General features: G+C 61.2%; 53 protein-coding genes and 1 tRNA gene (1 of these 54 cut by a window edge). 40 read left to right on the top strand and 14 right to left on the bottom strand.

What is annotated here, in order from left to right; translation table 11 throughout:
* Positions 1–178 precede the first annotated feature (178 nt).
* From ypfJ to NLY36_RS07695, 3 genes are all read left to right on the top strand, one after another.
* Positions 179–1114 carry a KPN_02809 family neutral zinc metallopeptidase gene (ypfJ, locus tag NLY36_RS07705; protein WP_023672436.1) on the top strand — a complete coding sequence of 312 codons (936 nt, stop codon included), beginning with the start codon at positions 179–181 and terminating at the stop codon, positions 1112–1114.
* A gap of 176 nt (positions 1115–1290) precedes the next feature.
* Entirely contained in the window at positions 1291–2556 is a 1266-nt protein-coding gene (locus NLY36_RS07700; RefSeq protein ID WP_023734956.1) for a TCR/Tet family MFS transporter, read from the top strand.
* Positions 2553–3473 (top strand): aldo/keto reductase, encoded by a 921-nt coding sequence (locus NLY36_RS07695; RefSeq protein WP_023713901.1) that lies wholly within the window; start codon positions 2553–2555, stop codon positions 3471–3473. Before NLY36_RS07700 ends, NLY36_RS07695 begins: the two co-directional genes overlap by 4 nt.
* A gap of 262 nt (positions 3474–3735) precedes the next feature.
* On the opposite strand, the gene carA is transcribed toward NLY36_RS07695, so the two are convergent.
* The gene (gene carA, locus NLY36_RS07690) at positions 3736–4953 is read right to left on the bottom strand and encodes a glutamine-hydrolyzing carbamoyl-phosphate synthase small subunit (RefSeq protein WP_031197557.1); all 1218 of its coding nucleotides are present in this window, start codon (positions 4951–4953) and stop codon (positions 3736–3738) included.
* Between the two features lie 260 nt (positions 4954–5213).
* Here carA and NLY36_RS07685 point away from each other — a divergent pair, with 260 nt between their 5' ends.
* Positions 5214–5663, top strand: a complete 450-nt coding sequence (locus NLY36_RS07685; RefSeq protein ID WP_031197556.1) for a GatB/YqeY domain-containing protein — start codon at positions 5214–5216, stop codon at positions 5661–5663.
* 109 nt (positions 5664–5772) lie between these two features.
* A complete protein-coding gene (locus NLY36_RS07680) occupies positions 5773–6330 on the top strand; it encodes a GNAT family N-acetyltransferase (protein ID WP_023683792.1) in 558 nt (185 codons plus the stop codon).
* Positions 6331–6337: 7 nt separating this feature from the next.
* Here NLY36_RS07680 and NLY36_RS07675 read toward each other — a convergent pair whose 3' ends face one another.
* Positions 6338–7519 carry an MFS transporter gene (locus NLY36_RS07675; protein WP_023734955.1) on the bottom strand — a complete coding sequence of 394 codons (1182 nt, stop codon included), beginning with the start codon at positions 7517–7519 and terminating at the stop codon, positions 6338–6340.
* 94 nt (positions 7520–7613) lie between these two features.
* On the bottom strand, positions 7614–9278 hold the full coding sequence (locus NLY36_RS07670; RefSeq protein ID WP_023734954.1) for a Na/Pi cotransporter family protein: 1665 nt from the start codon (positions 9276–9278) through the stop codon (positions 7614–7616).
* A 388-nt stretch (positions 9279–9666) separates the two neighbouring features.
* Between NLY36_RS07670 and NLY36_RS07665 the strand changes: the two genes are divergently transcribed.
* The 5 genes from NLY36_RS07665 to NLY36_RS07645 all read left to right on the top strand — a co-directional run bounded on the left by NLY36_RS07665 (position 9667) and on the right by NLY36_RS07645 (position 15518).
* Complete coding sequence (locus NLY36_RS07665; protein WP_023672444.1) at positions 9667–10035, top strand: RcnB family protein; 369 nt, start codon at positions 9667–9669, stop codon at positions 10033–10035.
* Between the two features lie 171 nt (positions 10036–10206).
* Complete coding sequence (gene dnaG, locus NLY36_RS07660; protein ID WP_023697080.1) at positions 10207–12147, top strand: DNA primase; 1941 nt, start codon at positions 10207–10209, stop codon at positions 12145–12147.
* Between the two features lie 412 nt (positions 12148–12559).
* Positions 12560–14584, top strand: coding sequence for an RNA polymerase sigma factor RpoD (rpoD, locus tag NLY36_RS07655; RefSeq protein WP_023672446.1), 2025 nt, complete (start codon positions 12560–12562; stop codon positions 14582–14584).
* A 190-nt stretch (positions 14585–14774) separates the two neighbouring features.
* Positions 14775–15068, top strand: coding sequence for a GYD domain-containing protein (locus NLY36_RS07650; protein WP_023733294.1), 294 nt, complete (start codon positions 14775–14777; stop codon positions 15066–15068).
* A 69-nt stretch (positions 15069–15137) separates the two neighbouring features.
* A complete protein-coding gene (locus tag NLY36_RS07645; RefSeq protein ID WP_023733293.1) occupies positions 15138–15518 on the top strand; it encodes a thiol-disulfide oxidoreductase DCC family protein in 381 nt (126 codons plus the stop codon).
* Between the two features lie 44 nt (positions 15519–15562).
* Here NLY36_RS07645 and NLY36_RS07640 read toward each other — a convergent pair whose 3' ends face one another.
* Entirely contained in the window at positions 15563–15820 is a 258-nt protein-coding gene (locus NLY36_RS07640) for a DUF2798 domain-containing protein (RefSeq protein ID WP_023683797.1), read from the bottom strand.
* Between the two features lie 272 nt (positions 15821–16092).
* Here NLY36_RS07640 and NLY36_RS07635 point away from each other — a divergent pair, with 272 nt between their 5' ends.
* On the top strand, positions 16093–16770 hold the full coding sequence (locus tag NLY36_RS07635; protein ID WP_023734953.1) for a PadR family transcriptional regulator: 678 nt from the start codon (positions 16093–16095) through the stop codon (positions 16768–16770).
* A gap of 101 nt (positions 16771–16871) precedes the next feature.
* Positions 16872–17165 (top strand): HlyU family transcriptional regulator, encoded by a 294-nt coding sequence (locus NLY36_RS07630; protein ID WP_023734952.1) that lies wholly within the window; start codon positions 16872–16874, stop codon positions 17163–17165.
* Between the two features lies 1 nt (position 17166).
* On the opposite strand, the gene NLY36_RS07625 is transcribed toward NLY36_RS07630, so the two are convergent.
* The 3 genes from NLY36_RS07625 to NLY36_RS07615 all read right to left on the bottom strand — a co-directional run bounded on the left by NLY36_RS07625 (position 17167) and on the right by NLY36_RS07615 (position 21919).
* Positions 17167–19743: a polynucleotide kinase-phosphatase gene (locus NLY36_RS07625; RefSeq protein WP_023734951.1), complete on the bottom strand. Its 2577-nt coding sequence runs from the start codon at positions 19741–19743 to the stop codon at positions 17167–17169.
* Positions 19740–21173, bottom strand: coding sequence for a 3' terminal RNA ribose 2'-O-methyltransferase Hen1 (locus NLY36_RS07620; RefSeq protein WP_245260167.1), 1434 nt, complete (start codon positions 21171–21173; stop codon positions 19740–19742). Before NLY36_RS07620 ends, NLY36_RS07625 begins: the two co-directional genes overlap by 4 nt.
* A gap of 110 nt (positions 21174–21283) precedes the next feature.
* Positions 21284–21919: an FMN-dependent NADH-azoreductase gene (locus tag NLY36_RS07615; protein WP_023672454.1), complete on the bottom strand. Its 636-nt coding sequence runs from the start codon at positions 21917–21919 to the stop codon at positions 21284–21286.
* A 109-nt stretch (positions 21920–22028) separates the two neighbouring features.
* On the opposite strand from NLY36_RS07615, the gene NLY36_RS07610 reads away from it, so the two are divergent.
* The gene (locus NLY36_RS07610; protein ID WP_023734949.1) at positions 22029–22985 is read left to right on the top strand and encodes a LysR family transcriptional regulator; all 957 of its coding nucleotides are present in this window, start codon (positions 22029–22031) and stop codon (positions 22983–22985) included.
* Here the strand turns inward: NLY36_RS07610 and NLY36_RS07605 are convergent.
* Positions 22918–23544: a TetR/AcrR family transcriptional regulator gene (locus NLY36_RS07605; protein ID WP_023691512.1), complete on the bottom strand. Its 627-nt coding sequence runs from the start codon at positions 23542–23544 to the stop codon at positions 22918–22920. The two genes, NLY36_RS07610 and NLY36_RS07605, sit on opposite strands and share 68 nt — an antisense overlap.
* Before the next feature lie 66 nt (positions 23545–23610).
* On the opposite strand from NLY36_RS07605, the gene NLY36_RS07600 reads away from it, so the two are divergent.
* The 3 genes from NLY36_RS07600 (at position 23611) to NLY36_RS07590 (ending at position 25041) form a co-directional block, all read left to right on the top strand.
* Entirely contained in the window at positions 23611–24036 is a 426-nt protein-coding gene (locus NLY36_RS07600; RefSeq protein WP_023705831.1) for a VOC family protein, read from the top strand.
* A 94-nt stretch (positions 24037–24130) separates the two neighbouring features.
* Positions 24131–24481 (top strand): arginase family protein, encoded by a 351-nt coding sequence (locus NLY36_RS07595; protein ID WP_245260166.1) that lies wholly within the window; start codon positions 24131–24133, stop codon positions 24479–24481.
* On the top strand, positions 24412–25041 hold the full coding sequence (locus NLY36_RS07590) for an arginase family protein (RefSeq protein ID WP_348524900.1): 630 nt from the start codon (positions 24412–24414) through the stop codon (positions 25039–25041). Before NLY36_RS07595 ends, NLY36_RS07590 begins: the two co-directional genes overlap by 70 nt.
* A 4-nt stretch (positions 25042–25045) precedes the next feature.
* Here NLY36_RS07590 and NLY36_RS07585 read toward each other — a convergent pair whose 3' ends face one another.
* Entirely contained in the window at positions 25046–25996 is a 951-nt protein-coding gene (locus tag NLY36_RS07585; RefSeq protein ID WP_023734948.1) for a S1C family serine protease, read from the bottom strand.
* A 169-nt stretch (positions 25997–26165) separates the two neighbouring features.
* Here NLY36_RS07585 and NLY36_RS07580 point away from each other — a divergent pair, with 169 nt between their 5' ends.
* From NLY36_RS07580 to NLY36_RS07570, 3 genes are all read left to right on the top strand, one after another.
* Entirely contained in the window at positions 26166–27038 is an 873-nt protein-coding gene (locus NLY36_RS07580; RefSeq protein WP_023689760.1) for a S1C family serine protease, read from the top strand.
* An 8-nt stretch (positions 27039–27046) separates the two neighbouring features.
* Positions 27047–27754: a helix-turn-helix transcriptional regulator gene (locus tag NLY36_RS07575; RefSeq protein WP_155922376.1), complete on the top strand. Its 708-nt coding sequence runs from the start codon at positions 27047–27049 to the stop codon at positions 27752–27754.
* 119 nt (positions 27755–27873) lie between these two features.
* On the top strand, positions 27874–28740 hold the full coding sequence (locus NLY36_RS07570; RefSeq protein ID WP_023697090.1) for an SDR family oxidoreductase: 867 nt from the start codon (positions 27874–27876) through the stop codon (positions 28738–28740).
* A 130-nt stretch (positions 28741–28870) separates the two neighbouring features.
* On the opposite strand, the gene NLY36_RS07565 is transcribed toward NLY36_RS07570, so the two are convergent.
* Both NLY36_RS07565 and NLY36_RS07560 read right to left on the bottom strand, forming a co-directional pair.
* Positions 28871–29386 (bottom strand): TIGR00645 family protein, encoded by a 516-nt coding sequence (locus tag NLY36_RS07565; protein WP_023672463.1) that lies wholly within the window; start codon positions 29384–29386, stop codon positions 28871–28873.
* Between the two features lie 326 nt (positions 29387–29712).
* On the bottom strand, positions 29713–31923 hold the full coding sequence (locus tag NLY36_RS07560) for an OmpA family protein (RefSeq protein ID WP_023697091.1): 2211 nt from the start codon (positions 31921–31923) through the stop codon (positions 29713–29715).
* A 202-nt stretch (positions 31924–32125) separates the two neighbouring features.
* On the opposite strand from NLY36_RS07560, the gene NLY36_RS07555 reads away from it, so the two are divergent.
* The gene (locus tag NLY36_RS07555; RefSeq protein ID WP_023672465.1) at positions 32126–32572 is read left to right on the top strand and encodes a YcgN family cysteine cluster protein; all 447 of its coding nucleotides are present in this window, start codon (positions 32126–32128) and stop codon (positions 32570–32572) included.
* A 220-nt stretch (positions 32573–32792) separates the two neighbouring features.
* A complete protein-coding gene (locus NLY36_RS07550) occupies positions 32793–33137 on the top strand; it encodes a hypothetical protein (RefSeq protein ID WP_023672466.1) in 345 nt (114 codons plus the stop codon).
* 259 nt (positions 33138–33396) lie between these two features.
* Here NLY36_RS07550 and NLY36_RS07545 read toward each other — a convergent pair whose 3' ends face one another.
* On the bottom strand, positions 33397–34107 hold the full coding sequence (locus NLY36_RS07545; RefSeq protein WP_023672467.1) for an SIMPL domain-containing protein: 711 nt from the start codon (positions 34105–34107) through the stop codon (positions 33397–33399).
* 134 nt (positions 34108–34241) lie between these two features.
* On the opposite strand from NLY36_RS07545, the gene NLY36_RS07540 reads away from it, so the two are divergent.
* From NLY36_RS07540 to NLY36_RS07530, 3 genes are all read left to right on the top strand, one after another.
* Positions 34242–34317, top strand: a tRNA-Ile gene (locus NLY36_RS07540).
* Between the two features lie 161 nt (positions 34318–34478).
* On the top strand, positions 34479–35684 hold the full coding sequence (locus NLY36_RS07535; RefSeq protein ID WP_023734947.1) for a tyrosine-type recombinase/integrase: 1206 nt from the start codon (positions 34479–34481) through the stop codon (positions 35682–35684).
* A gap of 60 nt (positions 35685–35744) precedes the next feature.
* Positions 35745–36728, top strand: a complete 984-nt coding sequence (locus NLY36_RS07530; protein WP_023734946.1) for a hypothetical protein — start codon at positions 35745–35747, stop codon at positions 36726–36728.
* 579 nt (positions 36729–37307) lie between these two features.
* On the opposite strand, the gene NLY36_RS07525 is transcribed toward NLY36_RS07530, so the two are convergent.
* Positions 37308–38213 carry an ImmA/IrrE family metallo-endopeptidase gene (locus NLY36_RS07525; RefSeq protein WP_023734945.1) on the bottom strand — a complete coding sequence of 302 codons (906 nt, stop codon included), beginning with the start codon at positions 38211–38213 and terminating at the stop codon, positions 37308–37310.
* Positions 38210–38533 carry a helix-turn-helix domain-containing protein gene (locus tag NLY36_RS07520; protein WP_023734944.1) on the bottom strand — a complete coding sequence of 108 codons (324 nt, stop codon included), beginning with the start codon at positions 38531–38533 and terminating at the stop codon, positions 38210–38212. Before NLY36_RS07520 ends, NLY36_RS07525 begins: the two co-directional genes overlap by 4 nt.
* Positions 38534–38662: 129 nt before the next feature.
* On the opposite strand from NLY36_RS07520, the gene NLY36_RS07515 reads away from it, so the two are divergent.
* The 16 genes from NLY36_RS07515 to NLY36_RS07440 form a co-directional block, all read left to right on the top strand.
* Positions 38663–38902 carry a DUF2188 domain-containing protein gene (locus NLY36_RS07515; RefSeq protein WP_023734943.1) on the top strand — a complete coding sequence of 80 codons (240 nt, stop codon included), beginning with the start codon at positions 38663–38665 and terminating at the stop codon, positions 38900–38902.
* A 62-nt stretch (positions 38903–38964) separates the two neighbouring features.
* Positions 38965–39879, top strand: coding sequence for an AAA family ATPase (locus NLY36_RS07510; RefSeq protein ID WP_023734942.1), 915 nt, complete (start codon positions 38965–38967; stop codon positions 39877–39879).
* Positions 39876–40355 (top strand): CBASS system Cap8 protein, encoded by a 480-nt coding sequence (locus tag NLY36_RS07505; protein WP_023734941.1) that lies wholly within the window; start codon positions 39876–39878, stop codon positions 40353–40355. The genes NLY36_RS07510 and NLY36_RS07505 overlap by 4 nt, the downstream gene beginning before the upstream one ends.
* Complete coding sequence (locus NLY36_RS07500) at positions 40352–40852, top strand: hypothetical protein (RefSeq protein WP_023734940.1); 501 nt, start codon at positions 40352–40354, stop codon at positions 40850–40852. The genes NLY36_RS07505 and NLY36_RS07500 overlap by 4 nt, the downstream gene beginning before the upstream one ends.
* A complete protein-coding gene (locus tag NLY36_RS07495) occupies positions 40852–41751 on the top strand; it encodes a CBASS oligonucleotide cyclase (RefSeq protein ID WP_023734939.1) in 900 nt (299 codons plus the stop codon). Before NLY36_RS07500 ends, NLY36_RS07495 begins: the two co-directional genes overlap by 1 nt.
* 12 nt (positions 41752–41763) lie before the next feature.
* Positions 41764–43281: an SAVED domain-containing protein gene (locus NLY36_RS07490; RefSeq protein ID WP_023734938.1), complete on the top strand. Its 1518-nt coding sequence runs from the start codon at positions 41764–41766 to the stop codon at positions 43279–43281.
* Positions 43282–43383: 102 nt separating this feature from the next.
* A complete protein-coding gene (locus tag NLY36_RS07485; protein WP_023734937.1) occupies positions 43384–43584 on the top strand; it encodes a type II toxin-antitoxin system Phd/YefM family antitoxin in 201 nt (66 codons plus the stop codon).
* Positions 43585–43610: 26 nt separating this feature from the next.
* Complete coding sequence (gene hsdR, locus NLY36_RS07480; RefSeq protein ID WP_023734936.1) at positions 43611–45974, top strand: EcoAI/FtnUII family type I restriction enzme subunit R; 2364 nt, start codon at positions 43611–43613, stop codon at positions 45972–45974.
* A complete protein-coding gene (locus NLY36_RS07475; RefSeq protein ID WP_023734935.1) occupies positions 45961–48123 on the top strand; it encodes an N-6 DNA methylase in 2163 nt (720 codons plus the stop codon). The genes hsdR and NLY36_RS07475 overlap by 14 nt, the downstream gene beginning before the upstream one ends.
* A 161-nt stretch (positions 48124–48284) precedes the next feature.
* Positions 48285–49148: a RusA family crossover junction endodeoxyribonuclease gene (locus tag NLY36_RS07470; RefSeq protein ID WP_023734934.1), complete on the top strand. Its 864-nt coding sequence runs from the start codon at positions 48285–48287 to the stop codon at positions 49146–49148.
* A 56-nt stretch (positions 49149–49204) separates the two neighbouring features.
* A complete protein-coding gene (locus NLY36_RS07465; protein WP_156933158.1) occupies positions 49205–49747 on the top strand; it encodes a hypothetical protein in 543 nt (180 codons plus the stop codon).
* A 261-nt stretch (positions 49748–50008) separates the two neighbouring features.
* Positions 50009–50221, top strand: coding sequence for a helix-turn-helix transcriptional regulator (locus tag NLY36_RS07460; RefSeq protein WP_081726958.1), 213 nt, complete (start codon positions 50009–50011; stop codon positions 50219–50221).
* Positions 50211–50384 carry a hypothetical protein gene (locus tag NLY36_RS07455; RefSeq protein WP_023734932.1) on the top strand — a complete coding sequence of 58 codons (174 nt, stop codon included), beginning with the start codon at positions 50211–50213 and terminating at the stop codon, positions 50382–50384. The genes NLY36_RS07460 and NLY36_RS07455 overlap by 11 nt, the downstream gene beginning before the upstream one ends.
* 312 nt (positions 50385–50696) lie before the next feature.
* The gene (locus NLY36_RS07450; protein ID WP_023825068.1) at positions 50697–51419 is read left to right on the top strand and encodes a hypothetical protein; all 723 of its coding nucleotides are present in this window, start codon (positions 50697–50699) and stop codon (positions 51417–51419) included.
* A 219-nt stretch (positions 51420–51638) separates the two neighbouring features.
* A complete protein-coding gene (locus NLY36_RS07445; protein WP_156933157.1) occupies positions 51639–52217 on the top strand; it encodes a hypothetical protein in 579 nt (192 codons plus the stop codon).
* A gap of 405 nt (positions 52218–52622) precedes the next feature.
* A protein-coding gene (locus tag NLY36_RS07440) for an AAA domain-containing protein (protein WP_023734929.1) crosses the window boundary here: on the top strand, positions 52623–56678 show its 5' portion. 876 nt of this gene lie beyond the right edge of the window; only the first 4056 of its 4932 coding nucleotides appear in the window; it begins with the start codon at positions 52623–52625; its stop codon lies beyond the right edge, outside the window.

Below are 56678 nucleotides of genomic sequence, written 5' to 3'. Positions count from 1 at the left end.
CACCCCCGTTCGAACCGGATGCTACAGCGCGCATGCCGCCTCGACCAGAGTGCGAACACGATGCCGCTGCCACGAAAAATACTGTGACTTGGCGCAACCATTGCGATAATTGTCTGTTGGGTCGGACTGGGCCACGACATCGGCCACGCCAGCCGAAATTTGCATACGGGGAGTTACCATGCTCTGGAAGGGCCGCCGTCAGAGTGACAATGTCGAGGACGAGCGCAGCGACAGCGGCGGCGGTGGTGGTTTCGGCGGCGGCAGCCCTGGCCAGTTCCGCATCCCGATCGGCGGCCGCACCGGCGGCGGCGGCAGCATATTGCTGGTCGTCCTCGTGGTGCTGGCCGGATGGTATTTCGGCTTCGACCCGTCGCAGATCCTGGGCAGCGGCGACGGCGGCGGCGTGCTGCCGGGTGGCGGTGGCCAGATTACCGACAACAGCGGCGGCCAGGACGACGGCGCCGGCACGCCTGCTTCCGACGAGATGAAGCAGTTCGTGGCGACCGTGCTGGCCGAGACCGAAGAGACCTGGACCGGCATCTTCCAGTCGCAGGGCCTGAAATACGAGGACCCGAAGCTTGTGCTGTTCAGCGGCCAGATCCGCTCGGCCTGCGGCTCCGCCTCGACGGCAGCCGGACCGTTCTATTGTCCCGGCGACCACAAGGTCTACCTCGACACCACCTTCTTCCAGCAGCTCGACCAGCAGTTCGGCGCCTCGGGGGATTTCGCCCAGGCATATGTGATCGCCCATGAAGTCGGTCACCATGTGCAGAACCTCACCGGCATCCTGCCCAAGTTCAACCAGATGCGGCAGTCGATGGGTGAGGCGGAAGCCAACCAGATGTCGGTGCGCATCGAGCTGCAGGCCGACTGCTTCGCCGGCGTTTGGGCGCATTTCACCGCGCAGAAGGGCATTCTGGAACAGGGCGACATCGAAGAGGCGCTCAACGCCGCCAAGCAGATCGGCGACGATACGCTGCAGAAGAAGATGCAGGGCTATGTCGTTCCGGAAAGCTTCAACCACGGGACGTCGCAGCAAAGGCAGACCTGGCTGGCGCGCGGCTACAAGAGCGGCAAGCTGTCGGATTGCAACACGCTGACCGGTCCGGTTTGAGGCGCTCGCAAGTTCCAGCCGACCGCGGTTCAAAGCGCATCCGTCGGCGGGCCGATTCACCACCGGCAACAGATGTCAGGAGGAGAACGCCTGAGGCGTTCTCCTATTGTTCCAAAGTGGCGCCTCGCCTATAACGGGCGCCCGCCCAAGGGCGGTCTCAGGGAGCAGACGCCATCATGATCGACCCCAAAACCGCCAGGCGGGGCCTTGCGCTCGTCTTCACCACGCTGCTGCTCGACATTATCGGCTTCGGCATGATCATGCCGGTGTTGCCGGCCTTTCTCAGGGAGCTTTCCGGCGTCGGCATCAGCGAAGCGGCGATCGAAGGCGGCTGGCTGTTCTTCGTCTATGCGGCGATGCAGTTCTTCTTCGCGCCAATCATGGGTGGATTGAGCGACCGCTTCGGGCGGCGGCCGATCCTGCTTGCCTCGGTGCTTACATTCTCGATCGACAATCTGATCTGCGCCATCGCCTGGTCCTATCCGATGCTGTTCATCGGCCGCGTGCTGGCCGGCGTTTCGGGCGCCAGCTATTCGACGACGTCGGCCTTCATTGCCGACATCTCGAACGACGACAACCGGGCGAAGAATTTCGGTCTGCTCGGCATCGCCTTCGGCGTCGGCTTCGTCATTGGGCCGGTGCTGGGCGGGCTGCTCGGCACGTTCGGGCCGCGAGTGCCGTTTTACTTTGCCGCCGGGCTTGCCTTCGTGAACTTCCTCATCGCCATGTTCTTCCTGCCTGAAACGCTCGATGAAAAGCACCGCCGCCGCTTCGAGTGGAAACGCGCCAACCCGGTCGGCACGCTGCTGCAGATGCGCCAATATCAGGGCATCGGCTGGATCGGGCTCGCCTTCTTCCTGATGACGCTCGGCCACATGATGTATCCTGCGGTGTGGTCGTTCGTGTCCAATTATCGTTATGGCTGGAACGAGCAGCAGATCGGCTTCTCGCTCGGCGCCTTCGGCCTGTGTGGGGCGATCGTCATGGCGACGGTGCTGCCGCGCGTGATCCCCAAACTTGGCGAATGGAGGACGGCGGTGATCGGCCTGACATTTACTGCGGCCAGCGCCTTCGGCTACGCCTTCGCCTCGCAAGGCTGGATGATCTATGCGGTGATCGTCGTCGGCTGCCTCGAAGCACTGGCCGATCCGCCGCTGAGAAGCCTTGCCGCCGCCAAGGTGCCGCCATCGGCGCAAGGCGAATTGCAGGGTGCGATGACGTCGATCTTCTCGATCACCTCGATCATCACGCCGCTGCTCTACACCGCGATCTTTTCCTGGTTCACCGGACCGAATGCGCCCGTAGTGTTCGGCGGCGCCCCCTATCTGGTTGGCGCGTGCTTCCTGACGCTTGCCGTCATTGTCTTTGTGACGAAAGTTGCGAGGCCGACGGCGGTGAGAAGCGTTGCCACCGGCGCTGCGGAAGATGGAGCCCAGATATGAGCCATGACAGCCGCATAGAGCTGACCAAGGACGGTTTGTCGCTGTCGCGGCTGGTGTTCGGCGCCTGGCGCCTGCTCGACAGCGCCGCGCGCCCGGACGCCGACCAGATCGCGCGGCTGATCGGCACTGCGGTCGATCTCGGCCTTACCAGCTTCGACCATGCCGATATTTACGGGCATTACCAGGTGGAAGCTGCCTTTGGCGCCGGCTTGTCGCGCTGGAAGGGCAAGCGCGACAGCATCGAGCTGATCTCGAAATGCGACATCATTCTGGCATCGGCCAACCGGCCTCAGAACCGGCTGAAGCATTACGACACCAGTGCGGCCCACATTGCCGCCTCGGTCGACCGTTCGCTCGCCAATCTCGGCACCGACTATCTCGACCTGTTGCTGCTGCACCGGCCGGATCCGCTGATGGATGCCGACGAGACGGCGGCGGCCCTTGCCGGGCTGGTCAAGTCGGGCAAGGTGAGAGCGGTCGGGGTCTCCAATTACACGCCGTCGCAGTTCGACCTTCTGGCTTCGCGGCTGCCGTTTGCCTTGGCCACCAACCAGATCGAGATGTCGGTGCTGAAAACCAATGCGCTGGTGGATGGCAGCCTCGATCACGCGCAACGCCTCGGCTATGCGCCGATGATCTGGTCGCCGCTCGGCGGCGGCTTGCTGTTCACCGGCAAGGAAGGGCGCGAGGCGCGGGTCAGGGCGGCAATCGCGGCGGTGGCTGCCGAGATCGGCGCCGGCGATCTCGCCGCCGTCGCCATCGCCTGGCTGCTGCGTCATCCGGCGCGGCTGGCGCCGGTGCTCGGCACGATGAAGCCCGAGCGGCTGGCCGTCATGGTCAAGGCGCTGGAGATCGACCTCGGCCGCCAGCAATGGTTCGCCATACTGGAGGCCAGCGAAGGTCGGCCGGTGGCGTAAGGTCACCCAGGCGCGAACTTCGAACCCGCCATAGGTGTGTGCTTCGTCCCTTAATGCGGCGCGCAAGCGAAGCGATGAGGAGGGCTTGGGCTCACGGGATTGCCGTCGGCGCTCTCGAAGCCTTCGTCGCTTCGAGCCGTCACAAACAGACCGGTGACCGGTTTATTCCATTGACCAAGACAAGGGCAATCGCGCCGCGTTTGTAACTCCGGCTATTCGGAGCATCACGATCTGGGCAACGGCTAGACGAAGACCTGTAAAATCAAACCCGTTCGGCCAGCAGTTCCTCGCCGCGCTTTTCGCGGATCAGGTTGACGAAGCGGCGGAACAGATAGTGCGAGTCCTGCGGGCCGGGCGAGGCCTCGGGGTGGTGCTGGACCGAGAACACCGGACGTCCGGTCAGCGCGATGCCGCAGTTCGAGCCATCGAACAGCGAGACATGGGTTTCCTCGACGCCCTCGGGCAAGGAGTCGGCATCGACGGCAAAGCCGTGGTTCATCGAGACGATCTCGACCTTGCCGGTGGTATGATCCTTGACCGGGTGGTTGGCGCCGTGATGGCCCTGGTGCATCTTGGCGGTCTTGCCGCCGAGCGCCAGGGCCAGCATCTGGTGGCCGAGGCAGATGCCGAACACCGGAATATCGGTCTTGAGCAGGTCCTGGATGACCGGCACCGCGTAGTCGCCGGTGGCTTCCGGGTCGCCGGGGCCGTTGGAGAGGAAGATGCCGTCGGGCTGCATGGCCAGGATTTCTTCCGAACCGGTACCGGCCGGAACCACGGTGACCTTGGCGCCGAGGCCGGAAAGCAGGCGAAGGATGTTACGCTTGACGCCGTAGTCGATGGCGACGACGTGCATCGACGGCTCGGCCTGTTCGCCAAAGCCTTCGTTCCACACCCAGGGCGTTCCACGCCAGACCGAGGACTGGCCGGAGGTGACTTCCTTGGCGAGGTCAAGCCCGATCAGGCCCGACCAGGCGGCGGCCCGCCGCTTCAAATCGTCGAGGTCGAAGATGCCGTCGGGCGCGTGCGCAATGACGGCATTGGGCATGCCCTTTTCGCGGATCAGCGCGGTCAGCGCCCGGGTGTCGATGCCCGACAGCGCGACGATGCCGCGCTTCTTCAGCCACTGGTCCAGCCCGGTGCCGGCGCGGTAGTTGGACGGGTTGGTGACATCGGCCTTGAACACCGCGCCGACGGCGCCGGCACGGGCGACCGGGTTCAAGTCCTCGATGTCCTCGTCATTGGTGCCGATGTTGCCGATATGCGGGAAGGTGAAGGTGACGATCTGGCCGGCATAGGACGGGTCGGTGAGAATTTCCTGGTAGCCGGTGAGCGCGGTGTTGAAGCAGACTTCGGCAACGGCGGAACCGGTGGCGCCGAGGCCGCGACCCTCGATGACGGTGCCGTCGGCCAGCACCAGAAGGGCGGTCGGCTTTTCGGTTGCCCAAGGCGGGGTCAGTCCGGGGGTCATCTCGGCCATGGCGACGCTCCTGTCACGCTGCGCGCTTCGATGGCGGGCCATCTGCGCAGCAAACGGCGCGGCCGATCTCTCGAGCCTGCGCGCATCAATTCTTTGTCTTGTGCAAGGCCGAGTACATAGGGGAAGGCGCCAGAGCGGTCAATGATGCCCGTGCCAAAAACGGCGAGCATTTGTTTCGTCGAACAATATCAGAGGCTTGGCGTGTTTGCTTTACGAGTTCGCCACCGTTATTGTCCGCACCGTTCGAAGGAGAAAGCATCATGCGCGCAAAAATCGCCGAATCCCTGAAGAGCGCGATGAAGGCGCAGGACAAGCACCGGCTGCCGACACTGCGGCTCATCCAGGCCGCCATTCACGACCGCGACATAGCCAATCGCGGCTCGGCCAAGGACCCCGCCAGCGACGAGGAGATCCTGCAGATCCTGGCCAAAATGGTGAAGCAGCGCGAGGAATCGGCCAAGGCGTTCGAGGACGGCAAGCGCCCGGAACTGGCGGCGCAGGAGCGTGGCGAGATGGAGATCATCCGCGGCTTCCTGCCGACGCAGTTGGACGAGGCGGCGGTGACTGCAGCGGCGCGCGAAGCGATCACTGCTACCGGTGCGACCAGCCAGAAGGACATGGGCAAGGTGATCGCTGTGCTGAAGCAGAAATATGCCGGCCAGATGGATTTCGGCAAGGCTAGCGGCATCGTCAAAGGCCTGCTGCAGTAGGAGCCGACACCACTTCAATGGCGAAGGAGAGCAGGGGCATTACCTCTGGGCAAGAAACGGTCCGCACCGGCTTAAGCGAGCAAGCCTTGACCTGCCGGAGAGACCCACCATGATCGAAATCGTCAAACCCACGCTCGAACATCTGCCCTCCTACAAGGCGGCGCTCGAGCGTGGCTGGTCGCCGGACAATGTCCGGCTGATGGAAGCGACGCGCGAGCAACTTGCGGCGATCGACGAGGATCCCGCGGCGTTCCTTGCCAGCCTCGACGATCCCGAGGCCAAAGGAGGCCCGATTACCTTGCCGGACGGCACGACCGTGCCGCGGCTGCCGGGCTTCCGGCGCTGGATCTGGGACGGCGAGGCCGCCGGCTCGATCGGCTTTCGCTGGCAGCCGGGTACGGCCGCGCTGCCGTCGCATGTGCTCGGCCATATCGGCTATGCCGTGGTGCCGTGGAAGCGCGGACGAGGCTATGCGACCGAGGCGCTGCGGCTGATGCTGGACGAGGCGAGGGCTGTTGGTTTGCCATATGTCGAGATCACCACCGACCTCGACAATCCGGCCTCGCAGAAGGTGGTGCTGGCCAATGGCGGCCGTGTGGTCGGTCCGTTCATCAAGGACGCCGCGTATGGCGGCGCCGAGAGTTTGTTGTTCCGGATCGATTTGTAGTCCGACGCTATTCGGCCGCTGCCGGCAGCGGCGGCGCTGCCCGGCTGCGCCCCTCCCAGATGTAGGAGGCAAGTGCCACCACCACCGCCACCAGCATGGCGGCAGCGCCCACAACCGGCAGGCTGCGATAGCCGTAGCCGGCATTGAGCATGGCAGCGCCCAGCGACGCGGCGAGCGCGATGCCGACATTGAAGCCGGAGGGGATGAGCGAGGAGGCGAGGTTGGAGGCGTCCGCCGTCCAGGCCAGGATGCGGGTCTGGATCGGCGTGCCTATGGCGAAGTTGAGGCCACCCCAGATAACGATGGCGATGACCATCGGCACGGGGTAGGGGCTGACGGCATAGATCACGCCCAACATCACCGCCTGCAGCGCAAGCATGGTGATCAGCGACGGCATCAGCTTCCAATCGGAAAGCTTGCCGCCGAGAAACACACCGACGGTGGCGCCGACGCCGTTGAGCAGCAGCACCCAGGGGATCAGGCTCTCGTCGAGATGGGTCACCTCAAGCAGTGTCGGGGTGATGTAGGTGAACAGGCCGAACTGGCCGATCATCAACGTCAGCATCAGGATCAGCGAGGTCCAGACTTGCTGGCGCGCCAGCACGCGAACCTCGCTGCCAAGACTGGCGGATGGCCTTGATGCGCCTGTCGTGCGCGGCAAAAGCGCAGCCATGGCGGCGAACGCCACCACGCCCAGCGCGCACATCACCCAGAAGGTGGCGCGCCAGCCCCAGAGATTGCCGATTGCGGTGCCGGCCGGCACGCCGATGACATTGGATACGGTGAGGCCGGAGAGGATCACAGCCACGGCCATGCCGCGCTTGTCCTCGGGCACGAGGCCGACAGCCACCACCATGGCGACGCCGAAATAGGCGCCGTGTGCGACGGCGACCGCAATGCGCAAGAGCAGCATCGAGGTAAAATCGGGCGCCGCCGCGCAAGCGGCCTGGCCGATGGTGAAGGCGACGGTCAGGCAAAGCAGTAGCGTCTTGCGGGAAATGCCCTTGGTGGCGAGCGCCAGCAATGGCCCGCCAATCGCGATGCCGCCGGCATAGCCTGAGACGAGATAGCCGGAGGTCGGGATCGAAACGCTAAGGCCGTCGGCCACTTGCGGCAGCACGCCGGCAATGACGAATTCGGTGGTGCCGAAAGCGAAGGCGGCGATGAACAGGGCAATGAGCGGAAGCATGGCGCGGAAGCGATCCTTGAATGAGTTGGCCTCAAATCATGGATGGCGCTTGCCGGCAATGCAGAAATTTTGCGGCCGGTTTAGGTTTTCTTGATCAGCTCGCCTTCAACCTGGAGCCGCCGAGCAGGCCGCGCTCTTCCAGCACCGGGTAGGCCATCGACGCCAGCAGCGAGTTGATCTGCTTCAGGTCGCGGATGGTGTCGAGGTGGATGGAACTTGTCTCGACGCTCTTGGCGGTGCCGTCGCGCAGGCGCACGAAATGGCTGGCGCTGGTTTCCTTTTCGCGGTCGCGCAGCCGGTCCTTTTCCAGCACCAGCTGGCGGGCAGTCTCAGGGTCGCGCGACACCAGCACGTTGAAGGCAAGCCTGGCATTGGCCAGCACCGAGGTGTGGAAGGCGAGCAGCTCGCTCCAGCCCTCGGGCGTGAACTCCAGCCCGCGCTCGAACTTCTTCTTCACATGCACCAGCATGTTGCGCACGATGATGTCGCCGACCTGCTCGAGCTTGACGCAGGCGCCTATCAGCTCCTGGCAGCGCAGCGCCTCGTCCTCTGTGAGCGAGTTCCTGGTCAATTTGGCCAGATAGAGCTTGATCGCCGCGTGCTTCCTGTCGACGCGGTCGTCAAGGGCGGCCAGCGCCTTGATCTTGTCGCCGTCGGCGCTTTCATACAGCTCGATGATGCGCTTGAGCATGATCTCGACGGTTTCGCAGACGCGCACCACCTCGCGGGTGGCGTTGGCCAGCGCCTGGCTCGGAACGTCGAGCGCGCCGTCGTTGAGGGCGGAGAGTTCGACCACATCGAGCTCTGTAGCCGGCGCCGGCTTGGTGCCCATTGCGACGATCTTCTCAGAAGCACGATAGATCAGGCTGGCAAGCGGCAGGCCGGCGAGCAGGATCAGCACATTGAACAGTATGTGGGCGTTGACGATCTGGTCGGGCACGGTGGCGCCGAGGAAGGCGACCGGTGGCTTCAGCGTCATGAACAGGATCAGCATCACCAGCGAGCCCATGCCGCGCATCAACAGATTGCCGATCGGCACGACGCGCACGCCAGGTTCGGCACTTCGGGTGAGCAGCGGCGCGATGACCGACGAGCCGAGATTGACGCCGAGCACCAGCACGATGCCCAGTTCGGGCGGGATGAAGCCGCGGCCGGCCAGCGTCACCATCAAAAGCACGGCGGCGATCGAGGAGTGGAACAGCCAGGTGACGAGCGCGGCGAGCAGATAGGCGGTGACGTAGTCGCTGGAGAAATATTCGATGATGAGCGGCATCAGCGTGCTCTGGCGCAGCGGCTCCGAGGCCTGGCCGATCATCTCCAGCGACAGTACCAAAAGGCCGATGCCGACCAGGATGCGGCCGAACTGGCGCCAGTCGCGCCGCTCGGTGGCCATGAACATGACCGTGCCGGCGACGAGGCAGATCGGCACCAGCAGAGTCAGATCGAAGGTCAAGAGCTTGACCACCAGCGCCGAGCCGATCTCGGCGCCGCGCACAGCCAATTGGCCCGACATGCCCGAGACGATGCCGGCGCCGGCGAAGGAGCCGACGAGAAGCGTGACGGCGGTCGAGCTCTGCAGCGCGATGGACAGGCCGCAGCCGGCCAAAACCGCCATGATCGGATTGCGCATGGTGGAGCGCAGCCGGTGACGCAGCACGTCGCCATAGGCGCGCTCGACGCCTGTCTTGACCATGCGGGTGGCAAACAACATCAGCGCCACCGCGCCCGCCAGATGCAGCAGGACGACGGAGCCGCTCATTTCGAAACCCGCACGCAGACAGGGACCGCGACGCGGAGGGCGCGCAGTGCAGGGAGGGAAACGGGGCTGCGAATCATGGTCATGACAGTCTTGAACAATATCCGGAATATTTTAGCCGGGTAATAAAATCTTGTCGATTTCAAGAGCCGTCGCGGCGCGACAGGGCGTGTCGGAAAATGGACGGATGCGCAAATGGTTGCATGGCGGATCCCTGGTGATGGCAGCGGATCGTCCCGGTTTGCCGGACTCCCGGCAATCGCCTTTGCGATGATGTTCAAATATCCAGGATAAGCACAGGATTTCATTACGTAAATGTAATGCTAGTGTTCAGTTTCGGTTCATCCTTCGGGCGCTATTCCCTAGGCATCGACAACCAAGGAGCCCCGCTATGAAACGTGTTGTTCTTTCCGCCCTCGCTTTCTCGATGCTGGCCGCCACTTCGCTTACCGGCCAGGCCGCACCGGTGAACGCACCGGTCGCACCGCAGTCGAATTACACGCGGGTCGACTGGCAGAGGCCCGGCAAGCATGTCGATGTCAGGAAGCGCGTCGTGAAGAAGACGGTGGTCGTCAAGCGCAGCCATTGGCGCAATGGCCAGAAATATTCCAGCTGGAAGCGGCACCAGCCGATCCGCGATTATGGCCGCTATGGCCTGCATCGCCCCGGCCGCGGCCAGGAATGGATCCGCGTCGGCAACGACTATGTGCTGGTCAGCGTCCTGTCCGGCATCATCTTCGGCGCCATTGCCGCGCATTAAGCCCGGCCTCGCCGGCGCAATGCAGAGACTTGAAAGGAGGCGGCCCGAAACGGCCGCCTTTCTTTTGGCTGTAGAAACCGGGCTTTTGGGCTGTGGAAACCGGGTATGGTCCGCAATAAGGGTCGTCGGATTCCGCGAGCATGATTATATGAGGGACAAACGAGTTCCCCAATGCGCTTTCCGCCCGCCTTTCTCGATGAGATACGCGACCGTGTGCCGATTTCATCGGTCATCGGCCAGCGCGTCGCATGGGACAGGAAGAAGACCAACGCCTCGCGCGGCGACTATTGGGCCTGTTGTCCGTTCCACGGCGAAAAGAGCCCCTCCTTCCACTGCGAGGACAAGAAGGGCCGCTATCACTGTTTCGGCTGTTCGGTGTCGGGCGATCATTTCAAGTTCCTGACCGAGCTCGACGGATTAAGCTTTCCCGAAGCGGTCGAGAAGATCGCCGACATGGCCGGCGTGCCGATGCCGGTGCGCGACGAGCGGGAAGAACAGCGTGAGAAGGAACGCGCCAGTCTGACCGACGTCATGGAGATGGCGACTGCCTTCTTCCAGGAGCGGCTGCAAGGACCGGAGGGTGCAAAAGCCCGCGCCTATCTCAGGGATCGCGGGCTGACGCCGGCGACGCAGCAATCGTTCCGGCTGGGCTTTGCGCCCGACAGCCGCAATGCGCTGAAGGAACATCTTGCCGCCAAGGGTGTGCCCAAGGCCGACATCGAGGCCTGCGGGCTGGTGCGTCATGGCGACGACATCCCGGTCTCCTATGACTGGTTCCGCGATCGCATCATGTTCCCGATCCCGGATTCGCGCGGGAAGATCATCGCCTTTGGCGGCCGCGCACTGGCGCCCGATGCGCTGGCCAAATACATGAATTCGCCCGACACGGAGCTCTTCCACAAGGGCAACGTGCTCTACAATTTCGCCCGCGCCCGCAAAGCGCTGGCGAAAGGCGGCACGGTGATTGCCGTCGAAGGCTATATGGACGTGATTGCGCTGGCGCAGGCCGGCTTCGAGAATGCCGTGGCGCCGCTCGGCACCGCGCTCACCGAAAACCAACTCGAACTTCTGTGGCGCATGGCGCCTGAGCCGATGCTGTGCTTCGACGGCGACCAGGCCGGGCTGAAGGCGGCGTGGCGCGCCGCGGATCTCGCGCTGCCGTCGGTGCAGGCCGGGCGGTCGGTGCGCTTTGCGCTGTTGCCGGAGGGCAAGGATCCCGACGATCTGGTCAAGGCAGAAGGGCCGGACGCGTTTCGTGCCGTGCTGGCGGAAGCGCGGCCTCTCGCTGATTTGTTGTGGATGCGTGAGACATCCGGTGGCGTCTTCGACACGCCGGAGCGGCGGGCGGGGCTGACAAAGACGCTGCGCGAACTGACCAGCCGCATCCGCGATGAGAGCCAGCGCTACCACTACCAGCAGTGGATGCGCGAGCGGGAGCTGACCTTCTTCAGCGCCCAGCGCGAAGTGCGGCAAGGTCGCCAGGACTGGAAACCGGGGCAGGGCAAAACGCCCGCACCCGGCGGACAGTTCGCCAAAGGCAGCGGGGCAGGCGCGCGCGCCGCGATCACCGAAAGCCTCGGCCGCTCCGCCATGGTCAAACGCGGTGGCGAGATGATGTCGGTGCGCGAGGCGACGATCATCGTAGCCCTCGTCAACCATCCGGCGCTGATCGACGAGAACTTCGCCCATGTCGAGTTCCTCGATCTCGCCAACACCGATCTGCAGCGGCTGCACGCCGCCATCCTCGATGCGATGGCGCACGACATGGCCAATGACCGTAGCGCGGTGATCGCCACCATCGAACGTGCCGGCTGCAGCGATATCTGGGGGCGCGCCGTGGCGCTCATCCAACGGGCCAGGCAATGGCCCGCGCTGGAAACCGCAGCGCTTGACGATGCCCGCGACGCCTTCAGCCAGGCGCTGCACTTGCAGCGCAGCGCGCGCACCTTACATAAGGAACTGAAACAGGCGGAAGCAGCGCTCGCCAGCGATCCCACTGACGAAAACTACCGGCACCTCATCGAGATTCAGGCGCAATTCCGTGATGTACAAGCAACGGAAGCGCTGATCGAAGGGTTCGGTGTATCCTCGGGCAGGGGTGGGCGCGTCTAGGTCGAAACCTGCGCAAGAATGAATGTTGTACGTGCTGCGCGTCGAATCGACGCCTCTAAGTCGGGTAATTGATTCGCTTTTTTGATGCGAATCATGCGAGAGGCGCTTGACCTTCTGGCAGAATGACGGAATCAGGACGATTCGAAACCTTAACCCGCGCCGGCGTCGATGGAAATGCACTGACGCGAGGTGCTGATCACTGGACAGGCTGACAGCCTGCCACAGATATCAGGGTTAATCTGGACTTAATGCATATCGCCCAAAAGTGAAAACCGGTTTTGGGGGCACGATATGAACAAACAAAAGAGTTGATTCGGTTACCGGCCCGGTTATGCGCCACCAGCGCATGTAGTTTGACCGGTGCGGCAGCTACGCGGCTTCGATGCTCGGCCGCTAGGAGAAGATAAAGACTATGGCGACAAAGGAAAAGGAAGAGGTCGAGACCGAACGTGAAGGCGCCACCGATGGGCCTCTGCTCGACCTTTCCGATGATGCTGTCAAGAAGATGATCAAGGCCGCCAAGAAGCGCGGCTATGTGACTCTCGACGAACTGAACGCGGTGCTGCCGTCGGAAGAGACCGATCCGGATCGCATCGAAGACATCAATGCGATGCTGTCCGACATGGGCATCAACGTGGTCGAGGACGACGATCAGAGCGAGGAGCCCGAGGCCGCCGACAGCAATGCCGACGCCGAGGAAGACGCCAACGAGCTGGCCGAGCAGACCGGCACCGCCGTCGCCGCCACGACCACCAAGAAAGAGCCGACCGACCGCACCGATGACCCGGTGCGCATGTATCTGCGCGAGATGGGCTCGGTCGAGCTCCTGTCGCGCGAGGGCGAAATCGCGATCGCCAAGCGCATCGAGGCCGGCCGCGAGACGATGATTGCGGGCCTCTGCGAAAGCCCGCTGACCTTCCAGGCCATCATCATCTGGCGTGACGAGCTCAACGAATCCAAGATCCTGCTGCGCGAGATCATCGACCTCGAAGCCACCTATGCCGGCCCCGAAGCCAAGCAGGCGCCGGTGGTCGAGCGCATCGAGGAGGCGCCCAAGGCCGAGGACAAGCCGAGGCGTGGACGCGACGAGGAAGACGACATCACCAATGTCGGCGCCGACACGCGCGGCCTAGTCGATGACGACGAGGAAGACGAGGACGAGGCGAGCCTGTCGCTGGCGGCGATGGAAGCGGAACTGCGCCCGCAGGTGATGGAGACGCTCGACGTCATCGCCGACACCTACAAGAAGCTGCGCAAGCTGCAGGACCAGCAGGTCGAGAACCGTCTTGCCGCGACCGGCACGCTGTCGCCAAGCCAGGACCGCCGCCTGAAGGAGCTGAAGGACCAGCTGATCAAGGCGGTGAAGTCGCTGTCGCTCAACACGGCGCGCATCGAGGCGCTGGTCGAGCAGCTTTACGACATCAACAAGAGGCTGGTGCAGAACGAAGGCAAGCTGCTGCGCCTGGCCGAAAGCTATGGCGTGCGCCGCGAGGAGTTCCTCAAGGAATATCAGGGTTCCGAGCTCGACCCGAACTGGACGCGCTCGATCGGCAACCTGACCTCGCGCGGCTGGAAGGAATTCACCAAGAACGAGAAGGACGCGATCAAGGATCTGCGTTCGGAAATCCAGAACCTCGCCACCGAGACGGCGATCTCGATCCTGGAATTCCGCAAGATCGTCAACCAGGTGCAGAAGGGCGAGCGCGAAGCCGCTATCGCCAAGAAGGAAATGGTCGAGGCCAATCTGCGCCTCGTCATCTCCATCGCCAAGAAATATACCAATCGCGGCCTGCAGTTCCTCGACCTGATCCAGGAAGGCAATATCGGCTTGATGAAGGCGGTCGACAAATTCGAATACCGCCGCGGCTACAAGTTCTCGACCTATGCGACATGGTGGATCCGGCAGGCGATCACGCGTTCGATTGCCGACCAGGCGCGCACCATCCGCATCCCGGTGCACATGATCGAAACGATCAACAAGATCGTGCGCACGTCGCGCCAGATGCTGCATGAAATCGGCCGCGAGCCGACGCCGGAGGAACTGGCAGAAAAGCTCGCAATGCCGCTCGAAAAAGTGCGCAAGGTGTTGAAGATCGCCAAGGAGCCGATCTCGCTCGAAACCCCTGTGGGTGACGAAGAGGATTCGCATCTGGGCGATTTCATCGAGGACAAGATGGCGATCCTGCCGATCGATGCGGCGATCCAGGCCAATCTGCGCGAGACCACCACGCGGGTGCTCGCCTCGCTGACGCCGCGCGAGGAGCGGGTGCTGCGCATGCGCTTCGGCATCGGCATGAACACCGACCACACGCTGGAAGAAGTCGGCCAGCAGTTCTCGGTGACGCGCGAGCGTATCCGCCAGATCGAAGCCAAGGCGCTGCGCAAGCTCAAGCACCCGAGCCGGAGCCGCAAGCTGAGGAGCTTCCTCGACAGCTGATACCGGCAACAGACCAGAATTCGAAAAGGGCGCCGATGGCGCCCTTTTTGTTGCCGGGTGAAGGCTCTTGTCGCCCATCTCCGTCGGGAGGATACTTGCCTGGTCGGATGCATGTTCTGGGCGAAAAACCGGATGTCCGCCCCGGCTGATGTCCTCAGCCGTGCTCCGTGGCGCCGGAGGGAGGTGTGTGATGACAACCTACATCCTGCTGATGAACTGGACGGAACAGGGCGCCAGAAATATCCGAGAGTCGCCGAAGCGGCTCGATGCCGCCAAGAAGCAACTGGCCGACATGGGCGGCTCGTTCAAGGCGTTTTACCTGACTATGGGCGAATATGACATGGTGGCGATTATCGAGGCGCCCGACGATGCTGTGCTTGCTCGTTTCGCCCTGATGCTGGCAACGGGTGGCAGCGTCAAGACGCGAACGCTCAAGGCTTTCCCGGAATTTGCCTATCGCGAGATCGTCGCCTCGCTTGGATAGCGCTGGGCGCGGGTCCGTGCGGCTCGGCGTCATATTGCGGGGCCGTGCCGTCAGGGTGATAGTCGCGCCATGTCCAAGCCTGCGCTGACCGTCTGGTACAACACACGCTGCCCGGTTTGCGATGGCGGCATCACCCGGCAGAAACGGCGGCTGATCGAGGCGATCAAGGCCGGGCGGATCGAATTCCGCGACATCAACCTCGAACCGGCGGCGCTCTCTGGCTACAGCGCCTCGCTGGAGGACATACGCCGCCGGCTGCATGCCACCGATGCCGAAGGCAGGCTGCTGGTCGGCGCCGATGTCGCGGTTGCCGTCTGGCGGGCGACGCCGGGCGACGGCTGGCTGGCGACGCTCTTCGGCAATCCGGTCGCGCTGCCGCTGACGCGCTTGGCCTATGATCGTTTCGCCGATCTTCTCTATGCCTGGAACCGGCGCAAGGGCCGCTGGTAGCGAGGCAAGGCCCGAAGAATCTGCGGGCCTTACCGTCATGGGCGTTACCGGGACGCCGGCTCGCAAAGCCAGCCGACAATGCGGCGCACCGCCGGCAGCACCATGAGCAACGTTGGGAACGCTACCAGCCAGGACAGGCCCCAGGCAGTGAGCCAGACAGCCGGCAAATCAGGTTGCAGTCCAAGGCTTTTCAGCGTCGATATGAACGAGACGATGAAGGTCATCAGCAGCGACAGCACCAGCGGGCTGACGATCGCGGCATAGCGCGCCGGCAGCTTGCCGCGCTTACGGTTCGTGGTCATTTTTGGATTTTCCTGAAACATCCGGTCCGTCGCATTTGGCATCCATTGCGCCGGGTTTCCGGCGGAACTGCCCGGAAAGACCGGGGTGGATGCGTTGCTTGACGTCAGACGCTTACGGAGAGGTTTTGGCCCTCACGCGCTTTCTAGCTGCCGGCGGCGGCGAAATCAACCTTCTGGCGCCGCCTTTAGATACATCGTAAGATATATCTTGACTCGTCGGCGGGGCAAGCCTAATTAAGATGTATCGTAAGATATAACTCAAGGAGCAATTCATGCATAGACATCATCCCTTTGGCGAGCGCGCCGAGCGCGCATTCCTGCACATGGCAGGCAAATTTGGTGGAAGAGGGGGCGGCGGCTTTGGTCCGTTCGGCCACGGCGGACGTGGCGGTGGACGCGGCGGCCCGGGCGACATGTTTCGCGCCGGGCGCATGCTGGCCGACGGCGATCTCAAGCTGATCACGCTGTCGCTGCTGGCCGAGGCGCCTCGCCACGGCTACGACATCATCAAGGCGCTGGAAGAGCGCACCAGCGGCATCTACAGCCCGAGCCCGGGCGTCGTCTATCCGACGCTGACCTTCCTGGAAGAGGCCGGCTATGCGGCTTCAGCCGCCGACGGCAACAAGAAGGTGTTTTCGATCACCGAGGCGGGCCAGGCGCATCTCGCCGAGAACCGCGAGATGATCGACGGCGTGCTGGAGCATCTCGAGCGCTTCGGCCGCAAGATGGCGAAAGCGCGGGACTGGTTCGGCTGGAACGACGACGGCGAGGAAGGCGGACGGCGTGGTGGACGGGGTCGCTCGGAAGCCCGCGAGGAGTTCCGCGCCGTGCGTCACCGGCTGCGTGCCGCGCTCGGCGATCTCGTCGACGCGTCGGCTGAAAAGCAGGCCGAGGCGATTGCAGTCCTGGAAGCCGCCGCTGAAGCCCTGGAAGCGCTATCGCGCGGTTGACCCCTGGCGAGAACGCTTGCCCGTTCGACTGAGGAACGGTACTGAAAATCATCCTGCACCGCGAGACGTGGTGCAGGATGATTGCCGTTGGAGGAAGCCCCATGTCTTTTCTGAAGCGTCTTTTCGGTGGTCGCGGTGAGGGGGGCGAGCCCAAGAGTGCAGCACCGGCAAAGCAGGTTGAGCACAAGGGATTTTTGATCAGCGCCACGCCCTACAAGGCGGAGGGGGGCCAATACCAGACCTGCGGCGTGGTTTCGAAGGAAGTCGACGGCGTGATGAAGGAACACAAATTCATCCGCGCCGATCGCTTTGCCGGACTGGACGACGCCGTCGACATCTCGATCAAGAAGGGCATGCAACTGGTCGACGAGCAAGGCGAGAGGATGTTCGGGTAGCCTACAGCCTCGGATCGATTGGCTCGCTCTCCAGCGCCAGCACGCCGAAAACACACTCGTGAACACGTCGCAGCGGTTCCTTGGCGACAAACCGCTTCAGTGCCTCGTGACCGAGCGCGAACTCTCTGAGCGCCAGGCTGCGCTTGCCACCCAAGCCTCGTTCGCGCAGGCGCACGAGATTGTCCCGTGCATCGTATTCGGGGCCATAGATGATGCGCAGATACTCCTGGCCGCGCACTTTCAGCGCCGGTTGCATGAGCCCCTTCTTGTTTCGGCTGACGAAGTCGTGCGGCTTCACTACCATCCCTTCGCCGCCTGAGTCGGTCAGCGTCTCCCACCAGGCGACGGCCTCCGCACAAGAACCGGCATCGGCCAGGTCAACCATCCGCCATTGCGTTCGCGTTACCACGCCGCCCCCGGCAGCCAGACGGTCCGCAAGCGTCATGTGCCAAACGTGGTTCTGGTCGAACCAGACGCATCCCTCACTTGCCAGCAGGTGGAACGGCGCGACTTTCAGGTCGTCGACGCCCGAGACCGGCCACACGTAAGGCGCCCAGGCAGTGGCGTATCTGGCGGCACGCGCGGCGCGGTCCTCAATACGAGCCTTGAGCGCAGCCGTATCCACGCCGCGTTCCATCGCACGGGCCAGCGCTTCGCGGCTGGCCTGGAGCCCAGCGGCCGCAGACGTTGCCACTGGGGCGTACTGGCTTTCAATCAGGCTGCTTGCCTTGGCCGACCATGGCATGATCTCGGTGTCCAGCAGCAACCAGTCGCTGTTCAATTCCTGCCATAGATCCGCAGCGTCGACGCTGGCGCGCAGGCGATTGAGCAGGCGCTCCGTCATGCCGCTGTCGCTGAAAAAGGAGCGTCCGGTCCGGGTCCAGATCGCGCCTGTCTCGTCGCCAGATACCCCGAACCGGTCGCGCGCCGTCTGCGCGTTTCGGCACAGAGCGATGACTGCCCGCGAACCCATGTGCTTCTCTTCGCACAGGATTTGGGTGACGCCACGCTCGCGGAAATGACTGAAGGCTTCCTCGGGGCGTTCCAGCCAGCCGGCTTGGCTGCTGGTCTTGGATGGCGACATTGTCGGCGGCAGATATACCAGCCACTGCGGCGACAGCGCGAAGCGGCTCATCACCTCAAGTGCCGCCGACGCGTTCTCCTCGGCCACGACAACCCTGCCTTTCAGTTCGGTCTCGATCCAGCGTCGCCCAGAGACATCCTGATAGTCGAGCACGCCGTCGGCATCGGCCTGTGCCGATTTGCCAAGGCCCGGTCCACCGAGGGGACGCACGGGTTCGGACCAGGTCTCGATTGCCGGCACGTCGACCAGTTCGCGTTCCGGCCAGCGCAAGGCAGTCAGCTTGCCGCCGAACACGCAGCCGGTGTCTATGCAAAGCGTGTTGTTGACCCACTCCGCCGACAGCACCGGCGTGTGCCCGTATACTACGCTGGTTTTGCCCCGATAGGCGGCTGCCCAGTCGGCACGGACGGGCAGGCCAAATTCGTCGATTTCGCCAGTGGTTTCGCCATAGAGGGCGAACTCGCGCACCGCGCCGGAACCGCGCCCGATCATCTCTTCCTTGAGTCCGGCATGTGCCACGGCGAGGCGTCCGCCGTCCAGCCAGACGTGGCTGCGCAGGCTGTCGAGGAAGGCCGGCAAAGCCTCTCGCAGGCCGCGATCCTGAGCGTCCAACTGGTCGATGGTTTGCTGCAGGCCGTGGGCGATCGTGACCTTGCGGCCTTCCAGCCAGCGGCTGAGTTTGCGTTCGTGATTGCCCTGGACACAGTAGGCGGTTCCCGCCGCGACCATGCTCATGGCGATGCGCAAGACGTCGGGCACGTTGGGACCACGATCGACGAGGTCGCCGACAAAGACGATCTTGCGGCCTTCTGGCGGCGTCACAGTGACGGTCCGATCGCCATGGCCATCGGACCAGGCGATGCTGTAACCGAGCTGACGGAACAAGGTCTGAAGTTCGTCGGCGCAACCATGGACATCACCTATGACGTCGAAAGGACCGCAATCGTCGCGCTTGTCGGTCCATAAAGGCTGACGCGAGACCTTGGCCGCGTCGATACTGGCCTCGCCGGTGAGCTTCCAGACCTGACGGAAACCTTCGCGTTGCAGGCCGCCGAGGCCCTTGCGAATTTCGGTCGTCATGCGCTGGGCAACGCCGGGGCCGAAGGGACGATCGGCTCGTAGGGCGTTGCGGGCGATGCAAACATCAACACCCGGATCGATGAACACGGCGACCGGCAAAGCGTGCCATTTGCGCGCCAGCTCGACCCACGCCTTGCGATCAGCGGGTCGCACATTGGTCGCGTCGATGACGGCCAGCTTTCGATGCTTGAGCCGTTTGCCGGCGATTTCGCGCACCAAATCAAAAGCGTCGGCCGAGACATCCTGATCAGTCTCGTTGTCGCTGACGAACGCGCGGCAGCGATCCGACGAGATGATTTCGGTCGGCAGGAAGTGCCTGGCGGCGAAGGTCGACTTGCCCGATCCCGTCGAGCCGATCAGCACGACGAGGGCGAAGTCAGGGATGGTGAGGTCGGTCTTGTCTGGCTCTCTCATCGGGTGAACACCGCCATCTGCGTCGGCGCGCCGAGCACGGGGTCCACGGCTCCGATGCCACTTAAGGCGGCGCTATAGCCATAGATCTCGCCGATCCTGGCCGCCCAGGCTTCAAACCGAACCCGGCCCCATTCGAAACGGTGATCCGGATGGCGAAAAGCGCCGGCGGCCAGACTGGGGAACAAGGGGTTGTAGTCAGCGTTCGGCGTAGTCACGATCACGAATTTTGGCGCTGTCTCGCCGAAGATAATACGCTCGATCATTGGCAGCCGGTCTTCGTCGAGATGTTCGATGACCTCGACCAGCACCGCGACGTCGGCTTCCGCCCATCGGCTGTCGCGATATGTCAGCGATCCGTGCGGCAGCGTGACCCGGTCTTCAGGCGGTCCCCCGAACTCGTTCAGTTTGAGACGCTTGGCGGCCCATTCCAGTTCACGAATAGCGGGGTCGAGCCCGAACAGCTTGTGGACCCATTTTTCGCGCACGAGCCGATAGAGCAGCTTGCCTTCGCCACACCCCAAATCTGCAACACTGGTCCCTCCGGTCGTCCGAATGGCTTGCACCACGGCGTCCATGCGCAGGTCGTTCAGCCGGATGGGCGCCTCCAGCGCTTGCTCAGGTGCAGCCCGGGCTTCGGGGGGTAGGACCTCATTGGCCGTCTCCGGAGCCAGCCGCTCCAGGGCGATGCGGGCCAACGCACCTCGGTTGCGCAGATAACGGCGCACGATCAGGTCTTTGGCTGGGTGGTTTTCCAGCCAGCCCTCGCCCTTGGACAGCAGCTTGTCAATCTCGGCCTCGCCAACCCAGTAGTGCTTGGTGTCGTCCATCACCGGGATCAGGACATAAAGGTGGTTGAGCAGGCTGCTTAGGCGGCCGGTGCCAGTCAGCCTCAGATGACCGTATCGTGGTCCACCCGCGCCAGATCCGACAGTTTCGACCGGCGCCAGGTTGACGGTCCATCCCAGCGGTTCGAATAGATCTCGAACCAGGGCCTCGCCGCCACGCATCGGCAGCGGGGTCACCACAGCTTCGAGCGGGAGGTCGCTATCGGCCAGTTGCTGGCGCTCCTTCGAGATGCCGGTCATCGCTGTCCGCAGTACCTTGTTCAAAGCCACAGACAGAAAAGACGATGCCGTATAAGGTCGGTCGTTTACATATTGATCCAGCAAGCCCTCTGCCTGGCCTTTGCCCCGAACGAGCCCTATCGGATCGACATCGAGCAGAAGCACAGCCTCACAACGCTCATCGGTCGCCTCCGGATAGAACAGCCAGGCCTTGCCGAAGGATAGGTCAGTCTCGTGCAGACGTTCGGGATGCTTGTGCAGCAAGAAGCCGAGATCTGTGGCTGGATGATGGGTTGTCGCGACGGAAAGGAACATCAGCGACCGATAACGCAGACAGGCCGAATAACCAATGGCGTTGCGCGGCAATCTGGTAACGCGATAGATCCGTTTTCGACACGCAACCTATCGCGCCGCCTGACAAGGAAAAAGGCAGGCACCGAAGCGCCTGCCTTTTCAATGCGAATGACGGGGTGTGCTTACGCGGCGATTTGCGCGCTCGCGGTCTTGGCCACCACGGCATCGACCTTGGCGGTCGCATTGGCGAGCGCGGCGGTCACGGCGTCGGGACCCATGCCGACGCCTTCGATCCGGATGACGTCGACGTCGGTCATGCCGAGAAAGCCGAGCACGCCGCGCAGATAGGGGATGGCGTGATCGAACTGCACGGCCGCACCTTCGGAATAGATGCCGCCCGAGGCGAGTACGATATAGACCTTCTTGCCGGTGACGAGGCCCTTGGGACCACCCTCGCCATAAGAGAAGCTCTTGCCGGAGCGGGAGATGTGATCGACCCAGGACTTCAGGGTCGAGGAGATGTTGAAGTTGATGAAGCCGGTGGCCAGGATCACGGTGTCGGCTGCGAACAGTTCGTCAAGCACGATGTCGGAGACGCCGACGACTTCGGCCTGGCGCGGCGTGCGGGCTTCAACGGGGGTGTAGATGCCGGTCGCATAATCGGTGTCGATATGCGGCAGCGGGTTGGCCACGAGGTCGCGTACGACGAGCGTATTCGACGGGTCGGCGGCGACGAGCTTTTCAGCGAATTCGGTAGCGATACGGGTCGAGTGCGAGGCAGCGCCGCGCGGGCTCGAGGTTACAAGCAGGATAGACATAGCGGTTCTCTCCAGTGGGAATTGATTTCTCCCGCCTGATATCGGCCTACCGACCCATTCAAAAAACTGGTATATTTTCTATACGATCCATCCATAAAGTAGGTATGCCGTGCAACCCAATCCGACGCTCGACCAATTGCAGATCCTGGTTGCGGTCGCCGACACCGGCAGCTTCTCAGCCGCCGGCCGCAAGCTTAACCGCGCGCAGTCCGTCATCAGCTACGGCATCGCCAATCTTGAAGCGCAGCTTGGCCTGAAACTGTTCGAGCGCGAGGGCACGCGCGAGCCGCAGCTGACCGAAATCGGCCGGGCGATGCTGGAGGACGCCCGGCGCATGGTCGGCGTGCTGCAGCGCATCCGTTCGCGTGCCGACGGTCACCATCAGGGGCTGGAGGCTGAAGTTGCGCTATCGGTTGACGCGGCGCTGCCCTCGCCGGTGCTGGTGCGGGTGCTGAAGGCGTTCGAGGCGCAGTTCCCGACGGTGATGATGCGACTGCATATCGGCACGCTCGGTCTGATCCCCGACCATGTCGTCAGCGGACAGTCGGATCTTGGCATCGGTGGCTTGCTGGGCGAGGTCGACGTGCATCTCGTGCGCATCGGCTTCATGTCGATCGTGCTGGCTGCCGCCCCCACCCACCCTCTGGCACTGCTGCCGAAACCGGTGGCGCTCGAGGATGCGCGAGAGCACACCCAGCTGGTTGTCAGCGACCAGTCGGAACGCACCAAGGGACGCGACTTCGGCGTCTTTGCCTATCGTACATGGCGGCTGACAGATGTGCGTATCAAGCATACGTTGATGCGCGAGGGGCTGGGCTGGGGCGGGTTGCCGCGCTGGCTGATCGCGGACGATTTGGCCAGCGGCAGGCTGGTGGAACTCGACCTTGAACCATTTAGCGAGGTGCGCTCATCGCTCTACGCCATGCACCGCGCCGACCGCAGCCCGAAACCGGCGGCGGCCTGGCTGATCGACCAGTTCAAACGCCAGCTCGGCTGCTTCAACGAGTTCGAACCGGACGACCTGCCTGAGGGCGAGCCGGAGACAGCCCATCGATCAGAGCCATGAGCACGGCGCGATAGTCTTCGGCCGAGGCGCCGGCCTCGACGGCAAGTGCTGCGCGGTCGAAGGCAGCGGCGAGCAAAGCGGTCAGCGCATCGGCCGGCAGTCTGGTCATCGACTGTTCGCGCATTGCCGCAACCAGGCCTTCGCGCAGCGACCGGTTGCCGTGGCGATTGTCGATCGCATCCATGGCGGCGCGGCCAAGCACGGCCGGCCCGTCGAGCAGCAAAAGCCGCGTGCGGCCGGGCGCGCGCATGGCGGCGAGATAGGCGTCCGAGCCGGCAATCAGCGCATTGCGGGCAAACAAAGAAGGCGGCGAGGCGCGCTCGATCTCTTGCGCCACCGCCGCCGCCTCCTGCTCGACCACGGCGGCAAACAGCGCCTGCTTGTCGGCAAAGTGGTGATAGAGCGCGCCGCGGGTGACGCCGGCGGCCGCAACGATCTCCGGCGTGCCGGTCTCGGCATAGGACTTTTCGATGAACAGTTTGCGCGCCGCAGCGATCAGGTCGGCGCGCGTCGCTTCGGTGCGGTCGCGGTTGGAGCGGCGCGGGGTTTCTCGTTGCATACATGCAGCCTGTATGTTATTTCGAATTACATGCAAACTGTATGTTGGCTGACGGGAGAAAGAAAGATGAAGACGACGAGCTATTATCCGGTGCTGATGACGGGCGACGTAGCCGGCACAAAAGCCTTCTATATCAATCACTTCCGCTTCAAGCCGCTGTTTGCGAGCGACTGGTATGTGCATCTGCAGTCTGCCGAGGATCGCCGGGTCAATCTCGGTATCGTCCAGGGCGACCACGAGACGATCCCCGAGGGGGGGCGCGGCCGCACATCGGGGCTGCTGATCAATTTCGAGGTGAGGGATCCTGATGCTGTCTATGAACGGATCGTTGCGGCCGGCCTGCCGATCCTGTGCCCGCTGCGCGACGAACCCTTCGGCCAGCGCCATTTCATCACCAGGGATCCCAATGGCGTGCTGATCGACGTCATCAAGCCGATCCCGCTCAGCCCGGAATTTCAGGCGCAATTCGCGGCGGGCGCGGCGGGCGCCTGAACGATGGCAGCAAATGTCGGCAGCGGCTCCGGCCGCTGTGGCCGGACCCGCACCATGCGGTCTATGTTGGTGATGTTGAAGCTGGGCCTGCCGCATGCGTGACATCTGCCTTGTTCGTGCGCCATCCAATCTCGGCCTTCGGCCCTTGGAGCCGGGCCATGTGCCCGGCACCTGGCGTGCGCCGCAGGCGCTGAGCGAAGCTGGTTTGATCGAGTCGCTGGCGCCGGGGCGGGTGGTCGATCTCGACAGACCCGCCTACAGTACCGAACCGCAACCGGGCACTAGGCTGCGTAATGGTCCGGCGATCCGCCGCTTCAACCTCGATCTTGCCGAGATCGTCACCCGTGCGCTTGGGCAAGGCGAGTTCCCGCTGACATCGGCGGCGACTGCTCGATCCTGCTTGGCGCACTGGTCGCCGCGCGGCGCTCGGGCGCAGTCGCCCTGATCCATTTCGATGGCCACAGCGATTTCCGCCATCCCGGCAACTACGATGTCAATGCCTCACTCGGCTCGGTTGCCGGCATGGATCTGGCACTTGCCACCGGACGCGGCGAGGCTTTGCTGGCGCAATGGCCAGGTGTTGTCGGTCCGCTCGTCGCCGACGATGCGGTGGTTCAGATCGGCGAACGCGAGAGCCGCGATGCCGATTTTGCCTGGCCCGACATCAATGCGACCGCCGTGACGCGCATCGACGTCTTTGCCGCGCAGGAACTCGGCGCGGCTGGAGTGTTGCAAAAGACAAGAGCGACGCTGGCGCGCGCCGGCTGTCCCTACTGGCTGCATCTTGATGTCGATGTGCTCGACCAGACGGTGATGCCGGCGGTGGATTCGCCCGGCAGCCCCGGCATCGACCCCGATGAACTCGTTGCCATTCTGTCGGCGCTGGCAGCGGACCAGCGCTGCACCGGCTTGGACATGACGATCTACGATCCCGACCTCGACCCGACCGGTGACCTTGCGCGACTGCTGGTGTCGCTGCTCGGGCGGGTGCTCAAGCCTCGATAAAGGCTCAGCTCACCCTTGCTACCGGCGTCACCGTCACCTGGCTGACGCCGGTGCGGCGCACCACTGTGCATAGCGTCTCGCGGCCGATGCGTTCGGCGTCGAGCATGCGCACGAGGTCGTCGACGCCGGTGACCGGGCGACCGTCTATCGCCGCGATGATGTCGCCTTCCCTGAGGCCGGCCTTCGCCGCGGGTCCGTCTTTCTCGACGCTGCGCAGCCGCACCGCAGTACTGGTGGTCACCTGCGACAGGAGCGCTGCGCGGCGCGGCAAACTGGTGGTGTCGGCCGAGATGCCGATGAAGGCGCGCCGCACGCGGCCGAAGCGGATGATCTCCGAAATGACGAAGTTGGCGGTGTTGGAAGCGACCGCGAAGGCGATGCCTTGCGCGCCGTGGATCATGGCGGTGTTGACGCCGATGACTTCGCCTGCCGACGACACCAGCGGTCCGCCGGAATTGCCGGGATTGAGCGCGGCATCGGTCTGGACGACATCGTCGATCAGCCGCCCGGTCGAGGCGCGCATCGAACGGCCAAGTGCGGAGACCACGCCTGACGTTACGGTCCATTCGAAGCCGAGCGGATTGCCGATGGCAATGGCGATCTGGCCGCGCCGCAGCCGCTTGGAATCGCCGAGCGGCGCGACTTCGGTGAAGCTGCCATCGGCGCGCACCAGCGCGATGTCGGTGTCAGGGTCGCGGCCTAGCACGCGGCCTTCGCTGGAGGCGCCGTCGGGCATAGAGACGCGCACCGTTTTGGCATCGCCAACGACATGGAAATTGGTAACGACCAGCCCGTCCGGCGCGATGACGAAGCCGGAGCCATGGCCACCTTGGCCACCGACGCGCTCGATGCGGCAGACGGCTGGGCCGATGCGGTCGACGGCGTCGGCGACTGTCGTCGAATAGGCGTCGAGCAGTGTGTCGTCGGTTTCGAATTTGTGGGCGGCGAGGGCCATTGGCGGGGCTCCGTGTTTTCAGGCGCGATGATGACTATATGTGCGGAGCGGCTCGAACTGCCGCGACCTGACCAGATGGCCAGTCACACCAGTAACTAGCCGTCAGACGAGTACCTCCGGGCGCACTGCCGAGCGATATCTGGGGCATGAGAAAACCCAGGAGATCATCATGAGTGACTTCAACCTTAATGCATTTTCCGACGCCATCGCCGATCTCGCCGCCAAGGCTGCGCCGGCAACGGCAAGTTTCACCACCCATCACCATCGCACCGCCAGCGCCTTCCACTGGCGTGACGGCTATTTCGTCACCGCCGAGGAAGCTGTCGAGGCCGGTGAGGAGATCGAATTGACATTGGCTTCGGGCGAAGCGGTGAAGGCCGAACTGGTCGGTCGCGATCCGTCGACCGGCGTAGCGCTTCTGAAGCCGGCCGGCGCTGCCGCAGCGCCTGCGCTGGCCAAGGCTGACGCGGTACGGCCCGGCAATCTTGCCATCGCCATCGGCAGTAGTCAGGGTTCGGCGCTGGCCGTATCGGGTTCGGTCGGCGAGGTCGGCCCCGCCTGGCGCTCGATGCGCGGCGGCAGCATCGATCGGCGCATCAATCTCGCCGTCAATGCCGGCGGCCGTTTCGAGGGCGGGCCGGTGCTTGACGCCAAGGGCGCGCTGATCGGCATGCTGCTGTTTGGGCCACGTGGTCGTGCGCTGGTCATGCCTTATGAGACGATCGAGCGGGCCGTGGCGACGCTGCGTGAAAAGGGCCATGTCGCGCGCGGCTATCTCGGCGCCGGCCTGCACCCGATCCGTGACGGCGCGGCGCGCGGCGCCATCGTCATGAGCCTCGACGACAATGGTCCGGCCAAGGCCGCCGGCCTTGCGCTGGGCGACATCATCGTGGCGTGGAATGGCGAGGCCGTGCACGGCCCGCGCGAACTGATCCGAAAGCTTGGGCCGGATAGCGCGGGCGCCGCGGTGACGCTCGGCGTGGTGCGCGGCGGCGAGCAGCGCGACGTCGCGCTGACCGTCGGTGAAAAACCGCTGAGCTGAGAGGGGCGATGGAAAGCGACACGCTGACAAGGCCGGAGGCGGGTGGGCCGGAGGTGGGTGGGCCGGAGGTGGCGGGCGGCGGACGCCAGCTCGTGGTGCTGATCGCGCTGCACGATGCCGCGCGTGCCGAGCGCCTGTCAGCTTCGCTTGCCATGGCGGACGATCTGCTTCCGGTCGTGGCCGGCAGCGGGATTGCCGACGTCGCTGTCGTCGATGACGCTGTTGCGAACAGTCCGGCCTGGCTCGATCGGGCCGATGGTGGCAACAGCGCAATCCCACGGGTGCTGCTATCCGCGAGCGCTGGCCGGCCGGAAAACCGGGTGCTTGCCGTGCTGCCTTTGGCGTCGGATGCGAATCTGATCGCGGCTGCCGTCAGACTTGCGGCGGCCGGCTACCGGGTGTCCAGGGATGGGCGTTCGACGCCCGCTCGCCACGACGATTTCGATGGCGCCGCCAACGGCGGAAGCCATAGCGGGCTGTTCGGCGAGGAGCCGTTGGACGATGGCGCTACCGCCCGTCCGGCGCTGTCGCCGCGCGAGGCCGAAGTGCTGGCGCTGCTGGCCGAAGGCGCACCCAACAAGGTGATCGCGCGGCGGCTGAACATCTCCGTGCACACGGCAAAGTTCCACGTCGCCGCGATCCTGATCAAGCTGGGTGCTGCGAACCGCACGGATGCCATCGCGATCGCGATGCGGCAGGGCCTGGTGCTGGTCTAACCCCCTTTTCCGTTTGAGCCTACGTTGCGTAACCCGTTGCAGGCTGCCGAGGCCTTGCGCAGTGCATTGCCGCCGCGCAATGGTTCGCGTCAGTGATGTAGCAAGGGAGGTGCCAAGACATGTCGCTCAAGGGAAAGACGCTGTTCATCTCCGGCGGGTCGCGCGGCATCGGTCTTTCGATCGCGCTGCGAGCTGCGCGCGACGGCGCCAATGTGACGGTCGCGGCCAAGACCGCCGAGCCGCATCCGAAGCTGCCGGGCACGATCTACTCGGCAGCTGAGGAGATCGAGCAGGCCGGCGGCAAGGCGCTGCCTGTTTTGTGCGACATCCGCGAGGAGGCGCAGGTGGCTGAGGCGGTTGCCAAGACCGTCGAAAAGTTCGGCGGCATCGATATCTGCGTCAACAATGCCAGCGCCATCCAGCTCACCGGCACGCTGGAGACGGACATGAAGCGCTACGATCTGATGCACCAGATCAACACGCGCGGCACCTTCCTGGTGTCGAAAATGTGCATTCCGCACCTGAAGTTGGCAAGCAATCCTCACATCTTGAATCTGGCGCCGCCGCTCGACATGAAGGCCAAATGGTTCAAGAACCATGTCGCCTACACCATGGCCAAGTTCGGCATGTCGATGTGCACGCTGGGGATGAGCGCCGAGTTTGCCAAGGACGGCATCGCGGTCAATTCGCTGTGGCCGATCTCGACCATCGACACGGCTGCGGTGCGCAATCTGCTCGGCGGCGCGACGGTGGCGGCGATGAGCCGCTTACCCGACATCATGGCCGATGCCGCACACGCCATCTTCCTGCGGCCATCGCGCGAGACATCAGGCAATTTCTACATCGATGAAGAGGTGCTGCGGGCCGAGGGCGTGACCGATTTCGCGGTCTATGCGCCGGGCGCGACCGGGCCGCTGGCCGGCGACTTTTTCGTGCCGGACGCGGTATTTGCCAATTCGCCGACGAACGTCAAAAGCATCTACTGACGGAAATCACGGGCCGACGGCGCTGCTTCCTCATCCACCTGCCGGCGTTTTTCGAAAAACCAAGCAATTGGCTTTTCGCCCGCTGTGCGGACCAGCCTCACCTCCCCATGAACGGGGAGAAAGGGGCTCATCACTCCTCGCCCTTCTTGCCTTTGCTCAGTCCCATCAGCCGGTCGATATAGGCCAGCATCAGCGCCGAGACGACGAAAGCGAGGTGGATGATGGTCAGCCACATCAGCTGGTCGATCGTATAGGAAGACGAATTCAGGAACACCTGCAACAGGTGGATCGAGGAAATAGCGACGATGGTCGAGGCGACCTTGACCTTCAGCGAACCGACATCGATCGTACCCAGCCAGTGCACACCGCCATCCTGGTCGTCGAAGCGGCTGACGAAATTCTCGTAGCCGGAGATGATCACCATCACCACCAGCGAGGCGACAAGTGCGGCGTCGATGAGGCCGAGCATCTTCAGGATGGTGTCGGTGTCGTCGAGTGTGAAGGCGACCATGACGAACTCGTAGAGTTTTTTGCCGAAGGACAGCGCATAGACGGCGAGCGCTAGGGCCAGCCCGATGTAGAAAACCACCAGCAGCCAGCGTGAGGCGAGGATGATCGATTCGATGGCGAGTTCGAGACGTTTCATGCAGCGGTTCCGGTCAGCTTTCTGAGGTCGACTGGGGTATTTCGATCAGCTTGCCGCAGTTTGCAAGGCAAATTGCGACGCAAAAAAACCCCGCCGGGAGGGCCGGCGGGGTTCAATGCATCCCGCTGGAGTCGGGACGGGGCAGGGAACGCCCAGGCTTGAATCTGGGGAGGGCGGCCGCTCTATTCAATGAGCCGGTTCTAATACCAGTACAATTCTTGCTGAACCGGGATTGCTGTCCGCAGCTCGACCCATCCCGATCTGCCGGGATGGGTCCTTGTTGTCGATCTGATTCCAGAAAGCTGCTCAAGCCATTGGAAAGCAGATCAATTGTTACTCGCCACCGGTGCCACCAGCGAGGTGATGCGACGGATGCCGACACGGCGGTTCTCGCGGTTGGGCGCCGTGGTGTTGACCTTCAGGTATTCCTCGCCATAGCCCTGAGTGGTCAGGTTTTCCGGCGGGATCCCGAAGGCATTGGTCAGCGCTTCGGCGACAGACTCAGCGCGCCGGTCGGACAGAGCAAGGTTTGCTTCCGGCGTGCCAACCGCATCGGTGTGGCCTTCGATCAGGAAGGTTTCGGCCGGGTTCTTCTTCAACAGTTTCTCCATGGCCGTGGCGACGCCTTCCAGTTTCTGCACTTCGGTGTCGGATATCGAGGCCGAGCCGAACTCGAAGTTCAATGTATCGAGGTCGACGCGACGGGCAATGTCGCGCACGCGCGCCGAACGCTTCACTTCGTCGATGGAATAGAGGCGCTGGACCTTCTCCACCGGCGGTTGTTCGAGGAACTCGTAATAATCGTCCGGGCTTTCGACATCTTCCGAATCGAGGATGTACTCGCGGCGCGGGATGGTGAGCCGCATCGGCGGCAGGTCGTCACCGGGATCGCGCCAGTCATTGTCGTCGTCATAGCTGCGCTCGTCGACATAGCTCAGCACATATTCGTGCCCATCCGGCGTGATGCGCGATCGCCTGATGACGTCGCCATTGCGGTTGCGGATGGTGACGATCTGGATGCCATTGTCGCGCTCGACGATTTCCCGAGAGCGATCGCCCGACAGTTCCTCATAGTAAACATTCCTGGCGCCGCGGTGCATGCGCGGAGCGTCATTGCTTTCCACGATCGTCTGGTTGTTGAACTGCAGGATGACGCGGTCGCCGAGTTCCTTGACGACGTCGACGCCTTTCGGACGCCGGCGGTCGCGGACGTTCTCATCGGGTGCACGCTCGACGCGTTTGCCTTTTTCCTCCGTCACCGGGGCGATCTTTTCTGGCTGAATTGCCTGCTGAGCTGACTTGTCGTCGGTGGGCGGCGGTCCCTGGTCGACCGGAGCCGGCTTCGGGGCTTGCGCCTCGGTGCCGCCCTGCGCGGGCTGCTCGCCCGTCTGGCCGCCAGCATTCTGGCCGTTCCCATTTTGGCCGTTCCCATTTTGGCCGTCGCCATTCTGGCTGTTGCCGCCCTGGTCCTTGCGGTGCTTGCGCCTGGCATCCTTCTGGCTGTCCAGGATGGGTGCTTCGTCGGGGTTGGCCGTGGCTTCGCCTTGCGCCGGCGTCTCACGTTGCGCGGGCTGCTCGGCATTGGCCGGTTGCTCCGCAGGCTGTGGTTCACCGGTCGCAGGCTGCTGTTCGCCCGTCACCGGCTGTTCGCCGACAGTTTTTTTGCCGTGCTTTTTCGCCTGATCCTTCGGCTGTTCACCTTCGGCGGGAGCCGCTTGCTGATCGGCCGGGGGCTGAATCGGCTCGGCCTGCGGCGCGGGCTCTTCGGCAGGCGCAACTTTGACGTCTGGCGCTTTGTCGGCAGGCGCGGCCTCGATCTGCTGATCCTGCTTGCGCTTTTTCTTGCCCGACTTGTTGTCGTTTGCCGGCGCCACCTGTTCGGTGGGCGCTGCCTGCTCGGCAGGCTGCTGGGCCGGCTGTTCAGCGGGCGCCGCTTCGATCTGCTGTTGGTCGCGCTTCTTCTTGCGTGGCTTTAGCGGCTGTTCTTCATTTGCCGGAGCTACCTGTTCGGCCGGTTGTTCAGCCGGTGCTGCCTCGATCTGCTGCTGGTCACGCTTCTTCTTGCGTGGCTTGAGCGGCTGCTCATCGGTCGCCGGCGCTGCCTGGGCGCCGCCCTCATCCGCAGGCGCCGCCTCGATCTGCTGCTGTTGATTGCGCTTCTTTTTGCGCGGCTGCTGTTCCTCGGCGGCAGGTGCGGCCTGTTCGGCCGGGGCCTGCTCGGTCTGCTGCTGATCCCGCTTCTTCCTGCGCGGCTGTTGTTCCTCGGCGGCAGGGGCGGGTTGCTCTGCAGCCGGTGCAGGCTGCTCGGCGGCCGGCGCTGCCTGTTCGGCCTGCTGGCGTTTCTTTTTGCGCGGCAGTTCCTGGTCGGTCTGCTGACCATCTGCAGCAGGGTCGTCCTGGACCAGGATCAGTGGCGCGGCCGTGTGCTGCAAGGGGCCGAAAACGGCGTTGCCCTGCAACGGGGATGCGCCCAACGGCGCGGATGCCATAAGCAGGCCAAGTGCCGTACCTGCCAGTACCCGTGGTTGGCGTTTCATCTTAAATTCTCCTTGTGGGGTCCCATCCCTGCCCAAACTGTCCTTGACCGGATTGGTTCCGGTTTGCAGGCATTACCCGCACCCAAGGACGATTGACCGGCGTTTTGAAGGCAACTTCATGTTTTTCCTATGGTGCGGCCGGAACCTGAAGTCACACAACAGCTTGACCTTGCCGCATGCGGAGGCCACATCTCGACTCATAATGGAAACGCCGTTCTGGAAGACCAAGACGCTGGAAGCGATGACGCCCACCGAGTGGGAATCGCTGTGCGACGGCTGCGGAAAATGCTGCCTGTCTAAACTCGAGGACGAGGATACCGGCGAGATCTACTGGACATCAGTCGGCTGCCGGCTGTTCGATGGGCAAAGCTGCCGCTGTTCGGACTATGCCAACCGGCTGGCGCGCGTGCCGGACTGTGTCGGGCTGACGCCGCAGAATGTGCGCACCATCACGTGGCTGCCGAAAACCTGTGCCTACCGGCTGGTTGCCGAGGGGCACGACCTCTATTGGTGGCACAGGCTGGTGTCGGGAAGTGCCGAGACCGTTCATGATGCCGGCATCTCCATGCGCGGCCGCGTCCGCGCCAGTGAGACCGATCTGGCCGAGCCGGACGACTATTTCGACTATATGCTCGATGACGAGCCCTGAGCATTCTGGAACGGACGCTGCCATAGGGCGTTCTGCGCCATTGGACGTTTTTGACGGTCAGGATCGTTTGCAGCGGTGGAAGGGGCGGTTGCTTTCAACCTGTCGGGCAGATTAACCGAAAATGAACGGCCGGTTCGCGAAGAGTTCAGATTGCAAGGAGCATTCTCCCCCCATCGGTTCGACCAAGACGGGCGCAAGCCCTCAACAAGGAGAGAAGACAATGTTCAACTCATTCAAGACGGCAGCCCTTTCGGGTCTCGTAGCTCTCGGCACCCTTGCCGCAGTGCCCGCTCAGGCGGACTCGATCTATCTCGGCTTCGGCAACAACCATGACCGCCGCGTCGGCGTCTACACCGGCGACGATGAGGACGGCTTTCGCCGTGACCGCAATTGGCGCCGCTGCTCGCCGGACCGCGCCCTCGACAAGGCCGAGCGCATGGGCCTGCACCGCGTCCGCATCGTCGATGTCAATCGCCGCGTGGTGAAGGTCGCCGGCCGCCAGTATGGCGATCGCGTAGTGGTCGTGTTCGCCAATGAGCGCGGCTGCCCGGTTATCTATCGCTAAGAGAACCAGACTGATCTTCTGCGAAGATCAGTCTGGGATACGACCTTCTGCGAAGGTCGATCCGGAGGCATGTTCCTCTGCGAGGATCAGCCTGGAGTAGCGGCATGACCCTTCTAGGGTCAGCCAGGAGCCCCTTTCCCTTCGCGGAAAGGTGCGGCTCGAAAAAACCCCGGAGGCCAGTCCTCCGGGGTTTTTCATGTCGGAAATCTGCGGTTCCGGCCGACGGGTTCAGCAGAACCGCGCCCGGCCCGGCGGCCTGCTACTTAAGCTCGAATGTAACTGTTACCTGCACGGCGTAGGCATTCTCGCCGGCCTGCACGGGAACCGCGGCGCCTGCCGCATCGAAGGCCTTGGCATTGATCGGCATCGGCGCCGGCGCAACGTTCTGGTCGGTGATTTCCAGCACCCGGCCGATGCTGACGCCGGCGGCTTCGGCCAGCGTCTTGGCCTTGGCCATGGCATCGGCGACCGCCTTCTTGCGGGCTTCGGTGACGGCAGCTTTCGGGTCTTCGTTGGAGAACGAAATGCCTCCGCCCTGATTGACGCCGAGCGACACAGCCTTGTCGAGAATCTCACCTGTTTTGTCGATGTCGCGGATGCGCACCGAGAGTGTGTTGGTCACCTGGTAGGCGACAAGCTCGGCTTCCTGGCTGCCGTCCGGTTTGTTGGTGTAGTTGTAACGCGGGTTGATCTGGATGCCGGCGGTCTGCAGGTCGCGGTCCTTGATCCCTGCCGACTTCATTGCCGCGATCACGGCGGCCATGGCGTCGTTGTTGGCGTCGAGTGCCGCGCGTGCGGTCTTGGCCTCGCGCATGACGCTGAGCGTCAGCAGCGCCAGGTCAGGCGCCACGGTCGACTGGCCTTCACCCGACACGATGATGCGGGGCGGGGGCAGCGAATCGGCAGCGCTTGCCATCGCCGGAAAAGCGATCGCGGCGGCAAGTGCGAGCGGCAAAATATGTCTGGTCATGAAAATCTCCTCGGTGTGCGATCCAGTCGCGCCTGTCGACTAGGGCGCGAATATGGGCTGATTTGGGCGATCTCGGCCAGCCCGTCCGGAAAGCCTTGTGCCGCGCAAGGAAAAACACTAATCCAGCGCGCGTGGGGCCTGTAGCTCAATGGTTAGAGCCGGCGGCTCATAACCGCTTGGTTGGGGGTTCGAGTCCCTCCGGGCCCACCATTCTTAGTCCGACATGATGCGGCTAAGTGTGCTACTTCGGCACAATACCTAGAAAGTGCGCAATTCTCGGCCAATAGCGTCTTGCCCGGTGCGAAGACATCTCTCTGGATTGTTGGTACATTTTTTGGTATGCCAACAGCGACGAACGGAAATACCAACACATGCCTCTCTCTGATGCTGCTTGCCGGAACGCGAAGGCCGGCGATAAGCCGCGTAAGCTAAGCGACGGCGGCGGGCTCTTTCTGCTTGTGCAGCCAACAGGAGGAAAACTTTGGCGGCTCGCCTATCGCTTCCAGCTAAAACAAAAGACACTAGCTTTTGGAGCTTTCCCTGCGGTTGGATTGAAGGATGCACGCTTTCTGCGCCAAGGTGCAAAAGAGCTCCTCGCTAAAGGGTTGGATCCTTCTGAGCAAAAGAAGATCGCGAAGCGTGAAGCACAACTTGAGGCTTCAAATACGCTCGGAATGGTGGCTGAGGAGTGGTTTGACGCACGAAAACACGCTTGGACGCCGGGGTACTCAGATCGAATATGGCGCCGCCTTCAGTCTGATGTTCTCAGCGTCATGGGGAACCGACCCATTAATGGCATTGAGCCACCTGAGCTACTGGACGTGATCCGCGCGATCGAAAGACGTGGTGCCGTCGTGCTGGCCAAGCGAATATTGCAGGTCACCGGGCAGGTGTTTCGCTATGCGATCGCGAGTGGAAGAGCATCGCGAGATCCGTCTCAAGATCTGCGAGGTGCGTTGCGGAGTCCTGGATCGACAAAGCATCGCGCCGCCCTTAAAGCCGGCGAGTTGCCGGAATTCCTTCGCAGCCTCGAGCAATATCAAGGCGACCGAACTACGACACTGGCTCTGAAGCTGATTGTGCACACGTTCCTGAGGACGGCCGAGGTGAGGTTCGGCCAGTGGCAAGAACTTGAGGGTCTTGATGGGGATTCACCGTTGTGGCGGATTCCGGCTTCTCGGATGAAAACACGAAATGAGCATCTGATCCCGCTTACACCGCAAGTGACGGCGATTCTAAGAGAATTGAAGCATCTAGCAGGGACAAACCGGCAAATGCTGCCGGCGCCAACCAAGGACGGCGTGATTTCTCAGAACACATTGATCTACGCTCTCTACCGAATGGGCTACCATTCGCGAGCAACCGTCCACGGTTTTCGCGGCACAGCTAGCACTGTTTTGAATGAGCATGGCTTCAATCGGGATTGGATTGAGCGGCAGCTTGCGCACACCGAACGCAGCGATGTTCGCGCCGCCTATAATACAGCGGAATGGTTGGCTGACCGGCAAAAAATGCTGATTTGGTGGTCTAACTACCTTGATGATGCACGAGCGAAACGGCTCGCGAATGCCTCCTAGTTTCTTGAAGACCCAGTAAAGTCTGAGTGCCAGAATGCTAAGGAACGCCGGAGGTTAAGCATGAAATTCACAAAAAAAATTCAAGATCTAGATAGCGTTGTCCGAGATCTCGTCGAAAATAGACATCCTGGTTTCAAAAAAATTTACAATGCGATTGCAGATGAATTAGATTTGGATGAAATCGATGCGGAAGCAGCGGATCTTGCAATCCGCAATGAGGCGTTATCGCCAACGAGTAAAATCACTACGTTATCTGAAGAGCAGCGCAAGCTCCTCGATGAGGCTCTCGACTTAAAAGACGATTTTCGTGAAAAACCTGAAGCTGAACTGCGATTTACGCTATCAGAAAGTCGAGCCAGTTCTTCACCGTCCAGGGATCTAGATGACCAGTGGCTTTTCTTCAACAAGGCGATGTGTGTGGCGGATTTTTTCAAGTGGAGCAAAATGGCGACGTGGTCTGCAGAAGAGGCAGCCTCATTGTGTTTAGGAAAGCCGCCCGAGGACGTCAATGCAACATCCCTCTTACCATTTGTTGGAAGGTCCGCGTTTGTCCAAAGGTATAATGGGCTGCGAACGTTGATCGAGCGTGCTGTACAGGCCGGGCATCTCGGAACCGGCCTTCCCGCGTCGAACCCCATCGATCCAGAGCGCTTCATAGCCTGGGCAAGGCAAATGGAAATAGAGTTGCCACCGGAGATGATTAAAGCAGTCTCTTCTAGCCGCAAAGCGATGGAGGAGCGCGAAGCATCGCTAGCTCAGCTGAAAAGCGAGCGTGATGAACTTGTAAAACGGGTTGAGGAGCTCCAAGCGAAAGATGACGAAAAGGAGTTGGGAAAAGTAGAGCGGAATAAATTGCTTACAATGATAGCGGGTATGTCTCGTAGATATAATTACGAGCCATCGAAAATTAGAAGCAATGTTGCGGCGAGGATAGAGACTGATGTCAAGCTTGCTGGGCTGGAATTATCTCCAGAAACAATTCTGAAAAGGCTGCGACAGGCTGAAGCGTTGCGGGCAAAAATATCGGACGCTAAAAACAGCTAAATCGATTGTATTGCATGATGTGTCTAAACCGGGTCTTAAGCAAAGGCTTATCTGCTTGGCTTCAGCTTAGCTCGTCGGAGCATGGGGTACTGTGTACTTCCGGCTTAGAAAACGTTTGCGCCTCTTACCAGTGGTGGAGCCGACACCGGCGTATTCCAGAAAGATCGATATCGCTACCATAATACAATTGAACTTCTACAGTTGTCGCGACACGGCGAGATCACTCGGCTTTGCGTCATAGAGAGGCACCAATACCCAGACTTCCAAGCTGGCTATGAGGGTTCGATTCCCTTCACCCGCTCCAGTTTCTAAATCGATGGGTTAGAACCACATTTATTCGTTTTGGTGACGATTTTCGAGGGTTTTTAGAAATTAGAACCCTCTGAAACCCGCAGAAATCCGCCATTGTCTGAATCGGTCTTTTTCGGTCTGTGGCTCGTTTGTGGCTCGTTTCCAGCGTCTGATGGCGACGGCTTGTGGCGCTTGTGGCAATCCACCTGAGGCAGAAATGCCGCCACGGATGGGCGGTCGGCCAGGATTTTTGAAGGCGAGATAACTCAACGAAGCAAGCGTTCGAGTTCACCACTCCCGACGCCGCGCGGGCGGTGACATTTTGTCGTAGCTGTCGAGGTCTTCCTCCGGATCAGGATCGAGCGAGGAAAAGGGACGGGCATCTTCCAGCAGCAAAAGCGAGACGACAAAGTCGTACTGCTCGGCGAAGATCGTCATCTCGCGAGCCGACTCCCGCAACCAAACCCCGGCATCGTGGTCCACGCCCGTCCGGCCGTCGACCAGGAGGTTTTGCTTCGCGGCAAGCGACGATGCTGGAATCTCGATGGGGCCGGCACTGGTCTTGAAATACGCTCGAGTTTTGAGGGCGGGTGTACTAGACCGGGCCCACAGAATGTAGCCGTCCCGTGAGACAACGAGTATCGCGCGCTTGCTGGTGTAGTGGAGCCAACGCAGCACCGCTGCGATCAACGATACCCGGTAACGGTCGGCACAGTGGGCAATCATGTCGAGATCGACCTTCGTCCGTTCGGGAATCTGGCGCCTGAAGTCATCCAGTGGCATTAGGAAGTTCGCGGCGAAAACATTTGCCTGGTGCTCAAGCTGGCCATATTCCGAATCCCATGCGACTTGCTGCTGGCTGCAATAGAAGCCGTCAGGGTAGGCAACGCGGTGCAGCAGGTAATGGCCGAATTCGTGCGCCAGCGTGAAATTGATGCGGCCCAGCGATGCCATTGAATTGTTGTAGATGATTCCCCAGCCCTTCTTGCCGGCCGGAGCCTTGAACAGCGCGCCATCAAACTTTGGAAGAATGTCGCCCTCGACGCTGATAATGGGGTCGTCGGCCCACTTCTTGGCCGAGTATTCCTTCGCGATCATTGGAATATCGATCGGGAATCGCTCGCCGCCCAGCGCCGCATTCAGCAGATGGGTTATTTCAAAAGCCCATCGCTCTGCGGTGAACGGGGCGGTCATTCATCATCACCCATCAGGTCGACCATCCGGCGAATCTTGTCTTTGATGCCGGGGTCCATGTTCTGGTACTTGCGGAAGAAGGCTGTGTCCTTCGCGTCCTCAACCTGCACATTCGAGGTGAGATCGAGCAGGTAGTCGGTTGTGACGTCGAGGGCTGCCGCGATCTTCGCAACCTTGTCCGCAGAAGGGCGGGGCGGGTCCTTGTTCTCCAATTCCCAAACGTAGCTTTTGCTAGAGTCGGCCAGCTCGGCAAGCCGGTCCAGCGTAAATCCCTTCGCCTTGCGAAGCGTTCTGATCTTTTCGCCAAGCGGCGTTGTCATTTCACTTCTCCCTGTAAAATCAATGTTCAGAGTAGCAGTACAAGGAGTGCTTGACAACAGGTACCTAGCCCGGTAGGCTGTTCGGAGTAGACATACTTGAAATTCTCTTATTTCAAAAGGAGCCTAGATATGGTGTCGAAACGTGGTCAAGAGACGCATCATGTGGTAACAAACCCTAATGGGGGCTGGGATGTCAAGCGGGGCGGCAGCGCGCGCGCCAGCGGGCATTTCGACACCAAACAGGCGGCAGTCGACTACGGACGGGAGGTCAGCCGCAACCAGCATACCGAATTGCGCATCCACAACCAGGATGGGCGGATCGGCCAGAGCGACAGCCACGGCCGAGACAAGTTTCCGCCTCGCGGATAGACGGCCGCGCCATCTCGGCGCGGCCTCTTCAAGTTCGGCAACCGCCGACGAAAGTGAAAACGATGAAGCATTCGACAGCCTATGCCGAAGAACTCCCCAAGGGCATCCAGCGCAGCCGCGCACTTCCTGACGAAACCTTGGGCGCCCTTTGGGATTCGATCATTCTGGATGCGCAGCTGAAAGGGCAGCTTCTGTTCCAGGCGGTTCTGAATTTCACGATGCGCGGCAAGGTCGATCGCAGCGTCATTCCGCTTCACGGCGTCATCCTCCTGGTAGGCAAGCCGGGCACGGGCAAGACGTCGCTGGCGCGCGGGCTCGCGCACCGGACAGCCAAAGCATTTCCTGGCGGCGGGTTCCGCCTTCTTGAAGTCGAGCCGCACACGCTGACCAGTTCCGCGATGGGCAAGACTCAGCGGGCGGTGTCCGATCTCTTTTCGCAGTCCATTGCGGAAGCAGCAATGCGCGGACCGACAATCGTCCTGCTCGACGAGGTCGAAACCCTAGCGGCCGACCGCTCGAGGATGAGCCTCGAAGCCAACCCCGTCGACATCCACCGCGCAACCGACGCCGTGCTCGTCCAACTCGATCTTCTCGCCGAGCGGTTCCCGAATCTGCTCTTTGTTGCGACCAGCAATTTTCCGCAGGCCGTCGACAGTGCATTCACATCGCGTTGCGACCTAGTTTTGCAGGTGCCGATGCCAGACCAAGAGGCGTGTGGGCGCATTCTCACCGATTGTCTGACCGGCCTCAGCCGCACTTACCCTGCCATCGGCAAATTGGTGTCCCCCGCAGCGATTGACCGGTGCGCGGCGGAATGCGTCGGCCTGGACGGGCGGGCCATCCGCAAGATGGTGGCCAACGCCCTTGCCAGCAGCCCCGACACTGCAATGGACCCGTCGCTTCTGAAAATGGACGCGATCGTGAAGGCGGCACGCGCCGCGAAGGAAAATCGGGGCGAGGGAGGGATGGGCAAATGAGCAGCGTCGTCCGTCGCACCTTCTGCAGCACGCCTCAGCGCGACGCCATGGAGACGTGGACCGCGATCGTTGACCTTCTCACACAGGGCAAGTCTGGAACGGCACGGACCGAGCTGTTGGCGGTCGGTGGAATCGCCGCCAGCCTGATCGCCGATCAGGGCCCGAAGGACGCCGCCATCGTCACGACCTGCGATGGTCCGCGCACGAGGATTTACTGCCTCTACGACGATGACGCTATCGACGGATCGGACGCGAACGAGGACTCGCTCGGCTTCGATCCTCTGACGGGCGACTGGCAGGTGTCGCTGCCCTGCCAGCGGGACGATCTGACCTGGGTACAGGCTGCCCTCAAGAAACACAGTAGCCGGGTGGTTGCGCGCGACGTGGCGGAAGCGATCACGCCTGCCAACAGCGACGGCAATGCGGAAGCGGCGCAGACAATGACCCTCGACCCGAAGGGATTTCTCGGATCATGACCAGCGTTTCAGTAAACACCTACACCCATTCGGTCACCTACGTGGCCGACAACATCCTGAAGAGCTTCAAGGACATCATTCGGCTCAGCGGGCTCGATCCGTCAAACCTGGTGAATAGCTGGGAGAGCAAGATGCGCGCGCTTAAGACCTGGCTCGGTACCGGGGATCTCGAATCTGTCGTTCTCGAGATTTTCAACCCGAAGACCGGCGGGTTGATCACGCGCTGGGACATCGATGTCGTCTACAACTGGTCGTCGGGCAATGGCAGTTTCTGGACCGACACGGAACAGCTGAAATACCACATTCGCAAAGCCGGCATCGCCCCGTCCGATGCCAGCTATGAGATTCTGCTGCACACAAAGCCGAACCGTCCCGACGTCGATGGCTGGAGCAAAGGCGCGTACCGGTCGACCGACGGCATGGTGCGGCAGAGCCTGGGTTCGACGGTCGAACATAACGGTCTTGGCGGCAACACAGCATATTGGAGGAAGAACTGATGCTCACGGTCGATGAGGCATTCCGCAAGTTCAAGAGTCGGCTGGAGCTCAACGACAGGGAGCAGAAGAACGCATCCGCAAGGCAAACGGACGTGCGCGACTACCTCTTCGGCAAGTTCGCGGTTGCAGACAGTTTTCTGACCGGCTCCTACAAGCGCCATACCAAGACCAAGCCCCTTAAGGACATCGACATTTTCTTCGTTCTGAAGGACGCGGAGCGGCATTACCGCGACAAGGCACCGACAGCGGTGATCGACGATTTTGCGAAGGCGCTCGTCGACAAGTATGGGGAGAAGGCTGTGCGAAAGCAAAGCCGGTCCGTCAATGTCGATTTCGGCGTCGTCGTCGATGCCGACGACAATACGGACTATCGCATCCTGAGCGTGGACGTCGTTCCGGCGTTCGTCGCCGGCGACAACTACGAAATTCCCGATACCCATACCGGCAAGTGGATAAAGACCAATCCGAAAATTCATGCTGAGAAGGCGACCGCTGCCCACCAGGCTTTCTCCAACGAATGGAAGGGGCTAGTGCGCATGGTCAAATACTGGAACAACAACACGCGGCACCGCGAGAAGCCGATCAAACCGTCCTTCCTGATCGAGGTGATGGCGCTCCAATGCTTGTATGGCGACTGGCAGGGTCGCTTCGACTACGAGCTGCAAGGCTTCTTCTCCACGCTTGCAGACCGTATTTTCGACGAATGGCCCGATCCCGCTGGATTAGGCCCGGCTATTAGCAATGGGATGGACCAGACCCGGAAGCAACGTGCTCGCGACCTGCTAATGGCCGCAAGCCGCGAAGCCTCGGTGGCTATCGATCATGGCCGCAATGGCCGGAACGGTGATGCGTTGAAGGCTTGGCGCGCACTGTTCGGTGCGAAGTTTCCGCTGTCATGAAGGAGAGTAGCGATGGCTGAAGCAGTCACCGCCCGGTGGCATGGGGACAACTATCAGGCCCGCATTTTCTGGGAGAATGCGTTCAATCTGCTTATGCCAAGTTCATGTGTGGTCGAAGTGACCTTCGAGGCGAATGGGCCAAAGGCTTTCGACGACATCGTCGTGAAATACGACCCTCCCGTCGTCAGGTCAGGCAGCGAACGCGTGCCGGCCGACTATCACCAGGTGAAGTGGCACGTTGAAACCGGCGGCCGTTTTGGCTTCGAGGACTTCACCGATCCCGAGTTTATCGGCGCGAAGTCGACTTCGTTGCTTGAGCGCTTGAGGGACGCCCGTCTGGTCGCACCGCCAGGTTCCCACTTTACGTTTCTGACGACCTACCGCGTCAAGGACGATGATCCTCTGGCTAGGCTAATCTCTGGCAATGATCGTACCCTGCTTGTTGAGAAATTGTTCGAAGGCACCACCGACAAGAGCAAGTTGGGCAAGGTCCGTAAGCGCTGGCGTGAACATCTCAAGCTCGGCACTGATGAGGAATTGAAGGCTGTCGTTCGCGGTCTGCGCATCATCGACGGTCACCGATCGCTGGAGGAGCTACGCGCACAGATAAACTACAAGGCTACGGTGGTCGGCGTTCTGGCCTGTAATGAAGCGGAGTCCGACTTTCGGTACGATGAGCTTGCCCGCCAGCTGAAGGTCCGACAACTGAGTGCTTTGACGCGCGAAAGCCTGCTGCAGCTTTGCCGTGACGAGAACCTGTGGGTCGGCAGAGTAGCCGAAGACGACAAGTTTCTAACCGTTGCGATCCGCAGCTTTCTTGGACCTGCGGCCGATATCGCCGGTGCGGCGTCCGAACACACCTTGCTTCTGACGGACGAATTTCGTCAGCGCTACCTGCAAGACGGCTATCACTGGCAGCGGGACATCCGGCCCAAGGTTGAAGGCTTTCTGCGCGACGCGGTGAAGCTATCTCCGCGCCTTCGCCTGATCATGGACGCGCATGCGTCCATCGCATTCCTGGCAGGGACGGTTCTCGACACAAAATCTGCCGTTCAAACCGAGCTCGTTCAGAAAGGCCGAGTGGGCGCGCGCGTCTGGCGAGCAGATGACGATACCGCCAACAAGGGTGCGCGTTTCGAAGTATCCGAGGAACGGCTTGGAGAGGGGCGAGAGATCGCCGTCGTCGTCAGTGTGGCACAGCCGGCGCTGCCGCAGGCACGCGCCTACGTGAATGCAAACCTGCCGACGGTAGGCCAACTGATCTCATTCTCGATGCCGGGGGGGCCGGGCCAGCAGAGCGTGGCCGGCGGCGCCCATGCCGCCGCTCTGGCGGAGCAGATCGCGCACCATCTTCGTGCTATCAAAACCGGCGATCCTGACGTGATCGTTCACATCTTCCCGGCATGCCCGAACACCATGCTCTTTTATCTCGGCCAGAATCATCAGGGCATCGCGCCGTGCATCGTGTACGAGTTCGATTTCGACCGGTTGGGCAACAAGACCTACCATCCGTCTGTCGTGATGGAATAGCGCCGATCTCCTTCATTGTCTTACGGAAAATCGATCCGCTTAACCCTTGCGAGTTGTGGCTGAAATAGCCATTATGGACCGACTTGCGCGGGGCCTCATTCGATGAAAATCATGTCTGCGAAGGACGCGAAAAACGCGTTCGGGCTCTTGCTCGACACCGCGCGTGCCGAGCCCGTAACGGTTGAGAAGCACGGCCGGGCTGTAGTCGTTGTGATGAGCGTGGAGGAGTTTGATCGGCTCAATCGTGCCCAGGCCGATGATGGTAGATCGAAAGGACAGCGGCAGCAGGCCGTTAAACGATAGGCCTTCTGAAGGGGCGAAGGCATATGATGACCAATGAAGCCGATACTTGCCGAAAATATGTCGTTCCGCGGTTGCAGGCCGCGGGCTGGGACAATGATCCGCATTCGATAGCCGAACAGCGGTCGATAACGGACGGTCGCGTTATTCCCGTGGGAAAGGGTTTCGTGCGAAAACCGCCCAAACGGGTAGACTATTTGCTGCGTCACAACCGTGATTTCCCACTTGCGGTTGTCGAAGCCAAGGCAGGGTACAAGACCGCGGCCGATGCCGTGCAACAGGCACGCAGCTATGCCGAAATGCTCGGGCTAAAGTTTGCTTACGCTACGAACGGGTCCGATGTCATCGAAATTGATTACTTTACTGGACAGGAAAACCGTGTCTCGACGTTCGCGACCCCCGATGAATTGTGGGTGCGCTATCAAGCAGGGTCAGGCATCACGAACCAGGCGCAGGCGGCACAACTTCTAGCTCCCTACAATCATGTCGGCGGGAAGACACCACGCTACTACCAGCAGATCGCGATCAACCGCACGATCGAAGCCATCCTTGGTGAAAGGAAGCGTATCCTCCTTACGATGGCGACGGGCACGGGGAAGACGATGGTCGCCTTTCAGATTTGCTGGAAGTTGTGGTCGACCCGTTGGAACTGCAGCGGCGCGCATCGCAAGCCACGCATTCTTTTTCTAGCGGATCGAAACATCCTAATCGATGATCCCAAGGACAAAACGTTCGCGCCGTTCGGCGATGCACGTCACAAAATTGAATCTGGAGAAGTCGTTTACAGCCGAGAAATGTATTTCGCAATCTACCAGGCCCTTGCGGAGGACGAGCGGCGCGAAGGCCTTTTCAGAGATTACCCCCCCGATTTTTTTGATCTCATTATCGTCGATGAATGCCATCGAGGCAGCGCGCGCAGTGACAGTTCATGGCGGGGCATCCTCGAACACTTCAAGCCAGCCTACCAGCTCGGCATGACCGCTACACCGCTGCGCGACGATAACCGCGATACGTATCTGTATTTCGGGAATCCCATCTACGAGTACAGCCTGCGGCAGGGTATCGATGACGGTTTCCTTGCCCCCTACCGGGTACATAGGGTGGTGACGGCTTGGGATGCAGCCGGTTGGCGTCCTAGCAAGGACGAGCTTGACCGCTATGGCCGGGCAATTCCGGATGACGAGTACCAAACAAGGGACTTTGAGCGTGTTGTCGCCTTGCGGGCGCGTACTCTAGCGATCGCACGGCATCTGACCGACTTCCTGAAAAAGACCGACCGGTTTGCAAAGACGATCGTGTTCTGTGTGGACCAGGAACACGCCTCGGAAATGCGCGAGGCCCTCGTCAATTTGAACTCCGATCTAGTTGCTCAATATCCTGACTATGTCGCCCGCGTAACCGCAGACGAGGGTGCTATCGGCCGCGGCCATCTCTCGCGTTTCCAGGATGTCGACAAGAAAACGCCCGCCATCCTGACTTCATCGCAATTGCTGACCACCGGAGTCGATGCCCCCACGTGTAAAAACGTCGTCCTGTCACGCATCGTGGGTTCGATGAGCGAATTTAAGCAGATCATCGGGCGTGGAACACGCCTGCGCGACGACTACGGCAAGCTGTGGTTCAATATCGTCGACTATACCGGAACTGCAACCCGGATGTTTGCCGACCCGACGTTCGACGGCGATCCAACCCGGATCACCGAAGAGGAGATCGGCGAGAACGGCGAAACAACGTCCACAACGGAAGTCGAGACTGGAGGGGAAGATGCGGGAGGGGGTGAAGCCGGGCCTGTCATTATCGAGCCGCCCACCGGTGAGCCGCGCAAGTTCTATTTCGATGGCGGTCAAGTTGAAGTTGTTGCCCACCTTGTTCATGAACTAGACCCCAACGGAAAACAGCTGCGCGTGCTTAAATACACGGAGTACGCTGCGGAGAGTGTTCGTTCGATCGCCCCCTCGTCAGTAGACCTCCGTGAACGCTGGGCCGACGCTGAAAAACGTGCTGAGATCATTGAAGCGCTGGCCGAGCGCGGAATCGATTTTGGTGAACTGATCGAGCAAGTGGGTCAGCCAGAGGCCGACCCGTTCGATTTGCTATGTCACCTTGCATTTAATGCCCCTTTGCGGACCCGGCGGGAGCGGGCGCAGCGTCTGAAGTCCGAACGAAAGGATTTCTTCGATCGCTATTCACCCGAGGCGAAAGAGATACTCGACGAACTCCTCGAGAAGTACGCAGAACATGGCGACGCGCAATTTCTGCTGCCGGACGTTCTTCGGGTCCCGCCCATTTCAACCCACGGCCAACCTGCGGAGATAATCAGGCTATTCGGCGGTCCCGAAGAGCTTCGGCAGGCCGTAAACGACTTACAGGGATTCCTTTATGGCTCAGCCTAAGAAAACGTCCGGCATAGAAGCTGGCTCGACCATCACGTCGGCACAGGTGCTTGGTAGTGTGCTTAAGACGGCGCGTGACATCATGCGCAAAGATAAAGGGCTGAATGGCGATCTCGACCGACTGCCCCTACTTACCTGGATCATGTTTCTCAAGTTTGTTGACGACTTGGAGCTGCAGAGAGAGGAGGAAGCCCGCCTTGGTGGGCCCAAATTCCGCCCTGCAATCGAGGCGCCGTATCGCTGGCGCGACTGGGCGTCTAATAGCCAAGGCGTTACCGGCGAAGAATTGCTGGCGTTCATTAACAGTGACGCGACTGTGCGCCCTGATGGCACAAAGGGTCCAGGTCTGTTCGCCTACCTTCGGTCATTGTCGAGTTCGAACGGAGATAGCCGACGCGATGTGATAGCCACTGTCTTCAGAGGCGTAGATAACCGTATGAAAAGCGGCTACCTGCTTCGCGATGTGATCAACAAGGTAGCGACAATTCACTTCACTTCTTCTGAGGAATTGCACACGCTGGGGTCATTATATGAGACAATGCTGCGTGACATGCGCGATGCGGCTGGCGACTCCGGCGAATTCTACACTCCGCGTCCTGTCGTACGTTTCATGGTGGAGGTGACGGACCCGCGGCTTGGCGAGACTGTCCTTGACCCCGCGAGCGGCACCGGCGGCTTTCTGGTGGAATCTTTTCGCTACCTCGAAGAGCAAGTTAAGACAGTCGCGGACCGCAAGACTCTCCAAACCGGGAGTCTCTTTGGGTGTGAGCCGAAGTCGCTTCCATACCTTCTTTGTCAAATGAACCTGCTGTTGCATGGGCTCGATGCTCCCCAGATCGATCCGGACAATGCGCTACGTGCCAAGCTATCAGAGATGGGCCAAAGGGACCGTGTCGATGTGATCCTCACAAATCCGCCATTTGGCGGCGAGGAGGAAAGAGGCATTCAAGGCAACTTCCCTGACGATCGGCGGACCTCGGAAACGACCCTACTTTTTTTGCAGTTGATCATGCGGAAGCTAAAGCGCAGCGCGTCGACCGCTGCCAGCCCCGCGAGAGCTGCGGTGGTCGTGCCGAACGGTACACTGTATGAATCAGGTGTCGCACAAAAACTCCGCGAAGACCTTCTAACGGATTTCAACCTTCACACAGTATTACGCCTTCCTAAGGGTGTATTTGAACCTTATACCGACATCGCGACGAATATTCTGTTTTTTGACACTGGTCGTTCTACAAACGAGGTGTGGTTTTACGAACATCCCTTGCCAGAGCACAGAGCTCATCTGAAAGGGAAGAAATATTCAGCCACCGATGGACTGACTTGGGAGGAATTCAAGCCAACATTGGAATGGTGGCCGAACAGAGTAGAGAACGACGCCGCCTGGAAACTTACTTTCGAGGAGATTGAGAAGCAGGACTTTGATCTGGCCCAAGTGCACCCCCGACATAAGTCGGTGTCTTTCGCGGATCCGGCCGGGATCGTGGACGAGGTAAAGATTCTGATGGAGCGCTCCAATTCCATCATTCGGACGATAGAAGCAGAGCTTTTATCCCTTTCTCGGTTGAGCGCCCCAAACGTTCCTCTGGGAGATATAATATCGAAGCGTAGAGAGACAGTCAGGATTGCTGACGAGGAGTACTATACGCGTCCGACTGTGCAGATGCACTTTCGTGGTGCGAAGATACGGGATCGTGTCCAAGGAGCAGTCATCGGGACAAAGAATCAATTCACGATTTACGCCAATGATCTGATCCTTTCACGCATTGATGCACGCAATGGTGCCATGGCGATTGTGCCAACAGCACTCGATGGCGGCATAGCCACGAACGATTTTCCAGTCTTTGAGATCGATACGAGTCGCGTTGACCCGCAGTACCTAAGGTTCGCGCTATTTCAGCCCGAAATGCTACGCATCTATGAGAATCTAAGCCGAGGCTCTACGAATCGGCGACGGATCGCCGTCGACGAGTTCTTAAGGCTGCAGATACCGCTTCCAGAAGGATTGGATGAGCAAGAGGCTGTCGCGAAATTGTTGATGCGCTCCGAGCTAAACATCGAGAACTTGTCGGAGCATCTCGGCGGAACGATTGAGGAGATTCGATCTCTCATTAGTGCTTCGCTTTTCCATGTGTTTGCCGCGAAGTCGTGACGGACCGACATGGTTTTGTCTAGTCGCCTTACGGGGCACCTTTCCTCGCTTTCTTCACGTGCACAAGGAATTTCTCTGGGGATTTGCGTGGGCAGTTTGACTGGTCGCTTCTCAGTGTGCCTGAAGCATCACACCGTTCGTGCATCCGTCGAGGCGTCCCGATGATCGAAGAGCCATATTCCGACGAGCCTATCTTTGTCGAACGCAGAGGGGCAGATGCGGGCCTCAATCCCATGTTCGGAGAGTGGCAGAAGACGTTCAACTTCGCGCCTGTACCATACGGGGATGGCGGGGCCAGATTGCGGGCATTCCACGAGGCCATTGCCACCGAGCTCACGAACAAGTGGATATATTCCCACGAGGTCCAGCTCGATATTACGCTGAACCTTGATGTCCAGACTGTTCTAGAAACATCGGATACGGCTGATCTCGACAACTACGCAAAGGCCATTCTCGACGGGCTCAAAGGCCCACGCGGCATTATGTTCGACGATACACAAGTGCAGGCGCTCGCGATCTCTTGGCTGGACGGCTACGGCGATCCTAGCTTCAAGGTGTCTGCGAGAAGTTCGCCCGACGATTTCGTGCTTAAGCCGGCTGAATTTTATGAAATGCCGGACGGGCTTTGGTACCCTCATGGTCGCATCGTCTGGAGCAATGGCGGCGAAGAGCCCCTTCCTGACAAAAGCCATTTCATAGGTCTGTCGATTATCGAACTCATGAGTTCGGTGAAGACGCGCGCTCGCGCCGAAATGCGCAATGCCGGCGCCGACCGTCTGCGCGCCTATCAACGCGGGAAGTATCTGTCATCAATGGCGCGGGGTTACCCGCGCGGACGGATTGCTGACAGCGGCTTCACTTTGCAGCCAAGGCGCGAATGGCAAGAGGCTAGGCGTATTTGGAGAGAGGCGAATCCCGGTGAGATCGACGACATAGAGCACGCTCTTTCGGAACTCCGAAAAAGCTACGACACGATGATAGAGGTGCTTGCCGGCCGCCTCCCAGCAGACGACAGGGGCCGATGAATCACCAGCCCGGATTCTCGCCCAGAGCCTTCCTACGAAGCCGGAAAGCGGCCCTCGTGCATTTTTCGACCGTCATGGCCGGGCGCTTGGATCTTACCTTTCCGAACGACTTACGGCAGGCGAAGACGATGAAGGGAGTGCCCCTGTCGTTCTCAACCATTTTGGCAGGTGACACGAATCCACACATGGCCGGTCGTGGCGGTGCGGAAGGCAGTGTCGGGCTGCTCGTTGATATCGGGCCTGATACAGTTATCAACTCCGTTTCGCCAGACGACAGCGGGAGCAATGTGGACGGCTCGCTTGGTCTCGATCCCACTGATGAAAACTGTAAAAACAGCATCGACAATCGTCTCACCAGCAACGAATGGCATGTGAAGGATTACGTGCCAGTCGGCATATTCCTCCTAGCGCCGATTGTCGTTCGTGAAGTCCATGAGATTGGCGGTGCCTTGACGCCTATTGAAGTGAAAATCGGCCTTGAAACGATCTTGATGCATTTTCCCGGCGAGCGGGTTTTCAGTGCCAACGAGCGACATTCCTTGAGTGGGATCGTGTTGCCAGCCAATGGCAAGCTGTCGGCTATGACGACATGTTGCTAAAGTCATGGGAAATTATATAGCATAAACAAACGAGTTCTCAGTTTCATCCTGTCGGGCGCCCCGCCCAACGATCTTAGCCAATCTCGTATTGCGGCGCCCGAGAGGCTATCAACGGTAATGAGTTCCCATTTTCGCACACTCGCGGCGCTAAGCCGAATTGTTTGGCGCTAAGCCGAATTCGTCTTAGCGGTTTTCCGATCGTCCTCAGCTCGCTCAATCTCCGCTAACACCGGCGTCTTTCCTCTTAAGGAGTTGTCGCCGATGCCCCAGAATACCCTACTGCCCGCGACTGGCTTTGTCCGGCTCGCATCCATCCTCGCGCCTCAAGGCCCGATCCCTGTTTCTCGTTCGACTTGGTGGGCCGGCGTCCGCGCCGGCAAATTCCCGCCGTCGATGAAGCTCGGCCCGCGTACCACCGTCTGGCGGGTCGAAGACATTCGCGCGCTTATAGAAGGAGGCGTCGATGACCGCTGACAGCATCGATGCCGACGGCGCTTATTTGGGCTGCGCCGAAATAACGTCCCAGCAGGGCTTCGAAGCCGTCATTGCAGCGCGCCGCAACGCAGCGCGCCGCAGCCTGCACGAGACCATCTTGGCCCAGGTTACCGGCCAAGACGCGGTGGACAGCATCAACTAGGCCTAGGTTGGACGAGCTCTGGGCCGATAAAGCCATTTCATGTTCGAAGTTGGCGGCACGCTCGAAAACGCAAGCGGGAGGCCGAATCCTCTGACTCAGTGCCGCACGCAGAAGTAAGTGCAGAGAGAGAGCCGTGAACTGCGCTAGCAATCGCATTCGGCATCAACGAACCATGTCCATAACATGAGCACAGCGTCAACCGACCGTTGGCGAACCTTAAACGAAGGATACGTAATGCCTGACCAAACACATCACGACCAAGGCGACTTGGCGCCTTGGATTGCCGACAGACCTAGGAGCCTCCTTACGAGTGTGACCACCATCGATTCTGTCAACATTGCACAAAATGGTCAGTTCGTTGGAGACTGGATCCTACGTAAGGACTTCGATCCGGTCGCTGAAGCGGAGAAGGGCCAGCAAGCCTGGGATCTCATTCAAGACGGGATGGAGATCCAAAACCAGAGCTGGCTTCAAAATCAGTATGAAATTTTCCTCAAAATGGAGAACAACCGGGCAGAACACTACCAGCGATTTATCAATCACCCCTTCTTCGAGTTGTATCGCAAGAAGCGCCCGAAGTTGGACGACGAGCCGCTTGATGTCATGCGCCATGTCCTGCGCTTTGGCTTCCAGGCCTTCGAGACCAGAAGCGGGCTTTATCGAGCGGCCCGGCGCTACGCAGCGCTCCTGTGTGGGCATTATAACGACGGACGTCCGGCGGACGAAGTCGCAGCTCGGCTTAACAAAAAGTCGCGCAAGTACAGGCTGCTGACCTTGATGGAGCCTAAGAAGCCCAGGAAGGAGGACAGGTCGGTCAGCTCGGAGGTGCCAGCCACTTTGCGTATGCCCAAGCCGGAGCGGACGAAGCACAGCAAGCCCACTGTGCGGGTGCTGTTCAAAAGCGAAACGCTCGTCGAGCGGATCAAGGCGCTGCCGGTTGGCGGATGTTTCATTGTGGCCGTCGAACGCCGCAAGGGAAAGTTTATTGCTCGTTCAACAAAGCTGTTTCCGGAGGCTGCCGCTGACAACACTTAACGAAACCACGAGGGTGCAGGGCAAGAGACGGCGCCGCAGAAGTCGTACCTCGTCCATGTCGGTGTAATTGTTCTACACCCGCAGATACTAATTTCCCAGCAGTAAAATAGATGGGTGGCTAGCAGCGACGGATCGCCTCGCTCGTTCCGCAGCCCATCAATCAAAACAGCTCAGACCGGCCGAGGGACATCCTCGCCGGTAGTTGGAAGGTATTGCCAAATGAGACCCAATGACCATCACCACCACGACAACCGCAAAGCTGTTCACCAAATGATCAGTGGCTATTCGCAATGGGTAGAGGAGAAATTTTGCAACGGGCATCGCGTCTACCTAGTGACGATGCAATTTTCTCACTTACAAGGTGGGCATCGCGCAAAGTACGACCAGATGTTGCGCGATGCCGAGCGGGTCTACAAGTTTTTGATCATGCGGGTAGTGCGGAACTGTAAACGCATCACAGACCCCGATTTGCTGCCGTTCTGGATCTTGGTGCCGGACTTTCCTGTCGCCAAGTACGCCAAAATGAGCCTCGCGGCCGTCACTGTAAACGATGGCCTTCATCTCCATGCCATCATCGTGATGCCGAAAATCTGCCGGTTCGGCAAACGGCTTAGCCGCCACTTCAGGCTCAACCAGATGGCTTATGTGGTTGCCGACAAGCCGCTTTGTCGGTTGCATGCAAAACGCATCAAGACTGATCCCGGGTATGTGGTTGGATACGCGCTCAAGTCGATCAAATCGGGCCGCAGCAGCGTCGATGACATTGTCATCTTCCCGAGGTCACGCGGCGAGCGCTAGGCACGGCAGGATCGTTCCAGGGAGATCAACGATGACCCATGCAACTTCTATTCGCGCAAATATCACCGATTGAACCACAAATATGTCGCCCGAACGTCGTACCGCACCCTGATGTCCGCTATGCGCCCAATTTCGGACGGTGAGGCAAACTTTGCCTTCGCCTGGAAGCAGACATTCCGATCGCCATCTTGATAGTCCACGGCAGAGCCCCGAAGCCGCCGTTCGGTCGAGGACTGCGACGTAGTCGGTCGACCCGCGCCAGTGGCCCGCGATCTTCTGGACAACATTGTTCGCTATGATCTACCCCCTTCCGCCAAGGCGCGTATCCTGCTCAAAGGAAGTTGCCAGCGCAAAAACGAAAGCTAACATCTGGAGTGGCCGCGGTAGCGGCTCGGGGGAATTCGCTTGAAGATCATCAACTGCGGGAACGGCCTACATGTGCGCGAGGTGAAGGGCATCGAGACCTTAGCTTCATTGCCTTCGCACTGGTTCGCTTATACGAACCTCGACCTTGCTACCGCGCCCGGCTCAAGCCGCGAGATCGACGTCATCATCGTGGCGGACGACCGCATACTCGTCGTCGATCTCAAGGATTGGTTCGGCCCGATCGAGAGCCGCGATGGGCATTGGTACAACGCCGGGCGGGACCATGGCCCGTCGCCGGTCGCGAAGATATCTGCCAACGCGCGCCACGTCTTCATTCAGCTCGAGGCCCACCTCAAGCGCCACGCCAAGGGCGCAAAGCCGATCGTCCCTAGGGTACAGGGCCTTGTGGTCCTGACCAAGGCCACAGACCTCAGCGGCATTTCGGAGACCGAGCGGCGGGCGGTAATGCCCGTCGCGGCGTTCACTTCTTCGCTCAAGTCGGTTCCCAAGCGGATCGAGGTGTTCGGCAAAGGGCCACCCGCTGGCATCCTGACCTCGGCGGAGTGGAAGGACCAGCTCTCGAAGTTCTTCAATATGAGCAAGGGCGTCTTCGTACCTGGCCGACGGACCTATGGTGGCTTCTATGCCTCGTCCGCCGCACCGGTGTTCGAGCACCCCGAGGGAATCTTCGCGGAGTTCGAGGCGAGCGACGAACGGCAGTCGCCAACCCTCGGAGTCCTGCGGCTATGGGATTTCTCCAAGGCGGAAACTCGCTTCCAGACCGAAGAAGGACGTAGCGAGATCGCCGGTCGCGAGCAGGAGGTCATCGCCTACCTGCAGGACCGAAGCGAACAGTGCGACAGCGTGATTGTCGGCGGCAAGACGCGCGACCCGACCTTCGGCGTACGATACTGGGAGGTCTATGACCGCCGGCGCCGGCTTCACCGTCTGACAGATTTTGGCAGCTCCGAGCTAGCTGACCTTAGCCGGGTCGATCGAATCGAACTGGCTCGCCAATTGCTCTCATCCCTCGACGCGCTTCACCTCGCGGAGGCAGCGCACCTCGACCTCGGACAGCACAGCGTCTGGGTGCAGCGACCGTCAACCGTTCGGCTCTCGCACCTGATGGCGGCAAGCTACCCCGATGTTCGCTCGCTCGGCGAGTCGCGCTTCCAGTTTCTGTCAACAGGCAAGCTGCCAGAGGACATCTTCGGAGTCGAAACAACCCCTAAACGTCGCGACGTGTTCCTCGCCGCTTCCGCCATTCACCGCATCCTCCTGGGCACGGGCCCTGCAACCTCGAGCGGAATTCCCGAGTGGGACAGCGAGTGCGACAAGGCATCCGACTACGTCGAACTTTACGGCTGGCTGGCGTCCGCGCTCGCGCCCGACCCAATGCACCGGTTCAAGGACGCGGGGGACGCGCTGACGGCCTTCAACGCTGCAGTCGCCATCCGGCCCACGCCTGCGGAAGTCGTAGCAGGGCTTGAGCGGCATCGCGGCGCGATCAAGAGCCAGATGGCTCTCTTCCAGGCCTATCCGCCTGCCGAGATCCTGCGAGACGACGAGACGCGCGCCTTGTGGCGCTCCTGCAAGGACGGTCGCGAGGTGCTGGTAAAGGTCTGGAAGCGTGCTTCGTGGGGCGACCAGAAGAAGGAAGGATCGCGCATCCTTGATTTCCTAGATCAGCTCGCCGAGCTCTCGGCAGTCGAGCCCGAGGGATGCGCGAAAATTCTGGGTGCGATGTGGCTGGGCGATGCGATCGTCATGATCCAGGAGTGGATCGATCGCCCCGACCTCGCGCTGTTGATGGCGGAGCACCCAGAGCAATTTGGCGAGGAAGCGCGGCTTCAATTAATCGACGCTCTTGCCCGGCGCGTCGAGGAGTTGCACACCCTTCGCCTGGCGCATGGCGACCTCAAACCTGCCAACATCCTCGTCGATCCCGCAGCACCGAGCGACCCGGTTATCGTCGACCTGAGTGACTTTACGACGGCCACCGAAGGCGACACTGTAACTGCGCGCTATGCCCCCGAGAGCGGCGGTCGCTTCGAACGCGATTGCTTCGCGGTCACAGTCATCGGCGAGGAGCTCCTCGCCGGAAGCGATTCGAGAATATCCGGCCGCCTTCGCGAGGCAATCGCGAAGGTGCGAACCGACGACCCGGCGAACGCGACGTTGCTTCCCTTGATCGATGTGCTGGCAGCCGGCGAGCCGCACGACGCGGACTTGGCGACGATCCGGCTCGCTAGCCCACACGTAGGGGCAGGCCCTTTGCTACCGGACGAGGGCCATTATTTCCTGCGCCCCGCCCCCTGGGGACGTACGCTCATTATCCGCGGGGCCTGCGAGGAGCTTGAGGTCAGCATCGGGGCTGACGGAAAGCCCTACCGGCTCAACCGGCGCGCTCTGGAGCAGTCGAGGATCAGGCTTTTCCAGAGGTTCGAGTTCGCGTCACTCGAAGCTGCCATCATCGTCGAGGACGGTCCAGTTACCAATCTGGAAGACCTCACTCCGCTGCTCGAACGCGAGGATGTCACTGCGGCCCTGGGTCCGACGCAGCCCAGGGCGACGGAGGCCGAGGTGAGCGCGGAGGGCGAGCAGCCCGCCGAACAACGCGACATCGTTTCAGGCGAGTCGCCCGAGGACGACCTGATCGAGGCGATCGCTGCTGAGCCACCGCCGAACGGTCAGGTAGACGTGGCGATGCTGTGGGGGATCCTCGTCGATGCCGAGCGGGAGTTGGTCACCTACGGGCAGGTTGCCGAGGACAGCGTCTTGGACATAAGCATCAACCGGCACAAGGTCCAGTTTGACCTGCTGAGTGGGTCGTTTGACTACAATCGGCGTGACCGTGTCATGGTCGAGCGCGAGGACCGCCGAGGCAATTGGCGGCCCGTCGGCCAACTCGACCTCCAGCGATCCAAGCCTGACACGCTCTATCTGGAAAGCATGCGGCCGGAGCAGCGAAACGGACCGCCGCTAGTCGGGGAGGGCGACGAGCTTCGCTTCCGGAGCCGCATGGAGGAGACCAGCCTCGACCGTCGCCAGGCTGCGGTCAGGCGGATCGTCGGGCGCACCTCGCGTACGCGCAACCTGATCGGAATCCTCGATCCGCGCACCGCGGCAACACCGCAGTCGTTGCCCGATCGCCAGCCGGTCGAAAAGTTGAAGGAGCAGTACGAGCTCAATGACCAGCAGGCCGAGGCCTTGTCAGCTGTGCTCGCCACACGCCCGCTCGCCCTCGTGCAGGGGCCGCCGGGAACAGGCAAGACGGTCTTCATTGCGGCGTTGGTGCATGCCGCTCTCACCTTGGGGCTGGTGCGCAATGTCCTGCTCGCAAGCCAAGCGCATGAAGCGGTCAACAATGCCGCCGAGGCCGTGCTTAAGCTCTTCGCTCGGGCGGGTGAGATACCGAGCATCCTTCGCGTCGGCAACGAGGGTGTTGTCTCAGACCGCCTGCTGCCATTCCACGTCGAGCGAGTCGAGCAGCTCCAGAAGGATAGGTTCCGTGCCGAGATGCGCGAGCGCTTGGCCGTCGCCGCCCAGGGACTGGGCATTCCAGAGGCGCTGACCGACGCGCTGACCCATGTCGAGCTTGCGATAAGGCCCGTCGCGGCCCGGCTGGCCAGCTTGCAGGACGAGGAAAGTTCGGCGCAACGAGTAACAGCGCTTCGCGAGACAATCAGCCAGCAGGTCTTGCCGCTTGGCATAGACGACACGCTGCCCGCCGACCTGGCGGCCGAGAAGATTGTCACGACGATTGTCGACGCCTGCCTCCAGGCCATGCCGCAGGGCGAGCGCCCGAGCGCTGACCGTGTTGCTAGGTTCCAGGCAGTCGCAGGGCTAGCACGCGACTTCGTGGGAACAGTCTCGACCGAGCAACGGAGCCTCGAAACTTTCCTCGCCGGAACGCGCCAGATCGTCGCTGGGACCTGCGTGGGGCTCGGCAGATCGGCGCTTGGCTTGACCTCAACACCCTTTGACCTCGTGATCGTCGACGAAGCGGCGCGCTGCACCGCCAGCGAGCTCGCGGTGCCGATCCAGGCGGGCGCATGGATCGTACTCGTCGGCGACCATAAACAGCTTGAGCCA

Source organism: Mesorhizobium sp. C399B (assembly GCF_030323185.1).
Taxonomy (GTDB): domain Bacteria; phylum Pseudomonadota; class Alphaproteobacteria; order Rhizobiales; family Rhizobiaceae; genus Mesorhizobium.
This window is presented reverse-complemented; position numbering and strand designations above follow the sequence as displayed.

Excerpts from the sequence above, each read along its gene's own strand:
- NLY36_RS07505 (WP_023734941.1), top strand. The coding sequence starts at position 39,876 with ATGAGCAGCGTCGTCCGTCGCACCTTCTGCAGCACGCCTCAGCGCGAC.
- NLY36_RS07605 (WP_023691512.1), bottom strand. The coding sequence starts at position 23,544 with ATGCAACGAGAAACCCCGCGCCGCTCCAACCGCGACCGCACCGAAGCG.
- NLY36_RS07545 (WP_023672467.1), bottom strand. The coding sequence starts at position 34,107 with ATGACCAGACATATTTTGCCGCTCGCACTTGCCGCCGCGATCGCTTTT.
- NLY36_RS07445 (WP_156933157.1), top strand. The coding sequence starts at position 51,639 with ATGAGACCCAATGACCATCACCACCACGACAACCGCAAAGCTGTTCAC.
- NLY36_RS07695 (WP_023713901.1), top strand. The coding sequence starts at position 2,553 with ATGAGCCATGACAGCCGCATAGAGCTGACCAAGGACGGTTTGTCGCTG.
- NLY36_RS07490 (WP_023734938.1), top strand. The coding sequence starts at position 41,764 with ATGGCTGAAGCAGTCACCGCCCGGTGGCATGGGGACAACTATCAGGCC.
- NLY36_RS07560 (WP_023697091.1), bottom strand. The coding sequence starts at position 31,923 with ATGAAACGCCAACCACGGGTACTGGCAGGTACGGCACTTGGCCTGCTT.
- NLY36_RS07630 (WP_023734952.1), top strand. The coding sequence starts at position 16,872 with ATGTCTTTTCTGAAGCGTCTTTTCGGTGGTCGCGGTGAGGGGGGCGAG.
- NLY36_RS07510 (WP_023734942.1), top strand. The coding sequence starts at position 38,965 with ATGAAGCATTCGACAGCCTATGCCGAAGAACTCCCCAAGGGCATCCAG.
- dnaG (WP_023697080.1), top strand. The coding sequence starts at position 10,207 with ATGCGCTTTCCGCCCGCCTTTCTCGATGAGATACGCGACCGTGTGCCG.
- NLY36_RS07585 (WP_023734948.1), bottom strand. The coding sequence starts at position 25,996 with ATGGCCCTCGCCGCCCACAAATTCGAAACCGACGACACACTGCTCGAC.
- NLY36_RS07680 (WP_023683792.1), top strand. The coding sequence starts at position 5,773 with ATGATCGAAATCGTCAAACCCACGCTCGAACATCTGCCCTCCTACAAG.
- NLY36_RS07535 (WP_023734947.1), top strand. The coding sequence starts at position 34,479 with ATGCCTCTCTCTGATGCTGCTTGCCGGAACGCGAAGGCCGGCGATAAG.
- NLY36_RS07675 (WP_023734955.1), bottom strand. The coding sequence starts at position 7,519 with ATGCTTCCGCTCATTGCCCTGTTCATCGCCGCCTTCGCTTTCGGCACC.
- ypfJ (WP_023672436.1), top strand. The coding sequence starts at position 179 with ATGCTCTGGAAGGGCCGCCGTCAGAGTGACAATGTCGAGGACGAGCGC.
- NLY36_RS07615 (WP_023672454.1), bottom strand. The coding sequence starts at position 21,919 with ATGTCTATCCTGCTTGTAACCTCGAGCCCGCGCGGCGCTGCCTCGCAC.
- NLY36_RS07700 (WP_023734956.1), top strand. The coding sequence starts at position 1,291 with ATGATCGACCCCAAAACCGCCAGGCGGGGCCTTGCGCTCGTCTTCACC.
- NLY36_RS07515 (WP_023734943.1), top strand. The coding sequence starts at position 38,663 with ATGGTGTCGAAACGTGGTCAAGAGACGCATCATGTGGTAACAAACCCT.
- NLY36_RS07600 (WP_023705831.1), top strand. The coding sequence starts at position 23,611 with ATGAAGACGACGAGCTATTATCCGGTGCTGATGACGGGCGACGTAGCC.
- NLY36_RS07640 (WP_023683797.1), bottom strand. The coding sequence starts at position 15,820 with ATGACCACGAACCGTAAGCGCGGCAAGCTGCCGGCGCGCTATGCCGCG.
- NLY36_RS07570 (WP_023697090.1), top strand. The coding sequence starts at position 27,874 with ATGTCGCTCAAGGGAAAGACGCTGTTCATCTCCGGCGGGTCGCGCGGC.
- NLY36_RS07455 (WP_023734932.1), top strand. The coding sequence starts at position 50,211 with ATGACCGCTGACAGCATCGATGCCGACGGCGCTTATTTGGGCTGCGCC.
- NLY36_RS07550 (WP_023672466.1), top strand. The coding sequence starts at position 32,793 with ATGTTCAACTCATTCAAGACGGCAGCCCTTTCGGGTCTCGTAGCTCTC.
- rpoD (WP_023672446.1), top strand. The coding sequence starts at position 12,560 with ATGGCGACAAAGGAAAAGGAAGAGGTCGAGACCGAACGTGAAGGCGCC.
- NLY36_RS07470 (WP_023734934.1), top strand. The coding sequence starts at position 48,285 with ATGATCGAAGAGCCATATTCCGACGAGCCTATCTTTGTCGAACGCAGA.
- NLY36_RS07645 (WP_023733293.1), top strand. The coding sequence starts at position 15,138 with ATGTCCAAGCCTGCGCTGACCGTCTGGTACAACACACGCTGCCCGGTT.
- NLY36_RS07555 (WP_023672465.1), top strand. The coding sequence starts at position 32,126 with ATGGAAACGCCGTTCTGGAAGACCAAGACGCTGGAAGCGATGACGCCC.
- NLY36_RS07525 (WP_023734945.1), bottom strand. The coding sequence starts at position 38,213 with ATGACCGCCCCGTTCACCGCAGAGCGATGGGCTTTTGAAATAACCCAT.
- NLY36_RS07580 (WP_023689760.1), top strand. The coding sequence starts at position 26,166 with ATGAGTGACTTCAACCTTAATGCATTTTCCGACGCCATCGCCGATCTC.
- NLY36_RS07670 (WP_023734954.1), bottom strand. The coding sequence starts at position 9,278 with ATGAGCGGCTCCGTCGTCCTGCTGCATCTGGCGGGCGCGGTGGCGCTG.
- NLY36_RS07495 (WP_023734939.1), top strand. The coding sequence starts at position 40,852 with ATGCTCACGGTCGATGAGGCATTCCGCAAGTTCAAGAGTCGGCTGGAG.
- NLY36_RS07475 (WP_023734935.1), top strand. The coding sequence starts at position 45,961 with ATGGCTCAGCCTAAGAAAACGTCCGGCATAGAAGCTGGCTCGACCATC.
- NLY36_RS07485 (WP_023734937.1), top strand. The coding sequence starts at position 43,384 with ATGAAAATCATGTCTGCGAAGGACGCGAAAAACGCGTTCGGGCTCTTG.
- NLY36_RS07575 (WP_155922376.1), top strand. The coding sequence starts at position 27,047 with ATGGAAAGCGACACGCTGACAAGGCCGGAGGCGGGTGGGCCGGAGGTG.
- NLY36_RS07460 (WP_081726958.1), top strand. The coding sequence starts at position 50,009 with ATGCCCCAGAATACCCTACTGCCCGCGACTGGCTTTGTCCGGCTCGCA.
- NLY36_RS07635 (WP_023734953.1), top strand. The coding sequence starts at position 16,093 with ATGCATAGACATCATCCCTTTGGCGAGCGCGCCGAGCGCGCATTCCTG.
- NLY36_RS07565 (WP_023672463.1), bottom strand. The coding sequence starts at position 29,386 with ATGAAACGTCTCGAACTCGCCATCGAATCGATCATCCTCGCCTCACGC.
- NLY36_RS07500 (WP_023734940.1), top strand. The coding sequence starts at position 40,352 with ATGACCAGCGTTTCAGTAAACACCTACACCCATTCGGTCACCTACGTG.
- carA (WP_031197557.1), bottom strand. The coding sequence starts at position 4,953 with ATGGCCGAGATGACCCCCGGACTGACCCCGCCTTGGGCAACCGAAAAG.
- NLY36_RS07665 (WP_023672444.1), top strand. The coding sequence starts at position 9,667 with ATGAAACGTGTTGTTCTTTCCGCCCTCGCTTTCTCGATGCTGGCCGCC.
- NLY36_RS07625 (WP_023734951.1), bottom strand. The coding sequence starts at position 19,743 with ATGAGAGAGCCAGACAAGACCGACCTCACCATCCCTGACTTCGCCCTC.
- NLY36_RS07650 (WP_023733294.1), top strand. The coding sequence starts at position 14,775 with ATGACAACCTACATCCTGCTGATGAACTGGACGGAACAGGGCGCCAGA.
- NLY36_RS07595 (WP_245260166.1), top strand. The coding sequence starts at position 24,131 with ATGCGTGACATCTGCCTTGTTCGTGCGCCATCCAATCTCGGCCTTCGG.
- NLY36_RS07685 (WP_031197556.1), top strand. The coding sequence starts at position 5,214 with ATGCGCGCAAAAATCGCCGAATCCCTGAAGAGCGCGATGAAGGCGCAG.
- NLY36_RS07520 (WP_023734944.1), bottom strand. The coding sequence starts at position 38,533 with ATGACAACGCCGCTTGGCGAAAAGATCAGAACGCTTCGCAAGGCGAAG.
- NLY36_RS07530 (WP_023734946.1), top strand. The coding sequence starts at position 35,745 with ATGAAATTCACAAAAAAAATTCAAGATCTAGATAGCGTTGTCCGAGAT.
- hsdR (WP_023734936.1), top strand. The coding sequence starts at position 43,611 with ATGACCAATGAAGCCGATACTTGCCGAAAATATGTCGTTCCGCGGTTG.